The sequence below is a fragment of the Jeotgalibacillus aurantiacus genome, assembly GCF_020595125.1.
GTDB classification, from domain to species: Bacteria; Bacillota; Bacilli; order Bacillales; family Jeotgalibacillaceae; genus Jeotgalibacillus; species Jeotgalibacillus aurantiacus.
Map to the genome: position 1 here is coordinate 450,313 of NZ_JACNMS010000003.1, position 57,671 is coordinate 507,983.

Genomic DNA, 57,671 nt, shown 5'->3' on the forward strand with positions numbered 1-57,671 from the left:
GAGCCGTGTTTTTTGTTGATAGGCCGCATTACGCGGTTGAAAATGTTAATAGACTGCTGGAAAATGTTAAAAGGCGCGGTGAATTTGTTGTTAGGCGCTTGAATTTTGTTCAAACAGTCCTGAATTCTATCGACGCGCCGTCACTCGTTTCCCAACGCGCCCGTTTCCCACATCCACACCCTCTTTATCACCCACCCAAACTATTTCGCCACCAAACAATCTCAAATTCAAACTTTTTCACTATTTCTAGTTTCGCCTGTTATCTGATAGGGTAATAAATGACAGGTGCGAAAAACTGAAAATTATAAAAATTGTACAGGGGGAGAGAAATGTGTCAGAACAGATCAATGTAACGATTAACGGGAAACCTGCAGTGATTGATGCTAATTTATCTGCCATGCAGGCATTGGAGGATCATCAGACAGAGGTTCCTTCGGTCTGTTATCATCCGAGCCTCGGGGCAATTGAAACATGCGATACGTGCATTGTAAAAGTGAACGGTGAATTTGTCAGATCCTGTTCGACTCAGCTTAAACCGGGAGATGTCGTGGACGGTGTCTCTTCTGAAGTGAAAGAAGCGCAGGTTATCGGGATGGACCGTATTTTAAAAAATCATGAACTGTATTGTACAGTCTGTGATTACAATAATGGCACGTGCGAAGTACATAACACGGTCAAGGAAATGAAGGTTAATCATCAGAGCATGCCTTTTGAGCAGAAACCTTATGAAATTGACGACTCGAATCCTTTTTACCGCTATGATCCGGATCAGTGTATTCTGTGCGGCCGATGTGTCGAGGCTTGCCAGGACGTACAGGTAACGGAAACGCTCACAATTGACTGGTCGCTGAAAAAGCCGCGTGTGATCTGGGATAAAAACTCTAAAATTAACGAATCCTCCTGTGTGTCGTGTGGACACTGTTCTACGGTTTGTCCTTGTAATGCCATGATGGAAAAAGGGATGGAGGGCGAAGCCGGTTTTCTAACGGGGATTGCCAAGAAAACATTGCGTCCGATGATTGAACTGACGAAGAATGTTGAAACCGGTTACGGGTCAATTTTAGCGATATCTGATATGGAATCAGCCATGCGTGAGGACCGTATTAAGAAAACGAAAACGGTTTGTACGTATTGCGGGGTTGGCTGCAGCTTTGATATCTGGACGAAGGATCGCAAAATTCTTAAGGTTGAACCTTCCGTTGATGCTCCGGCGAACGGTATTTCAACATGTGTGAAAGGGAAGTTCGGCTGGGATTATGTGAACAGTGAAGAACGTTTAACCAAACCGCTGATTCGTGAAGGCGATGCATTCCGTGAGGCGGAGTGGGAAGAGGCTTTGAGCCTGATTACTTCAAAGTTCAAAGAGTCCCTTGAGAAAAAAGGACCGGATTCCATGGCGTTCATCAGTTCATCTAAATGTACAAATGAAGAATCCTACGTCATGCAGAAGCTGGCAAGGGCTGTTATTGGTACTAATAATGTGGACAATTGCTCGCGTTACTGTCAGACACCTGCAACGATGGGTCTTTTCAGAACGGTTGGTCACGGAGGAGACTCCGGGTCCATCACAGATATCGCTCAAGCAGGCCTGGTCCTTATTGTAGGATCTAATACATCGGAATCTCACCCGGTACTTGCGACAAGAGTGAAGCGTGCCCACAAGCTTCATGGACAGCGGTTAATCGTATCAGATATCCGTCGTCACGAAATGGCGGACCGTGCTGATCTGTTCTTCCAGCCAAAGCCGGGTTCAGACCTTGTTTGGCTGTCAGCAGTGACGAAGTACATCGTTGATCAGGGATGGGCTGATGAGACGTTTTTAAATAACCGTGTAAATGGACTGGATGATTATATTAAGAGCATTCAAAAGTTTACGCTTGAGTATGCAGAAGAAGCGACAGGCATTTCCAAAGAAACGCTGATTACGATCGCTGAAGAAATTCATCAGGCTAAAACGACCGCCGTATTATGGGCGATGGGTGTCACGCAGCACTCAGGCGGAAGTGATACGAGTACAGCGATTTCCAATATGCTGCTGATTACCGGTAACTATGGCAAGCCGGGAGCGGGAAGCTATCCACTTCGCGGTCATAACAATGTGCAGGGAGCGAGTGACTTCGGCAGTATGCCGGACCGTTTCCCGGGTTATGAAAAGGTCGCTGATGATGACGTTCGTGCAAAGTACGAAAAAGCATGGAACGCAAAAATTCCGGCAGAGAAAGGCCTGAATAATCATGAGATGATTGACGCGATTCACGATGGGAAGCTGAATGTCATGTATTTAAAAGGTGAGGACATGGGAATCGTGGACTCTAATATTAATTACGTACACGAAGCCTTTGAAAAGCTGGATTTCTTTGTTGTACAGGATATTTTCCTGTCTAAAACGGCTGAGTTTGCTGATGTTGTCCTTCCGGCGAGCCCAAGTCTTGAAAAGGAAGGGACGTTTACAAATACAGAGCGTCGCGTACAGCGTCTGTATCAGGCGCTTGAACCGCTTGGTGATTCCCGTCCGGACTGGGAAATTATTCAGGACATTGCCAACCGTCTTGGTGCCAATTGGAACTATACGCATCCGTCTGAAATTATGGCAGAGGCAGCCTCTCTTGCCCCATTATATGCGGGGGTTACGTATGAGCGCCTTGAAGGATATAACAGTCTTCAATGGCCGGTGGCTGCTGATGGAACCGACTCACCATTGCTATTCCTGGATGAATTTCCGTTTCCGGATGGTAAGGCAAGGTTATTCCCGGTGGATTGGACAAAGCCTCTTGAGTTTGAAAAAGAGTACGACATTCATGTGAATAATGGACGTTTACTGGAGCATTTTCACGAAGGGAATATGACGTATAAGTCAAAAGGGATTTCTTCCAAGACGCCAAAAGCCTTTCTTGAAGTATCACCTGAACTTGCTGCAGAGCGCGGGCTTGAGGATGGAACGCTTGTAAGACTGACCTCTCCTTATGGTTCTGTCAAAGTGGAATGTCTGGTGACAGACCGCGTGAAAGGAAAAGAGGTGTATCTGCCGATGAACGATGCAGGTGAGGGAGCCATTAACTATCTCACGAGTTCACAGGCGGATAAGGATACAGACACGCCGGCCTATAAAGAAATCAGTGCAAAGCTTGAAGTGCTCAAACCGAAGGGTGAAAGTCCTCTTCCAAGAATTAATCACCGTAACGGAGATCCTCAGCCTCAGATGGGTGTGCGGGTGGATAAAAAGTGGGCAAGGAAGGATTACGTCTTTCCTGGCGACCTCGTGAAATTAAGAAAGGAGGCGTCTAAGCGTGGCTAAAGCAACCAAAGTGATTCACCGGATGGAAGTCAGTCCTGAAGAAAAAAGACGTCGTGATCTGGAAGAGATTGAAACAAGGCTTTTGGACAATAAAGACGCTGTACACGAACTTTTTGACGTGCTTGAACAGCTGCAAAAACGCGAAATCCTTCAAACTTTAAAATCCCTTTTTGCTAAAGGGGATGAGGTAATGGATATTCTCGTGAAAACAGCTGATTCCAAAGAAACCGCCAACAGTATTAAAAATCTACTTTTATTACTCGGAACGCTTGGAACACTGAACGTCCAACAGCTCGAACCACTCATTTTAAAAGTGAATGCAGGTATTGCGCGGGTGGCAGAGCTGGATGAGAAAAAGGAGCAGCAGGGATATGTCACCCTGCTAAAATCACTGAATGACCCTGAAGTGAAAAGAGCCATGGCAGTTGGTGCTGCATTTCTGAAAGGACTTGGCATTAAACAGGATGAATATGAACGGACTTCTCAGAAGCCTGGAAATCAAAAGACAAAGGCTGAGGGTGAACAGTTTGATGATATTTTCACAAAAGAATATTACACGCTGCAAAAAGAAAACGGTTCGTCGCGTCCATCTTCAGGTGATTCGGGCGGCAGCTGGGTGATTCCGGCGGGTCTTTTACTGGCTGCCATTCCTATTTCATTGTTGTTTAAGAAGAAGTCGTAGAATAACGATCCGGAGCCAGTCCGGCTCCGGATGACTTTTAATGAGGAGGAACAGGGATGGGAGAAAAAAAGTTAAAAAACCGCTGGCTGATTGCTGTGGCAGCGGTAGGTATTCATATTTCAATCGGCTCTGTCTATTCATGGAGTGTGTTTTCAAATCCACTTAATGAAAAGCATGGGTGGTCCTCAAGTGACATCGCCTTGACGTTTAGTATCGCAATCTTATTCCTTGGTTTAGCTGCCGCGTTTATGGGGCATTTTGTGGAGAAACACGGTCCGAGAAAATCCGGTATTGTATCGACGATCTGCTTTGGGATTGGGATGATCGGTGCAGGCTTTGCGGACAGTATCGGGAATCTGTATTTATTGTATTTTTTCTATGGGGCATTAGGGGGAATTGGTCTTGGGATTGGTTACATCACTCCGGTATCGACACTGGTTAAATGGTTCCCGGATCGGCGTGGCCTTGCAACAGGACTTGCGATTATGGGCTTTGGATTCGCTTCATTAATTGCGAGCCCGGTGATTGAAATGCTGATTAACAATATTGGGATTTCAAATACGTTTTTCTTACTGGGTGCCATTTATTTTGTGTTGATGTTCAGTTCATCTCTCTATCTTGCACCGCCACCGAAGGATTTTGTGCCTAAGGGAATGACGCTTGAAGAGAAAAAGGAAAAAGAGAATAATAAAAGTACTGGGGATCTGGCGCAGCTGACAGCAAATGAGGCGGTTAAAACAGTTCGTTTTTGGGCGCTCTGGATCATGCTGTTCATCAATGTGACATGTGGAATCGCCATCATTGCAGTAGCATCTCCAATGGCACAGGATATTGCAGGGATGACTGCCGGTGCAGCAGCGTTGATGGTTGGAATCATGGGACTCTTCAATGGATTTGGCCGTCTTGGCTGGGCTTCCATTTCAGACTACATCGGACGCCCAAACGTTTATACGACGTTTTTTGTTTTACAGATAGCTGCGTTTGTTCTGCTGCCTAACGTAACAAATGCGATTATCTTCCAAATTCTGATCTTTGTTATTTTATCATGCTACGGCGGAGGGTTTGCCTCTATTCCGGCCTATATCGGAGATCTCTTTGGAACGAAGCAGCTTGGCGCGATTCATGGTTATATTTTGACGGCATGGGCAGCAGCGGGACTTGTTGGACCAAGTGTCGTGACACGAATTGAAGAAGCAACAAACAGCTATGCGCTGACGATGTATATTTTCACAGGTGCATTCGTCGTCGCCCTGATCGTTTCCCTGCTGATCCGGGTAAACATCAAGAAAATCCGGGAAGAAAATACGCAGCCCGCTGAAGCGACAAGTTAAAGTTAGCTTTTAAAGGATGCTGCTTCGCATTACTCTATTAATCTCGCAACTGGATTTATATGAAACATTTTTTATAGTTTGATAAACATCCGGACACATGTCCGGGTGTTTATTTCGTCAGGAGTGATTCGTTTGAAAGATGTTACATATAAAAAAAGGATTTTGCGCTTTACAGATGGCTCTGCAGTTTGGACAGAAGATACGATCGCAACAGAGCAGGTACTCACGATCAAATTGAATGGTGAAGAATTTGTCACGATGGTCTGTTCACCTGAATATATGGAAGACCTGGCTGTCGGATATTTAGCGTCTGAGGGAATCATCAAGTCAGAGCGGGACTTATCATCCGTCCGTCTTGATGAAAAAGCGGGATTTATTCACATCGAATCTGAAAAGCTCAATCCGCTTTATAAAAATCTGCAAAATAAAAGGTATATCACTTCTTGCTGCGGAGGAAGCAGACAGGGATTTGTTTTTGCCAGCGATGCCATGGCTGCAAAGAAAATGGACAACATCACCGTTCGTATCAACCCTGAAAGATGTTTGGACTTAATGGAGAAAATGCAAAGCGGAGCAGAGATCTTTAAGGAGACAGGAGGCGTCCACAACGCTTCTTTATGCACTGCAGATGGAGAGATCTTGTTATCAAGAATGGACATAGGGCGCCATAATGCGCTTGATAAAATCTATGGACACTGTCTCAAAAATAACGTGTCAGTTCAAGATAAGATCATCGTGTTCAGCGGACGATTATCCTCTGAAATCCTGCTGAAGGTAGCTAAAATCGGATGTGAGATCGTTCTGTCAAAATCCGCCCCAACCGAACGGGCAATCGAACTCGCAGAAGAACTCGGCATCACAACAGTCGGCTTCATCAGAGGACGCTCCTTCAACATCTACACGAATCCGGAGAGAATTGTGATGTAATGTTATATAAAAACGGACCGGACACACCCTTCTCTTTCCGCGGCCGCGCGGTGAGCCAGCTAGTGCTTCGCACTACGCTGTCTCACCTGTCGCTTCACTGCCGCAGGAGTCTTCGGGTGTGTCCGGTCCTTTTGAAAATAAATGATTATGACTTGATGAAAAGTAATGTATATAGTCAGAAAGATCTTTTTCTATGATTAAAAATTTCAGGTAAGTGGAGCAGAAGGCGGTGACTCCTGCGGCATAGAAGGGCAGGTGAAACTCTGCAGGCGCGAAGCGTCAAAGAGGTTCACCGCCCGGCCGCGGAAAGCGTCCGCCTGTCGCGGAGGTTACCGGTTAAAAGAAAGCCGAAGGAATTTTACAAATTATTTTAATCGTTCTTCTTCTCCTCAGCCTTCAACTCATCATGATCAATATATTGAACATTGTTCTTGAAGATAAGCCGCGTTCTGAATCTGTAGCGGCATTTTTCATCATGCTGAGCCAGGTGCTCAGGGATCACGTAAGTAAAGGGAAGCTCCTTCCACTCCTTATCATCGATCTCCTGAGACATATAAATCGTCGCAGCAATTTCAACTGCCTTTTCTTCTTTAGAATCAGGATCAAATTTCATCAGATCACATTCCAGTCTGGAGACCTTCGCTTTTTGCTTTGGACCTTTCAGTCTGAATGTACCCGTAATTTTTTCTCCTGGCGTCAGTGTGTTTTGATTCAATACTAAATCCACTTTTCCTTTACCTGGTGAGAGCGCGCTGATCATTCTTGCGAGCACTTTGATCACATCCTTTGGTTCTACATACGATTAGGGTTCATAAAGGTTTCATTGCTACCTTTAATTTATCGTTCCGCCGTGTGTTGAAGCAAGTTCCGGTGAGCTTTTAAGTTTACGGAACCGAAGATAAAATACGCTGGTCATAGCAAACGAAAGGATTCCAAATACAACAACCATGAGTGGGAGACCGATCAAATCCAGCAGCAGTCCGGTTAACAGAAGCACGACCTGGAAGATGATCCGGTCGAGCATATTTCTGAAAGAGAAAAATCGTCCGTGAAATTCTTTTGGAATGCGCGTCTGAAAAATAGTCGCCGCTGTAGGGAAAAAGCACCCCACTGCAAAACCGAAAATAGCAAATGACAGGATCGATAATGCAGGAATGTATGCGAAAAATAAAAGAAACTGTGAAAATCCGATGACAAATGAAAAACCGAATAAGATCGAGTAAGGTGAAAATGATTCGCCAATTCGTTTAATCACAAAGGCACCGATCATAAACGCAATCCCTTCAGCCGTATAGATCCACCCTTTTATGGCAGGATCATTCTGGATTTCACTGATATTAATGACCATCAGGTTGAATCCGCCGATAAACAGCAGTGGAACCAGCGTTAGAATTAACGTCATAAAGACAATAGGCAACCCTTTAATAATTGGAAAGACTTCGCTGAAACCGGCAGGACGCTGCTTTGCTTCTTTTGGTAAAGCTTTTGGGAGCTCTTCATTTATTTGGAGCAACCATGTGACGCCGAACAGTCCAAGATAGGCTAATAATGAAAACAGATAGACCATTGATAAAGGAAGCTGAACGACTAAAATTCCTGCTACTGCGGTTCCAAGAACCCTTGATAAAGTAGACACATTCATATGAATACCATTCAGCTGAAGCAGTTCTTTTTCTTTCACAACGAGTGGCAAGGCAGCTTGGAGAGCAGGGAAATAAAAAGCTGCTGACATTTGGATAAAGACGAGAAAGACAATCATCCAGAGCACAGAATCCTGTTGAATAGCGATCAACATAAAGATCACGCTGATCGCTCTGACAAAACCGGAGGCAAGCATGACCGTTTTTTTACGCAACTGATCCGTAATTTTCCCTGCGAACGGACCGATCAGCACACCTGCGAGGAGGCCGGCTCCTAAAATCAATGACTTCATAAAATCAGACGGAACTTTCTCCTGCATAAATTCAAGATTGCCAATAATTCCGAGCCACAAACCGACTCCGGCAATAAACTCTCCGGTCAGCAGAATCCAGACATTTCGATTGCGAAACATGTTAAAACCTTCTTCCTTTTTTCCATATCAAAAAGTATGAGTGAAAGTATTTCGTTTGTCTACATAATTATAGGAGTTTACATTTTTATTAAAATAGGAGAATATTAGCATAGAGTGAGATCGACAGGAGGGGTGTTCAATGAATGCATATGCACAACTGGGATCATACATAATGCAAAAAAGTGAAGAGCTGGCAAGAGAATTGAATGAGAGCCTGGATAAAGAATTTGTCGAATCAAATTTACCTCCGGATGAACTGGCAGAGCTGAATGATTGGCGTGCAAAGTTTATCGGGTACATTGCGGAAGCGGTAAGGCAAAATGATTCTTCTGTAGTTTGGGCGGATATCAAGAAGTGGGCGCGCACGTCCGGTGAGGAAGCCGTCTACAGAGGTATAGAGCTTGACGATGCACTCACAACGCTGACTTCCTGGAGAACGGTGACGTGGAATACGATTTTAGAAAAAGTGGATGAGGTTGGTTTGACGGCGAAGGAAGCGATTCAAATCAGCTTTATTATTGATCCGATTATTGATAAAGCCGGTCAGGAATTCAGTCTGGCCTATATTGAAAACTTCCGCCATTATTTAAATAAGGCGAAGAGCAGCGTAATGGAATATTCTGTCCCGGTTGTCGGATTAAATGATGATGTTGCGATTTTGCCACTCATTGGTGAACTGGATGATGAACGTGCCAAAGTCTTAAAAGAAGTGGCGTTACACAAATGTCTGGAGCTCCGGAACTCGACGCTGATTTTTGACTTATCAGGTGTGCCGATGGTCGACACAATGGTAGCGAATGAATTGTCTCAGGTGATCGATTCTCTGAAGTTGATTGGGGTTAAGACGATTCTGACAGGACTTCGTCCGGAAATTGCCCAGGCAGTTGTTGAGATTGGTATAAAATTCGAGGGAATGACGATTCGTAAAAACTTAAAGACCGCAATTGAAGGGCTGAAAATATAAAAAACAGATCAGGGACAATTTCACATGTCCCTTCCCTTAAGGTGTTAAATATTCAAAATCGTGCCGGGTCATTCCTTCGCTTTCCGCGGCCGCGCGGTGAGCCAGCTAGTGCTACGCACTACGCTGTCTCACCTGTCGCTTCTCTGCCGCAGGAGTCTACGGAATGACCCGGCACTTTTTGTCTGAATTCATGCATGCTTTAGAATATCGAAACAAGGTCAGAGACATACGTTACAGTAGTCTCTGACCTTGTTTTTATGAAGGAAGAGTGGACATTTCAAAACTTAAATCTTTTCACCTGTGTTTCAAGTTCTTTGGAGATTTGGGTAAGTTCATTTGCGTGTGAATTAATCTCCTCCATTGAGCTTAAAGATTCTTCACTTGAAGCAGCTGTTTCTTCCACCCCTGCTGCTGCCTCCTGGGCAACTGAAGCGATTTCCTGTATGGAATCATTCATTTGTGTGCTTTCTTTATCAATTTCATTTAAGCTCACTGTTATACCGCGGACCAGGTCTGTCATGTTAGAAATGGCAAGGTTAATTTCATGGAATGTGTCAACGGTTTCCTTCATTTTTTTCGAACCGTGCTCCACTTCTTTGTAACCGCTTTCAAGATCAGACACAACCTGGTTCGATTCTGTCTGAATGTTGCTGACAATACCTGTGATTTCACTAACAGAGTCAGATACCTGCTCAGCGAGTTTTCTTACTTCATCAGCGACTACTGCAAAACCTTTTCCATGTTCTCCTGCCCTTGCTGCTTCAATCGCAGCGTTCAAAGCAAGAAGATTTGTCTGATCAGCTACCGATTGGATGACTTCAACCAGTGAATAAATATTTTTGGTCTGTTCATTCAATCCTTTGACGCTTCTGACGCTGTTGCTGACGAGGGAGTCGATCTGTGTCATCTGATGTAATGAATCTTCCATTAACTTGCTGCCGACAGCGGTTTTGTCTGACATCATTGTGGCGCTTTGCTCAACAGTTCGGCTGTTTTGAGTGACGGATTCAATTTTATTTTTGAAGAACATCATGGACTCAGAAAGCTGGCCGGCATTATTCGCCTGTAACTCTGAACCACCAGCCAATTCCTGCATGGTAACCGCGATCTGTTCTCCGCCTTCTTTAACTTCTGAGGAAGTCTGTTTGAATAAAATACTTCTTTTTGACACTTCATCAGCAGCGAGCGAAAGGCTCTTCATTAGTGATTTGAGCTGTTCCTGCATGTCATTGGCGATCCTGGTTAAATCACCGATTTCATCTTTTCTTTTCGTTTTGAAAGGAGTTGCGGTCAAATCCCCGTCGGCAATCTCTTTCATCCGGTTTGATACGGCAACAGTAGATCTTCCGATAGAGCGCCCCATATATATACCAATAGACGCAGCACCTCCTATCGCGAGTACTGAAAGAATGATCATAATCAGACGGGTTGAAGTGAAAAACTGTTCACTGTCTGTCTTAAGTTCTCTAGCCACCTGTTCATTTACGCTGGAAATATCTATGACACCTTCCTGAAGACTGTGAAAATATTCGTCACCTGATAGTAATACAACTTCAGCCTGGTCCCAGTCACCTGCTTCGATTAATCCCCCTGTTTGGTTGACGATAGGCTTATATTCTTCCCATGCAGTTTCAAAGCTTTCAAGGGCAGCCTCTTCCTCGGGAACCAGATATGTAGCACGGTAATCTACTAAAATGCCATCAATATCCATGATGGCATTTTGGATTTCCTCTGAGTAAACGGTTGCCTCAGTTAAGACATCGTGCATCATTTCCGACTGGATCAATCCAACATGATTACTGATATTTCCGAGATAGGATAAGGGGATTACACGATCTACGTACATCGTATCAGCATTTTTATCCATTTGCATCATACTGTAAATAGCGATAATTCCGAGAATGAGGATCAGAGTGGCGATTGCAAAATAAGAAGTTAACAGCTTCCCAATCAATTTCATCAGCACACCTCTATTCAGATTTTTTTGAAAATTTAAGCTTTTACTGATCTATTATATCTATTTTCATCCTGTAATTACAACCAATATAGTAAAAAGTATTTATTTTATAGTGATCGATCGCGAATAATCAAAAAGATTGACTTAATACCCTATAGGGTATAATATTAACCTAGATTCATTGTTCAGATGCAGGGAGGTGCCCATTGTGGATTATCCAAAAGAAACGCTTCACCGATTGAAAAGAGTAGAGGGACAGCTTAGAGGCGTTCTTTCTATGATGGAAAACGGTAAGGACTGTAAGGAGGTCGTAACACAGCTTTCGGCAGTCCGGACTGCGATTGACCGCACGATTGGTCTGGTCGTGAGTGAAAATCTAGTTGCATGTGTAAGAGAAGCAAATGAGACAGATGGGCGAGAGCCGGATGAACTCATTAAAGAAGCGGTGAACCTGCTTGTGAAGAGCAGGTGATTTTTTTGAATAACTATATACCCTATAGGGTAATTATTTTTAGGAGGATTTGTCATGTCAGAAAAAAAGAGAACAACGATTGTATTATTCAGTGGGGATTATGATAAAGCGATGGCTGCTTATATTATTGCTAATGGAGCAGCTGCTTACGATCATGAGGTCACCATTTTTCATACGTTCTGGGGGCTGAATGCACTCCGTAAGGATGGAAATGTGGACGTGCAGAAAAGCGCGATGGAAAAGATGTTTGGCAAGATGATGCCAAAAGGTGCAGATAAAATGGGGCTGTCCAAAATGAATTTTGGAGGTCTTGGTCAGAAAATGATTAAAAGTGTGATGAAAAAGCATAATGCCATGGAACTTCCTAACCTGATCGAGATGGCTCAGGAGCAGGAGGTAAAGCTTGTTGCCTGTACGATGACGATGGATTTACTAGGGCTTCAGAAGGAAGAATTGCTTGAGGAAATTGATTATGCAGGTGTAGCAGCGTATTTAGCGGATGCTGAAGACGGGAACGTAAACTTATTTATTTAATCGTCTGAAGGAGGCAGCATCATGACTATTGAGTTGTTTATCGTATTATTTCTGATCGGCTTTATCGGCTCTTATATATCCGGAATGCTTGGTATCGGCGGCTCTATCATTAAATACCCTATGCTTCTCTATATTCCGCCGCTGTTTGGACTTGCTGCGTTCAGTGCGCATGAGGTGGCAGGGATTTCTGCGGTACAGGTATTCTTCGCGACCATTGGCGGTGTGTGGGCATATCGGAAGGGTGGATATCTGAACAAAACCTTAATTATTTATATGGGAGCTGCTGTGCTGATCGGCAGTCTGATCGGGGGACTTGGTTCAAAGGCTTTATCAGAGGACACCATCAATATGGTCTACGGAATTCTTGCGTCAATCGCAGCGGTTATGATGTTTGTTCCAAAAAAGGGCCGTGAAGATATTCCGTACGATCAAATAATATTTAATAAATGGCTGGCGGCAGGTCTGGCGTTTATCGTAGGTGTAAGTGCCGGCATTGTCGGAGCAGCAGGTGCCTTTTTACTCGTGCCGATTATGCTCGTCGTACTGAAAATACCAACCAGGGTAACCATAGCGTCATCGCTTGCCATTACCTTTATTGCCTCAATTGGTACAACAATTGGTAAAGTGACCACCGGACAGGTCGACTATTTACCGGCAGCCATTATGGTTGTAGCAAGTCTGATCGCTGCACCACTTGGAGCAAAGCTTGGAAAGAAAATGAATACAAAGGTGCTTCAGATCTTGCTGGCAGTGATTATTCTTGCAACAGCCATTAAGATTTGGATAGACATTTTGTAGGGGACGGAGCGGGTGATCCTTTTCACCAGCTCTGTCCCTCTTTTTTTGCTGAAGGCTGTAACATTCAAATGAGTGTTTGAATAATATGTTGGAAAGGAGTATATTATAATCAAACGAAGATTTGAATGTTAGGGGTGTTTTAATGAAAAGTGAGGTTTGCTGTGAGGCAACGAATATTCATCCTGATAAGGTTAAGCGCTCAAAAATTCATCTGCAGGAGACGAATGCAGCAAATGTTGCCAATCTGTTTAAAGCATTAGCTGATGATACAAGAATGAAGATTGCTCTTATTTTATCCAGAGAAGATGAGTTGTGTGTGTGTGATGTGGCAGAGGTCATTGAATCATCAAATGCGACCGCTTCCCATCACTTGCGTCATTTGAAATCACTTGGTCTGGCGAAAAGCCGGAAAGTGGGAAAACAGGTGTATTACTCGCTGGATGACCATCATGTGAAAAGCCTGATTGATCTTGCCGTAGAGCACGAAAAGGAGGTTCAGGAGCGCCATGAATCAAGTGAATGAAACGACTTATCGAGTAAATGGCTTTTCTTGTGCGGGTTGTGCAAAAACGTTTGAGAAGAATGTGAAAAGTCTCGAAGGGGTTGAGGATGCCCAGGTTAATTTTGGCGCTTCAAAAATTACTGTGAAAGGGTCAACCACGATTGAGCAGCTCGAGAAAGCAGGAGCCTTTGAAAAGCTGCGTGTTACTGATGATCGGGAACCGTATTCTCCACCAGAGAAAATCAATTTCTTCAAACTTCATTGGAATGTCTTGCTGTCATTCATTTTCTTAACAGCAGGTTTCATGACTGAACGCACGGTTCAGGAAGAATGGATTTCGGTTATTCTGCTGGCAGGAGCCATTGTGATTGGTGGGTATTCGCTTTTTATCACAGGATTTAAAAATTTGTTCCGCCTGAATTTTGATATGAGAACACTGATGACTGTTGCGGTCATTGGCGCTGCGATTATTGGAGAATGGGGAGAGGGAGCCGTTGTGGTGATCCTTTTTGCCATCAGCGAAGCGTTGGAACGTTATTCGATGGACAAAGCGAGAGCATCTATTCAATCTCTGATGGATATTTCCCCGAAAACGGCTCTGATCAGACGTGGACATCATGAAATCGAAGTTCCGGTCGATGATGTTAGGCCGGGGGATCTGATGATCGTAAAACCCGGCGATAAAGTCGCGATGGACGGGGTGATTGTGAAGGGGCATTCCTCCATCAACCAGGCCGCCATTACGGGTGAATCCATACCGGTTGAAAAAAGCGAACAAGACTCCGTTTTTGCGGGTACCCTAAATCAGGAGGGCGTTCTGGAAGTTGAAGTAACCAAAAATGTTCAGGACACTACGCTTGCGAAAATTATTCATATGGTGGAGGAAGCACAGGCGGAACGTGCACCTTCTCAGGCTTTTGTTGATCAATTCGCCAAATATTATACCCCTGCTATTATCGCCATTGCCTTTTTAGTGGCGATCCTGCCGCCTCTTGTGGGAGGAGCAGACTGGACGCAGTGGATTTATCAGGGGCTGGCTGTTCTTGTCGTCGGCTGTCCGTGTGCACTTGTTATTTCAACCCCTGTGGCGATCGTAACAGCGATTGGAAATGCAGCGAAACAGGGGGTCTTAATCAAAGGTGGCGTCTATCTTGAGGAAATGGGCAAGCTTGACACAATCGCTTTTGATAAAACTGGTACCCTGACGAAAGGGGAGCCATCTGTTACGGATGTTGTAGCGATTGACCCGCATTTTGATGAAGAAAAACTGATTCATTATGCAGCTGCGATTGAAAAACACTCCCGTCATCCGCTCGCTTCAGCCATTTTGTCAAAAGCAGGAGACACACAGCAAGAAGCCGATGGCGTACAATCCCTTACTGGAAAGGGAATTGAAGGGACCATTGAAGGCATTCGATACCTGATCGGAAAACCGGCTCTTTTCAGGGAGAAAGGTGTAAAAATCCCTGAACAGGAAGTGATGGAAGAACTGCTGTCAGAAGGAAAAACCGTTCTCGTTTTTGGAACGGAGAAACAGGTCATCGGTTTTATCGGGATAGCTGATGAAGTTCGTGAGATGTCTGCATCTGTTGTGAAGCGACTGCATGAACTTGGTATTAAATCCACGATTATGCTGACAGGTGATAATAAAGAAGCGGCTGCTGCGATTGCAAAAGCAACGGGCGTCTCCGAAGTGAGAGCCGAGCTTCTTCCGGAAGATAAACTGTCAGAGGTCAAAAAGCTTCGTGCCTCAGGCAGTCAGGTTGCCATGGTTGGGGATGGTGTCAATGATGCGCCGGCACTTGCTGCCTCAACAGTCGGGATTGCAATGGGTGGTGCCGGAACGGATACTGCCATGGAAACAGCTGATATTGCCCTGATGGGAGATGATCTTGAAAAGCTGCCATTTACAGTGAAATTAAGCCGTAAAGCACTCTGGATCATCAAGCAGAATATCGCTTTTTCAATCGGCATTAAAGTGATTGCGCTACTGCTTGTTGTGCCAGGCTGGCTGACCTTATGGATCGCGATTTTTGCTGATCTTGGTGCAACACTTCTTGTCACATTGAACGGTATGCGTCTGCTGCGTGTGAAAGAAAAGTCTTGACAGTGACAATTTTAATGCCATAAGATGGTGCTAACAAATAACGGAAGGGTGACCCGGGAGAATGAAGTACTAATCCTATTTTTAGAAAACAATGATGATAACTCTGTGATCGGCACACGCAACCCGTCTGTCTTCACGCGCATCATCCGTTTTCAGAATAGGATTAGGCTTAACCGGGGAATGTTTTAATCGGGAGAAGACTCTCCTTTTAAGGCATTCGTGTACCCATGCCTCCTATTCGATAAGCGGATAGGGGGCTTTTTTTGTCCCCTGACAATTGAAAATAGGGGATGATCGTATGACAATTTTACTGGAATTAAAAGAAATCAAAATGGCGGTAAAAGCAAGGACTTTATTTGAAATAGATGAACTGACCATTCGAAAGGGTGACCGGATCGGCCTGGTCGGAAAGAATGGTTCTGGAAAGTCAACCCTTCTTCACCTCGTCGCTGGAAAGCTGCAAGCTGAAGAAGGTGAGCTGTTCAAAAATGGACATATTACCCTGCTTCCCCAGCTGAAAAATACGGATACGGTAAAAAGCGGAGGAGAGGTTACGCAGGAATATATTAATCAGGCGTTTGCTGAAAAGCCGGATCTTCTACTGGCAGATGAGCCGACAACAAACCTCGACGTTGAACACGTTCAGTCTCTTGAGCAGCATCTGGAAAGGTTTCCTGGTTCCATCCTGATGGTTTCGCACGACCGGGCGTTTCTTGACAAGCTTTGTACGAAAATCTGGGAAATCGATGAAGGGAAGATCCAGGAATTTAAAGGGAACTATTCTGCTTTTGCTGAAACAAAAGCACTCAGAAGGCGTCAGCAGGAGGAAGCCCATGTTCAGTATGAGCGTAAAAAGAAGCAGCTTGAAGACGCCATTGAAGAGAAGGAAAAACGGGCGAAGCGTGCTACGAAGAAACCGAAGGACGGTACTGAAATTGAATCGAAGAATGCCAAGCCGTACTTTGCTAAAAAGCAGAAGAAGCTGAGACAAACGGCAAAGGCGCTTGAGACAAGGCTTAAACAGATGGAGAAGGTGGAGAGACCCAGAGAATTGCCCCCGGTTAAAATGAATCTGCCAAATGAGTCGGATATGAAAGGAAGAGCGATTATACGATTTGATAAGCAGATCATAACAGCCGGAGATAAGAAGCTGTTTTCAATCAAACCATTTCACATTAAAGGCGGTCAGAAGTTGGGACTGATCGGAGAAAATGGTTCAGGAAAAACAACTTTGATACGGGCTGTTCTGGACGGTAAAGAAGACATTCATGTATCGCCGTCCGTGAAATTCGGCTATTTCAGTCAGAATCTTGACCGCCTGAAAACAGACAAAACAATTCTTGCAAATGTCAGTGAGGATTCGATCCAAAAAGAAGACCTGATCAGAACCGTTCTCGCCCGGCTGCATTTTTATGGTGATGATGTCTATAAACCTGTCTCTGTTCTTTCCGGTGGAGAGCGGGTGAAGGTAGCGTTTGCCAAAGTGTTTTTAGGTGATTTAAACGTTTTGGTCATGGATGAACCGACCAATTTTCTTGATATTGAAGCGGTTGAGGCGCTGGAAAGCCTGCTGATGGATTATCGGGGCACCGTTTTATTCGTTTCGCATGACAGGCAATTAACCAGCAGGCTCGCAACAAGGATTCTTGAAATTAAAAAGGGCGAGCTTCATGTGTTCGATGGTACGCTTGCTGACTATCAGGCGTATCAACCGTCTGAAAGCCGTGATGAAAGCAAAGATCAATTACTCATGGTTGAAACAAAGATCTCAGAAGTGCTGAGCAGGATCAGCCTTATGCCAGACCCTGTGCTTGAGGAAGAATTTCAGGCGCTTGTACAGAAGAAAAGAGAGCTATTACAAAAAACGAAGTGAGCAGACAGGGGATTAATATGAGGGAATTATCAGTAAGAAAAGCAGAACAACATGATATTCAGGCACTGACTGCACTATCTGATCAGGTCTTTTCAAAGGAAGCGGAGAGATGGATGCCTGAGGGAGGAACGGATGCGAATGTACAGCCGCCCGGATATGCAGACCCGGAGATGATGCAGTATATGTCCGCGCATCTCGATGTTTTATGTCTTGAACTTGAAGGTGTACTGATCGGTGGTGCTGTGCTGACATTTCCTGCAAGGGGCTATGCCCGGATCGACCGCATTTTTATTGCGGTCTCTCAGCAGGGAAAAGGCTACGGTAAACAGGCAATGAAGCAGCTGGAGAAGCAGTATCCAGATCGCTTCAAATGGCAGCTTGAGACATCTGCAAGGCAGTTGCCGAACCGTTATTTTTATCAGGCATGCGGGTATGAGCTTGTGTTCGAAACGGAAGATGAGCTTTATTTTGAAAAGAAACGCGATGTGACCAGACCTTCAGGGCAGATTGTTGACCGTGATTTATCGGAAAGAGAACTTATTTCCATTAAAGCTGAGGATGTGAATGTGACAGATGCTAATCTTCAGCGGTTTTCAGTGTCCAATGCCAATCTGAGAAAGTCCAGGTTTCAAAATGTGAATATGTCAGGCAGTCTGCTTGCAGATTCAACCATTGAGGAAGCAAGCTTTTGGTACGCGGGGCTAACGAACAGTACGTTTAGGGCGTGTAATTTAACAAATGTTAAACTGACCGGTTGCCAGATTGAAGGCATGGAAATTAACGGTTTATCGGTGGAGAAAATGATATCGGCTTATAAAAAGGAGAATCAGCATGGTTCATTTAAAGAAAATTGACGAACATAACTGGCTGAAAGCTGTACGATTAAAGGTCCGGACTGATCAGGAGACGTTTGTGGCTTCTAATGCGATATCACTGGCACAGCTAAACTTTTTAACGGACTTTCATGCAATGGGTATCTATCAGGATGATGAAATGGTTGGTTTTACACTATTCGGGCTTGATCGTGACGACGGGGAATATTGGATTTACCGGATGATGATTGATGAAAAACAACAGGGTAAAGGCTATGGTAAAAAGGCGATTCAGCTTGTGATAGATGAAATTCGCAAAGTGAAGGAAGACCGGCACACGACGATCACGTTATCCTATGAACCCGAAAACACTTTTGCGGCGGGCTTATACTCAACCATGGGATTTGTGGAACAGGAGGGTATGATGATTCACGGGGAACAGGTTTCACGCTATACATTCTAATTTTATTCACAACATCATACACTGTCATGATGAAAGGCGGTGTCTGCATATGTGTGGAATAACTGGATGGGTGAGCTGGAAGCGTCCTCTCATAAATGAGTGGGAAACCATTGAAAAAATGGTCGGTACACTGGATAAAAGAGGTCCGGATGCTTATGGTATCAAAGCCATGAGTCATGCACTTTTTGGTCATACCCGGCTGACGGTCATTGATCCGGCGGGTGGTGCACAGCCAATGTCTGCCAAAACAGATAAAGGTCAATTCACGTTAATTTATAATGGTGAGCTCTATAATACAGAGGAATTACGAACAGAACTAAAAAGAAAAGGGCATACGTTTGGAACAAGATCAGATACAGAAGTCGTCCTGCGTGCGTTTATTGAGTGGGGTCCGGAATGTTCGCGACACTTTAACGGCATTTTTGCTTTTGCCATCTGGGATCACAGGCAGGAGGAATTTTTCGCCTGCAGGGACAGACTGGGGGTAAAACCTTTTTTCTATACGGAAAAAGACGGCGAGTTACTGTTTGGCTCAGAGCTGAAGGCGATCCTCGCACATCCGGAGCAAAAGGCACAATTAGACAGGGAAGGGTTGCAGGAGCTAATCGGCCTCGGCCCATCCAGAAAGCCCGGCAGCGGAGTATTGAAAGGGATCAGTGAACTCAGACCTGCCCATGCCATGACGTATACACGAAGAGGACTAAAGGTATGGAGGTATTGGAATGTTAAGTCGGAACAGCACCGTGAAAATGTTGAAGAAACTTCTGCTCATCTAAGAGGTTTGTTTGAAGATGCAGTGAAGCGGCAGCTGGTGTCCGACAAGCCAATTTGCACCTTTCTATCAGGAGGAGTCGACTCAAGCGCAATCAGTTCCGTGGCGGCTAAAGAGCAGGCTTCTGCATTGAATACGTGTTCCATTACTTATGAGGAAAATAGCCTTCACTACAAACCGGATGCATTTAAACCGAGTGAGGATGCACCGGCTATTCAGACCATGTCCGATTTCTTAAAATCTGATCATGAAACCTTTACAATCAGTCAGCAGGAGCTGGGAGGAAGACTAAAGGATGCGGTAAAAGCGAGAGATCTTCCTGGCATGGCGGATATTGATTCATCTCTTTTATGGTTTTGTGAAGGGATTAAGAAAAAATATACCGTTGCCTTGTCTGGTGAATGTGCGGATGAGGTCTTTGGGGGATATCCCTGGTTTCAAAATGAAGCACTGCTGAAGAAGCCGGGATTCCCATGGATTCGCTCCGTGAAAATGAGGGAAGCGTTTATATTACCTGCGTGGAAAACGAAGCTGGATTTGTCAGAATACCTGGTTGAAGAGGCGAAAAAAATACGTGCTGAAACGCCGGGAATGGATGGAGAAGCAGAAACGGACGCGCTGCGCAGGGAAATGGCTTATTTAAATATGATCAGCTTTATGACAACACTGCTGGATCGAAAAGATCGTATGAGTATGGCGGCAGGTCTTGAAGTGCGCGTTCCGTTTGCTGACCACCGAATTGTGGAGTACGCGTGGAATATTCCGTGGGGTATGAAGCAGCATGGTGGCAGGGAGAAGGGCATCTTAAGAAAAGCGCTTGAGGGACTGTTGCCGGATGAGATTTTATACAGGAAGAAAAGTCCTTATCCTAAAACGTATCACCCGGCTTATACAGAAGCTGTGAAAGAGATGCTGAAGGAAGCTTCTGTGAAGAGTTCTTCGGTGCTTCCGGAGCTGTTTTCGAAAACAAAGCTGAATGAACTGATCCGGACAAATGGTGCGTCGTTCAGTGTTCCGTGGTTTGGTCAGCTGATGGCGGGACCGCAGCTGATGGCGTATCTGGTGCAGCTGGATTACTGGTTTGAGGAGTATGGGGTGGAGATTGTGGAGTGAGATGAAGTCAAACCGGGCATGGGGCATCCTTCGCTTTCCACGGCCGCGCGGTGAGCCAGCTGTGCTTCGCACATCTGTCTCACCTGTCGCTCCTCTGCCGTAGGAGTCTACGGATGCCCCATGCCCTATTTGTGCGAGTTTCCAAAACCTTATTTTTATAGGAATGAAAATAATGGTGTGACGCGGATTGGGGTTTGTTTGGCAGGGAGTTTGTTTCGCGTCATAAGGTGGGTTTTGAGGCCTGATGGGTTTTGATGGGATGGTTGGCTTGAATGAAGGAATTCTGATCATTAGTGAGGTAATTGTGTAAGTGTAATGAAGGGAAAAGGGATGTATAAAGATTAAGTGAAGGAATTAAATTTCTGAAAGCCTGAATCTTCTTCTGGAAAGCCTGAATTATTTTTTGAAGCGATTGAATAAGTCACCTTAGTAAAGGAATAAAAATACCGGTCAGCCCATCTGCTTTTGCCGCAGAGGTTCTGGCCGGTTTTTAACTTTAATTTAAAATCAGCTGATAAAAATGAACGTCCTGCCATTCGCCGAATTTGAAGCCTACTTGTTTGAAGTTGCCGACAAATTCGAAACCGAAGCGCTCATGGAGTCTGACGCTGGCTTCGTTTCCACCGGTAATGCCCCCGATCACGACATGAAATTGGCGGTTTTTTGCTTCTCCAAGAATCGCTTGCATCAGTTTTTTACCGATACCTGCGCCCTGGAATTCAGGAGATATGTATATGGACAGCTCGACGGTATCCATATAGGCTTCTTTATCTCGGAATGGGCTCAGGCTGCAGTATCCGGCAACGCGGCCGTCTTTTTCAGCCACAATTAATGGATAGCGGTCCTGGTAGCGGGAGAACCATTCTTTTCGCTGCTCAAGTGTATGAGGTTTTAAGTCAAAGGTAGCCACTGTGTCAGCAACTGCCTGGTTATAAATAGCGGTCATTTCATGAATATCTTTTTCTTCTGCTTTTCGAACAAAAACCATAATACCCTCCAAAAACGTTTCTTCCTATTCTAAATCACAATATAAAAATTGAACAGCCGGCAGGATTTCCAGTTCAGTAAAAAGAATGGTAGTGGATAAGAGAGGAGCGTTTCAATGAAAAATCCTATTCAGCCTAAAATTGGCGGTACATTTATTCCGGTGAAGGATATTGAGGTAGCGAGGGACTGGTATTGTGGTTTGCTCGGTATGTCTGCGTCAGATGAAATTGTTCACGGGCACCTGTATGTCCTGCGATTGCAGGACGGGCACAACCTGATCCTTGACCAGAAAATTTATGCTAAACGAAAAAAGAACACGGTACCGCTTTTTCATTTCAACACAGATGACATTCAGAAAAGCTATGAGTACATAAATGATTTTGAAGCGCAGAATGTGAGCGACATCGAATTTAATGAATTTTTCACATTCGAGGATCCTGATGGAAATGTGCTCATGATTTGCGAATGCAGTAATGACTAATTAAATCTTAACGAGCAATACTAAAGCTGATGGTGCTTGCGTCGGCTTTTTATTTTTGTTCACATCATTATTAAAAACGGTCCGACTTTTAATAACCAGACGCTTATTTATAACAAAGTCATCCATGTAAAATTTTGAATTCAAAATAAAGTCAAACATTCGCGCATTATTTGTCGAATTTCAGGGAAAGGGGTAATAAAACTTATGAAAGACAGGGGATGAATAATGGTCATCAATTTTACAGAAACAAATATGAATATCAACCATATTTTTAATTCCCGAAAGCAGGAAATATCGGGAATTTCATTTGACTCCAGACGTACTCAGGTAAATCATGCATTTTTTTGCTTAAAAGGCGAGGTTGCTGATGGACATGAATTTATAGATGAAGCGATTAAAAATGGGGCTGTGCTTATTGTCGGGACTGATTTTTCAAAGCTTCAGGAAGTCAGCTTAAGGCATTTAACTGCAACATTTGTGGTAGTTGAGGATGATCGTACAGCGCTCGCTAATTTTTCAACACACTTTTATAAACATGCACATAAAAAGCTTAAAACCATTGCTGTCACTGGTACAAACGGTAAAACAACGGTTGCAGCTTTTGTCAGATCCCTGTTTACACAGTGCGGGATTCCAACAGGATCTATTGGCACGACAGGCATTTTCTCTTCCCGTGAGGAAATCGTATATAAAAAAAGTACGCCAACTACCCCCGAAGCGCCTGACCTGCATAAGATTTTTCATGATCTTCGTGAGCGTAAAGACCAGGCGGCTGTGATGGAAGTTTCTTCGATTGCAGTCGATCAGAAGCGTGTAGAAGGCATCGAATTTGATGTTGCCATTCATACTAACCTTTCTCTGGAGCATCTGGAGTATCATAAGACATTTGAACATTATAAGATGTCGAAAATGAAATTATTTGATCAGACAAAAAAAGCTGTCGTGAATATTGACGATGATCATATGGGAAGAGAATTAGCTTCTTCTTTTAAAGGTGATCTGATCACCTACAGTCTTGATCGTCATTCGGGAGCCGATCTGATCGCAGATAATTGTCACGTCACGGAAGAGGGAACATCTTTCGAACTGCTGGCAAATGGACAATCCTATCTAGTCAGATCATCCGTATATGGAAACTACAATGTGCAAAACCTCTTAGCTGCAATCGGAGCAGGACTTCATGCAGGGCTTTCTCTGGAAACGGTATTGCCTAATCTCATGACCATTGAAAATCCAAAAGGACGTTTTCAAGTGATCGAAGAGTACGGCAATCGAAGAATCATTATTGATTACGCCCACACACCTGTTGCCTTAAACAGCCTTCTTCAGGAGGTAAAGAAGCTTCCGCATCGCAGACTCATCGTGATGATCGCTGGGATTGGAATCAGAGACTTTGGGAAAATGCCGAAAATGGCTGAAACAGTCGAAGGAAAAGCGGATGAAATTATCGTGACAGTCGATCACCCTGGAGATCATGACCCTCAGAAAGTCGTTGATCAGGTCATGACAGGCTTCCGCTATCCTGACAATCTTTCGATTAATACTTCTTTGACCCGTAAAGAAGGAGTGTTAAAATCCTTATCACTGTCAGACGAGGGAGATGTCATCATCCTCTCAAGCGGCTGTATCAACGGAGCACAAATCGTCAAAGGGGAATACATTCCCCATTCAGATGAAGATATCATCCAGTCCTATTTTAAACATCATGTACCTGCCAAAAAGAAAAAAATATACCGGACTGAAAAAACGACAACATCATAAAACATAAAATAAAACAGCAGAATCACAATGCTTTGGTATTGTGGTGCTGCTGTTTTATTTTTTAAAAAAGGTAATGACTTGCGCACATTTTCAAAGGTCTGATGGCATCCGAAGACTCCTATGGCGGAAAGGGACAGGTGAAACAGCGTAATGCGGAGCATTAGCTGGCTCACCGCGCGGCCTTAGAAAAGCGGAGGCGACTCGTCCAGCCCCGACAAGCATAAGAGGAAAATGAACGAGGGTTGCTCTTTACCCTCGTTCATTTTTGACTTATGACCTCAAGGGGCTAGTCGCCGGAGCTGGACAAAAGAAAGCGGAGGATCTCCATGGACCTGATTATAAAAAATTTAAATTACATCATTCAACGTTTTTACATCCATTCAACTAACCAAAAATCATCCAACCTCCATAGAAATTCATCGATTTTAACCCTCACACTCAACACCAAAAACAATATTTCCCTATTTTACAACCATCACCCCATTCAGTACACTTCATGTAACAACTCGAAGGGATGTAATAATGATGATAAACAGAGCAGATTTATCAGTGGATATCGCCTTTATAGAACTCCATGACCGGGCTCAGCTGGATGCTTCCTACCACCCTGAATTCATATTTGACTTTCTTTATTCCTACTGGGGCAACAAAACAAAAACCATCGAAAGAAGACCTTTTGGTTATCCGGGAGAACCTTTGTCATCACGTTTAACGAAATTTTATTACCGGGGATTCAATCAGGATGGAGGAGATTTTGATCTCGAAGTCCGTTTTATGAATACTTTGGAAGATATTTTTATGGTCCCATTATTGTTAAAAGATCTTCATTTGCAGCGGGTTAATGGTGAAAAATATGATACCCCTCTCGTAATAATCAATATCCATTTCCAAAGACAATTTTCTATTGGAAATGATGAAGGCTATTTCATAAAAAGAAAGTATCGTGCCAATACCCCAGGCTTAAAACTCTCCCGTGATCTCCACGTTATTTCCATTAACCTTCCATGCTTTAAGTTATATTATAAAAACAATAAAGTTGATTTCAGTGAACGTTCATCTAAATGGTTATTAATGATGTCAGCTGTAAATCCATCAGGAAAAATAAACACCTCAACATATAGTGATCTTCTTGAATGTTCAACAGAAAGTGTGGAATTAGTACGACTGCTTCATGAATGGGAAAAAATGAACGCTGATAAAGAATTCTTTACCGAATATGAATACCGGCTAGGTGAGCTGAGAAGAGCAGCCAGTCTGTTATCAGAGGAATGGAAAGAGGTGAAAAATGACGGCTTGTATGAAGAAATGAACTGGGTATAGAAGCCAATTGAATTTTCCTTCCAACTGAAAAGTATGCCATAATAACAAAGTGAGTAAAAATTCAGTTTATACATCAGGAGGGGAAATAGATGGCTCTTATTCTATTTGATTTAGATGGTACTTTAGTTGATTCCTCGGATCACTTAATAGAAGCACTTCATCTTGCACTTGAGGACATGCCTCATCTTGAGGATCCTTCAATAGAAACAGTCCGGTCTGCATATGGGCTGACAGGAAACGATTTCTGGGCAAAGGTGGTACCGGAAGCATCACCGCAGGAAGTAACGATTATCAGAAAACGGCGCAGTATGTTTCTGAATCAGCTTGTGAAAGGAAAGAATATTTTGTTTCCTGGCGTCCGTGAGACATTGCAAACGTTAAAGGATCAGGGGCATGTTTTATCAACAGCGTCCAACTGCGGAACTCATTACCTTGATATGGTCCTTGATTCACAGAACATCCGTGAATACTTCACAAACCCGATCTGTCTTGGAACGATCAATGGGGAGAAGAAGGCAGATATACTGGAAGTGCACTTTGACCATTTTGAAGAAGAAGAGGCCATCATGGTGGGAGATCGCTATTCTGATATAGAAGCAGCGCGTGCTCATAACATACCGGTCGTTGCATGCACATATGGATTCGGACAGCCTGATGAGTGGGAAAAGGCAGATTATCAGGTGGATCGTATTGAAAAAATTCCTGAGATTCTCGCGCGGTAGGAGGAATTCAGATGACACGTTTTTTCTGTTCGTGGAGCGGAGGTAAGGATTCCGCTCTTTCCTTTTATAAAATGCTTCAGCAACATCACGATCCAGCTTTTCTTTTAACGATGTTTGAAGAATCGGAACAGCGATCCAGATCACATGCTATGCCTATGGAAGTCATTCAGGCTCAGGCTGATGCAGTGGGTGTTCCTTTAATTATAAGGGGAGCTTCCTGGGGAACTTATGAGGCGAAATTTTTAGAAGCACTTGAAGAAATGAAGAGTGACGATGTCCATGACGGAGTGTTTGGAGATATTGATCTTGAGGATCATTTGAAATGGGTACAGGATACGTGTGCCAAAAAGTCAGTGACTGCTCATCACCCGTTATGGAAATTAGAAAGACGAGACGTGCTGAATCAGTTACTTGAACACGGTTTTGAATGTATGATTATTGCGGTTCAGGACAGTAAACTTCCTGATACATTTCTAGGTCAGACGCTATCAGAAGATGTGATTCAACAGCTGGAATCATTCGGAGTGGATGCGTGTGGAGAAGAAGGAGAGTTTCATACTGTTGTTGTGGATGCCCCGATGTTTTCGCAGCGCCTATCACTTGTTGTGAATGGAATTCACCGTGAATCAGGTTATTCATTTGCTAAAGTGGAGCTTGTTAGATAATGAAGAGCGTATGTGGCTGAGTTAAGTTTATTAGGAATGAGCCTTAAAAACCGGGCCGGTGACATCCTTCGCTTTCCGCGGCCGCGCGGTGAACCAGCTAGTGCTGCGCACTACGCTGTTTCACCTGTCGCTTTACTGCCACAGGAGTCTCCGGATGTCACCGGCCCTTTTTGTAGAATTTCATAACTATATTTAAAAATATTAAAGTTTTTGTAACATTTCCTTCAGTTTATAGCTAAGAACTCAAGGAATTTGTTTCAACTGGTTCATGAGATCATTAATATTCAACTGGTCCTTCTTCCGGCCGTTCGCCTCTTTGCAGTTCACGGATGGAAAGGCCAAATGGCATTTCAAAATGGGGGTAGTCTTTAAAGCCTCTGAAGTCGCCTCCCCAGTCAAAGCCAAGGTCTTTGGCGATTGCAACGACCTCCATCCAGTCGGATTCCCCATTTTCATTCCCGTCATATTCCAGGTCCCAAAGAACATCTTCTCCATCACGAATGGCAAAATCGATGGCCAGTCCAAAGTTGTGATAAGACTCTCCGCCACGGGCATAGGATACGATGTTTCCTTCTGTTGTGCGGCCCTGTTCATAAATTTCATCCTGTTCTTCGAAGGATCGGAAATCATCTGTGATGATGATGTCGATTCCTCTTCCCGATGCTTCTTCTATTAACTGGTCGCGTTTTTCCGCAACGACCGGATGGAGACCCTGGGGTAAAGGCCTGTTTCTCAACTCTTCACGGTATTCCATTTCCTTATAAATCAACCATCCTGCAACTGCAACGATGGCTAAAACGATTGTGCTGTATAACAATCTCACAAATGATCACGCTCAATTGCCTGGCACGTTGGACAAAAATAAAGCCTTCTTGAACCCGCAATGATTTTTTCGATCGGTGTCCCATCAATCCTGCATGATTGACCAGCCCGGGCAAAAACCCAATGGCGATAAGCGGACCTCTTTTGACCTTGTGCCTTCAGTTTATTGGCAAGTTCAAGATCATTGGTAATACCGCCGGTTTCATAGGATTGTTTTGTTAATTGAAGAATGGCTTCAGCAGCAAGTCTCAGCTGATTTTCTCTGCAGTCTTTGGGTCTTAATGAAGGGTGAATCCCTGCTTTAAATAATATTTCGCTTCGCAAATAGTTCCCGTTTCCAGCAACAAATGCCTGGTCGAGCAGCAATGCAGTCCAGCGTCTGCCGGCAAATCTTTTATCCTTCATCCTAGTAATCAGATCTTTTGCTGAAACTTTTTGATTGAGTAGATCAGGTCCTGCTTTTGCGATAAAAGGATGAAGGTGAACCTCTTCATCTTTAAGCACTTCAATATCAGAGGCGCTGTATAAAAGAGCAGACTTCTTTTCTGTATGAACGGCAAGCCTCAGCTGACGATTCGTTTTCGGATAGTTATAAGCGTTTCTGATCACCCATTTACCATAAAGCTGGTTGTGACTGTATATCGTATAGCCGTTAGAGAAACGCATCAGCATGGCTTTGCCGACTGTTTCAACCTTCAACACTTTTTCACCGGCAAATAGAGGTTCATAATCCTGTAAATGTTCAAAAGCAAAAGACACCTCTAAAATGGTCTTTTGCTTAACGGCTTTTTCTATTTGATCAGCAGCACGTCTGATTTCAGGTCCTTCAGGCATAGTACCTCTTCCTTTTCTTAATTCTCCAGTTGAATTCTCTGCTTATATTTAAGAATTCGATATGCTGCATATCCATCACTGTATTTCCCATTCCCAAAGTTCACGGGTAATAGTGAGAATGCAGCAAAATAAACTGAGAAGTATGCATATTGATAATAAAAGACGTCAGGTTTAATGATATCCTGCATGATCAACACATTGATCAAAAGAATAGATCCAAGATTGAAAATAACGCCACCGAGATGCACCAGACAGTGAGTCAGGCGATTACTTGTTTTTAAATCCGTGTATTTACAAAAGGAATCTAAAAAATAAATCGTATGAACACTGATTGGACCTATACAGAAAAGTTTTTTTCCACGTCCAAGCGCGAATGTACATGTACCGCCAAAAATCCTGGCGAAAAACGCATGACCGAGTTGATGAATCAGAGAGACTGTAGGGAAGACAATTAAAAACGACCATAAAAAGGTCCACATATCTTTCAGTTGAAACATTATAACACCTTCTATTGTAATATTTCATTTGGCGATGGGTTGTCACTTCTATCCCCGTGTATTCCCAAATCTATCTAACAAAAACATCATTTTTGAAATTTCCTAAGAAAGTGGACAGGGAATGTACGATCAAGTACGATGGATGAAAATCGGAAAGAAAAGGGTTGGGGCCGATGGATATCCAAACGGTACTGTCAACCATTATTGTGATGGGATTGATGATTGCTACAGGATCCATTTTTGCAATGAAGGTGAATGTAACGTCGGAAGTGAAATCCGTTTTAATTTTACTCATTTTAAATATTGCGGTGCCGGCAGTCATTTTAAATGGTGTGTTCAGTGTGGACTTGACTGGTGGCGCACTCGCTGAAGCGGGAATGATTTTCGGTATATCGATTGTCTATCATCTCGCAGCGCTTGTGCTTGTCGGAGTGGCGGCTTATTTGCTGAGACTTCGTTCTGTATTTGCTAAAAAAATGATGATCCTTGGAGCTCTTGGAAACACGGGGTTTATTGGTATTCCTCTTGCTGCTGCCATCTTTGGACCTGCAGGCGGTTTCCTCGCAGCGATCTTTGACGCAGGACTCAGTTTGACGGTATATACCATCGTCATCTATCTGTTGCAAGCGGAAGGGAAATTTCATATCAGGCAGCTGAAAGCAGTCATTAATATGCCTGTTGGCGCAATCGTGATTGGTATATTGGCTGCGGTAAGCGGTTTTCAGCCACCGGGGATGATGATTCAATTTGTAGAAATGCTCGCAGCGCTGGCTGCACCCATGGCTATGCTGTATGTAGGGATGTTACTGCCACCACTGCTTAAAAAGAAACGGGAGATCTTCTTTCCGGAACTATGGTTTCCTTTATCCTTCAGGCTGATGGTGATTCCGCTTTTAATGATGCTGATCCTTCAGCTGTTTTCATTTACCGGATGGACGGCACAGCTGATTGTGATTCAGACAGCGATGCCGACCGCTATGATTACCGCTGTGCTATTTTCAAAGTTTACGAGTGAAGAAGAGACAGCAGTGGTCACCATTTTTGCTTCCACACTGCTGAGTCTGATTACCATTCCTTTCATTGCATGGCTCATGATTTGACGGAGGGGTTTCTGTTGATGGAAAATGTGGTATGAGAACAGGAGAATGAAAGGAGAGGATCAAAGTGACAAATCAATTCACCGGTTACATTGGTACATATACAAGAAAGTCCAGTAAAGGTATTTATCAGATTGAACTGAATACAGAAACAGGATCACTTTCAGTAAAGGGAGTAGCAGCGAAAGGGGACAGTCCAACCTATGTAAACGCGGATCACTCGCAGGGCTATTTGTATGCCGTGGCACCTGGTGGTTTGTCAGCCTATCAAGTCGACCAGCAGACGGGGGAACTGACGTATATCAATCACCTTAACGTAAAAGATGGTTCTCCTTGTCATCTAAGTGTGAGTCCTGACGGAAAGTTTGCAGCAGCTGCTTTTTACCATGACGGTACACTTGCGCTTTACAGCCGTGATCCGGAAACAGGCGCATTAAAGGAGCAACTTGATGTCGTGAAGCATGAAGGTGAAGGTCCTAACAAAGACAGACAGGATGCTGCACACACTCATTACAGCGGATTTTCACCTGACGGGCGCTATATAGTCGCTGTTGATCTCGGAACAGACGAAATCATTTCCTATCGTTATCAGGAAGGAGCGCTGCAAGAGGCGTCTGTGTTCAAAACAGAAGCAGGAGCAGGACCACGTCACCTTGTCTTCCACCCTGAACAGCCTCTGGCATACTGCATGACAGAGCTCACCAATGAAGTACTGACCCTTGCCTATGATAAAGAAACAGGAAACTTCCGACAGCTTCAGGCAATCCCAGCTATTCCAGGTGATTTCACTGAAAACAGTCAGGGAAGCGCGATTCATATCTCATCTGACGGTCGTTTCGTCTACGCAGGCAATCGTGGTCATAACTCCATCGCAGTCTACTCAGCGGATGAAAACAACGGTGAACTGACACATATTGAATACGTATCAACAGAAGGCAACTGGCCGCGTGACTTCGTCCTTGATCCAAGTGAAAAATATATCGTGGCATCCAATCAGGAAAGCGACAGTATCGTTCTCTTTAACCGCGATCCTGAAACAGGAAGACTCACATGGACAGGACAAAAAATCGAAGTACCGGAACCGGTATGCGTGAAATTTCTGAAGTGAAAATAATCACCTGAGAATACTGACATTATTGCGGATTGTCTTTAGAGAAGCGACAGGTAAACAGCTTAGTATGTCCCGATTCTTTAACAAAAACCGGGTGGTATAATCACACAACGAGGGCCGGACTCATCCGAAGACTTCTGTGGCGGAAAGGGACAGGTGAACCCCTTGTGCGAAGCACAAGGGGTTCACCGCCCGGCCCATAGAAAAGCGGAGGCGACTTGTCCAGCCCCGACAAGCATAAGGCGAAGATGAAAAGAGGGCTGACCTTCGCCCTCGTTCATCTTTGACCTATGACCTCGAGGGGCTAGTCGCCGCAGCTAGACAAAGGAAAGAGAAGGATGAGTCCGGCCCGACTTATAAAACCAAAAAAGCTGTACAGCACGATTCGCTGTACAGCTCTTCATTTTCATCAAACCGGCTGATCCGCTTCAACCTTTGCAAGCTTCTTAGCCTGCTGTTTCTGCCAGGCGATCGAAACCCCCATTGTAATTAACAAAATTACCAGCCCAAGCATAAATGGATACAGGATATTGATATCAAACAATGCTCCTGCAATGGTTGGTCCGAGCACGTTTCCGATACTCATATAAGTATTATTCATACCCATTGCAAACCCCTGCTCGTTACCGGCAAGCTTTGATACAAGCGTTGTCAGTACCGGGCGCAGTAAAGAAGTTGCAAGGAAGACAATCAATGTAATGATGAAAAAGCTTACGTAAGTTGACGCAAACAGTGTCATTAAAAATCCTGCAGCAGCAACCCCAAGGAAGATATTTAGCGTTGTACCTTCACCGAAACGTCTGACTACACGCTCTACTACGAACAGCTGGACAATAACGCTGATTATCCCTGTTGACGTAATCATAAGGGCAATGTCTGCCGGTGATGCACCGAATTGAATATCGACGAATAATCCGATCACTGTTTCATATGCCAACAAACCGAAGCTCATGATCAGTGTGATGAACAAGGGTATAAAGTAGGGTTTCTTTACCGAAAGCGCAAGTTTCTTCAGAAGTGGATCGTCACCTTCCACGATTTCCGGACGTTCATGCTCTGCAAGGCTTTCTTCCAATACGACAATGGAGAAAATGACAGCCACTAAAGAAACGAGAGCTGAAACGAGTAGAGGTGTTTTTAGTCCGAAGTCTGCCAGAAATCCACCGATTCCAGGTCCGATGACAATCCCGAGTGACATAGCAGCGGAGATGTAACTGTTTCCTTTTGCACGCTGATCGAGTGTTGTAATGTCAGCTACATAAGCGAAAATTGCAGGTACAAGAAGAGCCGCTCCAACCCCACCAATTACACGGGAAGAATATAAAATCCAAAGGTTATCAGCAAGGTAAAAAATAAACATAGACAGTGTCAGACCTGCCAGACCATAGATAATCATTTTTCTACGGCCATATACGTCTGTCCACTTGCCGGCAATGGGTGACATAATCAGCTGCGCGCCGGCAAAAATCGCAATAATCAGACCTGCTGCCTGACCGCCCTGACCAATTGACTCCAGATAAGCCGGCAGGATAGGAATAATAATTCCAAAGCTTCCGATAGCAATAAACATATTGATCATTAATATGATCATTTTTTTCTTTTGTTCCGCTCCCACGTTGATGCCTTCTTTCTCTATAAAATGTCCACAATTACAATGTCTTTTAGATATCCTAAATATGTTATACTCATCCATAACAGCTGTCAATACATTTGCATATACATGAAAAATCGTACGAAAGTCTGTTTTTTCAGAAAATAAGTGATGATGTTTTTTAATCAGGACAAACGAATAAATAAAAAATGATATTTTTATTGCTAAAAAAGTTGTTATAGCAACCTTTTTTGATAAATCCCTTTAAATGGATGGTATTTCTAATTGACAACTGCACCGCACTATCATTTATACTGAAAAAGTCCTTTAAACTTTTCATTTTATTGGTAGTGAATTGGGTTTTGTCATATAAACATTCTACATAGAGAAATAGAGAGAGAGGATTAACGCAATGAGAATTACGATTGATCTGGAAGTTATACACGTGAAGCCTAGGGCTAAGTCACATCTTTCAAACGTCATTCATTTTACTGATGCAGCCGGAAACCGTTTCATTTGGACAACTGCTGTTGATAAGGGACTTGTAAAAGGTGAAAAAGTCGAGGCCCAGATTAGTGTCAATGAAGAGCTGTACGATGAAGAAGGTAAGTATGTCCGCATCAGCCATGTTGCCATTTTGAAAAAGATCGAGCAATTAAAAGAGACGACCTATACAAGAAAGCCTTTCAGTATCATGGACCGTCCTGGCAAGAAGGAAGAAAAGAAGAAGACGGAAGATCATGAATTATTGAATGATATTGAGAAAACACTTGCCTTATTGCGAAAAAAATAATGAATTGATTGAGTATCTTTTTATAAAGATACTCTTTTTTTATGTGTTTAGGAAATCTGACTTCAATCTTTCTGCAATCCTTGCTAAAATGGGAATGATTGATTTGAATAACAATTCCATTTATAAAGGAGCCTCAATATGAGTAAAGTTCTCGTTTTTGGACACAAAAATCCTGATACAGATACGATCACCTCTGCAATCGCCTACGCTTATTTAAAGCAGCAGCTTGGTATGGATGCGGAAGCGGTACGTCTTGGTGAGATTAACGGTGAAACAGCTTTTGCGCTGGAGACATTTAAAACAGAACAGCCTAGACTGATTTCAAAAGCTTCAGAAGAAACGGGTCAGGTGATCCTTGTTGATCACAATGAACGTCAGCAAAGTGTTGAAGATATCAATGACGTACAGGTGCTTGAAGTCATTGATCATCACAGAATTGCAAACTTCGAAACGAGTGATCCGGTTTATTTCAGAGCAGAGCCGGTTGGATGTACAGCTACGATTCTATTGAAGTTGTATAAGGAAAATGGTGTTGAGATTCCAAAAGAAATTGCAGGGCTGATGCTTTCAGCGATTATTTCTGACTCACTGCTTTTCAAATCTCCTACCTGCACAGATCAGGACCGTAAAGCTGCGGAAGAACTGCAGTCGATTGCCGGAGTGAATACCGAAGAGTATGGTCTTGAAATGCTGAAAGCAGGAGCAGACCTGAGCGGTAAAACAGCGGATGAGCTTGTTTCTCTTGACGCAAAAGTCTTTGAAATGGGTGGACATGATGTTGAAATCGCACAGGTGAATGCCATTGACCCGAACGATATTCTTAGTCGTCAGGCTGAAATTGAAGAGGCGATGGACCGTGCAGTGGTAGATAAAAATCTTTCATTGTCGATCGTGGCGGTTACAGATATTTTAAACAGTGATTCCACCATTATTGTCCGTGGTGCTCACGCATCAAAAGCGGAAAAAGCATTTAAAGTAACGTTAGCAAACGGAACAGCATTGCTTAAAGGTGTTGTATCACGTAAGAAGCAGATCGTTCCTGTGCTGACAGACACATTTAACGAAGAAGCGTAAAATTTAAAAAGCGGGACGGACCTGAAACAGGGTCTGTCCTTTTTTGATGATGGAGAACGTGAGCTAAGAGTAGAGGTTTGTGAGGATAGAAGAGAAGTTTGTGAGGTTGAAAGGGAAGTTTGTGAGTTTCGGCGGCAGGTTCGTGAGCTTATCAGAAAGTTTGCCAGTTCAGTGAAAAAAGGACTATGCGATCAACACGACATCTACTCAAAAAACAATGCTTGCCCTCGACAAAACAGGGAATACAGACCAAAAGGAGGGAACATCATGAGAATTCCGGAACATTTAGCTGAACTGGGCCGTAAACGAATAGAAGGGTTTCCAGTCGAAGGGTTTGTGTATGGGGAGGGCCCTGAACATCCCGCCTTAATGCTGGTTGGAGAAGCACCTGGAGAGACTGAAATACATAATGGCATTCCCTTTAGCGGCAGAGCAGGTGCCGAACTGATGAAGTCTCTCGATTTTCTTGGATTAACGAGGGAACAGGTGTATATCACGAGCGCGGTCAGAAGCCGTCCTTATAAATGGGGTGAGAAGAGAACCAGAGATGGCGAAATCATCAAGCGGACTTATAATCGTACCCCAACTAAAAAAGAGATTCTGGCCCATGCGCCAATTCTTGATTATGAAATAAAGCATATTCAGTCGCCGATCATCGTGACACTCGGTAACATTGGTCTTCAGAGACTGGCCGGTAACGATAAAAAGGTAACGCAAATTCATGGACAGCTGATCGAACAGCCGGTGCAATATTTGCGGTCACTGGAGGACAAATCTTATCACTGGACAGACAGGTCATATAAAATCTTCCCGACCTTTCATCCGGCAGCTGTTTTTTACAATCGCAGTCTGGAAGAAAAGTTGATGGAGGATTTAAATACGTTAAAGAGAATAATAAAAAAGGGGTGATCAGATGGATAAAGAACAGCATAAAGCACTTGCTATACAACTATTTAATGCAGCCTGGGATTTAATAGACCAGTCTGAACGGACAGAGGATGAAACGCTGGAGATGATCAGACTTGCCCAAACTTCGAGATTTCACTGGGGAGAAGCGGGGACGCACGTCAACTGGTCAAGAGGAGACTGGCAGATTTCTCGTGCCTTTGCTGAGGCGGGAAATGGGGAACAGGCGCTGGTGTATGCCAGAGCAAATGAAAGGATATATCAGCAATACGGTCTTAATGATTTTGACGAGGCATTTGTGTATGAAGCTTTGGCACGGGCGTATTCGCTATTGAATCAACCTGAAGAAATGCTGCAGGCTAAACAAACGGCAGAAGCATTCGCGAATTCCTGTAAGAATCAAAAAGATACAGCTTATATTCTCGAACAGCTGGAAAGCATTAAGATTCAGTAAAAATTACATTTTGATCGTTTAATTCTTAATTATTGTGGTATATTACATCATAGTGAAATAAATAGTCCCTAAAAAGGGGAGTAGCGACCTTTACCGGTCAATGAATCGTCATTACGGCAGAGAAGACCTGCTCGGTTCATTGAGCTCTTTAGTTGATTAAGAGTACGCAAGACCTTTTTATGAGTGCTCTGCTTTACAGGCCGAGATCTCATAAAAAGGTCTTTTTTGTTTCCAATATCATGCAGAAATGATAGGTGTATTTTATTTCATAAAGGAGGAACTATTTTGGTTTTTGTATGGTTTATTCTTGCTGCAGCTGTTACGGTTTTTGCAGCAATTAAATTGTCGACTTATGCTGATGTCATCAGTACAAAAACAGCAATGGGCGGGCTTTTAGTAGGAACGCTTCTGCTGGCAGGGGCAACTTCGCTTCCGGAGGTAACGACGAGTTTATCTGCTGTCGTCATCGGTAATCCGGATATTGCAGTCGGAAACATGCTCGGTTCAAACTTATTTAATTTATTTATTATTGCGTGCTTTGACTTGTATTACAGACAGAGAAAACTGTTTTTAAATGCCAGTAATGATCATTTGTATACGGCTGGTCTTGGGCTTTTACTGACGATCATGGTTCTGATTTCACTTCTGCTGAAAATCGATGTTTCTGTATTTAATATCGGGCTTGATGCGTTAATCATTGCCATAGTCTATATTATTGGAATGGTCATTATCAGCAGACTTCCTAAAGCACCTGCTATTGAAGTGCCGGCAGAGCCTAAAGAGACAAAGGTTGATAAAAAATCTGCTGAATTTACGATGTCAGTGAAACATGCCGTAATAGGCTTTATTGTAGCGGCAATCGTCATTATGGGAGCGGGTACGGTTCTATCGATTATGGGTGATGAAATCGCAGTCGTGACAGGGCTTGGTTCAAGTTTTGTCGGAAGCTTCCTGATTGCAGCGACCACTTCATTACCTGAGGCCGTATCAGTTCTGGTAGCGCTTAGATTAAGAAACGTCAATCTTGCTCTTGGCTCTATTCTCGGAAGTAACATTTTCAATATGTTGATTCTTGCAGGATCAGACATTTTCTATCGTGAGGGAGCTATCATTTCTGCGGTATCCAACTCACATATTGTGACGGCTGTTGCGGTTACAATTCTGTCCATTGTGATTATGAGCTCCGTCCTGATGAAAAAAGCTGCTTCAACGTTTAAATACGTGCTGCCATCCCTGATTATTATTGTCGGATACTTCGTTTCATCGTATTTGATTTTTATTACGCAATAAAAAAACCGGCCTCATTCTTCTCTGAACAAGAGCAGAATGAGGCCGGCCTTTTTTATCATTGAAAATAATTTTATAAATATTCTTCATAGCGTTTTTCGAGGTAGTTTTGGAACACTGTCATGGCTGCGCAAATGGCCCAATAAATAAGAGCGACCATAATGTACATCGTCATGAAATCAAATTCCCGTCCACCAACAATACGGGCTTTCTGGAAAATCTCAGGCACAGTAATGATCGCAGCCAGTGATGTAGCCTTGATAATATCCAGCTGTACGTTGGCAAGCGGTGGTGTAGCGGTTCTGATTGATTGAGGCAAAATGATGCCAAACATTGTCTGCCAATAGCTCAGGCCAAGTGCTTTTGATGATTCCCATTGTCCTTTATCGACAGCTGACAGGGATGATCGTATAATTTCTGCGATATAAGCGGCGCTATTGATACTGAAAGCGATCAGCGCTGCCTGCAGGGCTGGAATCTGTACCCCAATAACAGGCATGCCGAAGTACAGTAAAAATAGGATGACCAGAATCGGGACACCACGCATAAATGAAATATACGTGCGTGCAGGCCATCTGAGAAATGAATACTTTGACGTTCTCGCTAAAGCAATAAAAAAACCGAGAACGAGACCGGCTGCCATACTGACGAGAGAAATGAGCATGGTATAACCAATACCGGAAATAACAAAAGGGAATGATTCCCATGCTAATTGTGGATCAAACAGTAAATCCCATCGAATATCGCCCATTGTCCCGCTCCTTTCAAATATTAATTTTCAAATTCAATATCCGGTTTTTGTGTAACATCTTCACCGGCGAAAAACTGTGCTGAGATTTCAGCGATTGTACCATCTTCAAGCATTTCATCAAGAACGCGGTTTACATTCTCAACCAGCTCTTCGTTTTCCGGATTCATCACCATGCCTACTTCGGAAGGGCTGTACTGAAGATTCGGATGAATCGTCAAACCAAGGTCAGGAAATGCTTCAAGCGCAAGTGTTTGCAAGTAATAGTCATTCAGGATAACGTCTGTATTTCCAACTGACACATCACGTAGATATTGTTCATTAGTCGCATTGTCGTAGATGACTTCTTCTGCTCCGTATTCACGGGCAAGGTCCATGTAAACGGATGTTGCAGCACCTGCCGCACGCTTGCCGGCAAGATCTTCAAACGTTTCGATGCCTGACAGGTCATCTTCACGAACGATCGCTGTTCCGTAAGAATACTTAATCGGTGTCGTAAATGCGAAATCCTCGGCGCGCTCCTCAGTGATCTCGATATCATTAGAGGCAAGATCAACCTGACCAGTATTAACGGCAGTCAGCATTCCGTCAAAACCGATTTCCTCCCATTCCACTTCAAGCTCAAGCCGCTCAGCCAGCTCTTTGACAACTTCTACTTCAAAGCCCGTCAGCTCTTCGGTTTCCTCGTCATAATAAGAAGTAGGATACAAAGTTCCTGACGTGGCAACCTTCAGTACACCTTCCTCCTGAATCGTATCCCATGCAGTCGCTGATTCATCTGAACCAGAAGAACCGCATGCTGTTAAAAGGACAACTGAAAGCATGCCAGCTGTCAAAGCCCGTTTTTTAAAAGGGTATTTTGCGTTCAAGATACATCCTCCTCAAATATTAATCCTTTAAAACCATAGCATTTCAGTAGGTTTTTCACAAGGAAAAGATATGCTCTCAAAGTGCTGGTAAATAAGGGTTTGTGAGTGAATAATCAGTCATTTCATCTCATCCTGAAATAGAGTAGGGGGTATAGAGCGGGTTTGTTCACTTGGACAATGAATAAGGACAGTCTAAAAAAGACAGCAGAGGTTAGAAAAGTGGGGTTTCGTCAGCAGATCAATTGGTATTCCAATGAAAAAACGGGCCCTCCATTTAGGAGAGACCCGGTTTAAGTTCAGTCTAACGGATAAACAACACCAATCTGCTTTCTGATTGCCTCCATCAGTTCAACAGTCAATAAAGATCGTTCGTGGGTGTTGACAGATGACTGAATCGTTCCGCTTTCGTATGTGCGGATAAATTCTTCCACTTCATACGCCATCGGAGGTTTGGATTGTGCTACTGAGAGATCCGTCACACCATCCTGCTTTGACATCAGGCTTACTTTTTCAGGAGAGCTGATATGGTCAATATGAAGAGCAGCTTTCTCACCGGAAATCTCGCTTGCAAGAAAACTGTCTGCAATTTTGGAGTAACTTAATGTGACATTCATTTCATCGTATGAAAGCAGCACCATACCCTGTCCATCGACACCTGTGGACAAATTCGTACTGATTGCATGTACTTCATTGGGTCTGCCGAATAATGTCACGATCGGATAAAGCGTATAGACGCCTAAGTCCATTAAAGATCCGTTTGCCAGATCCGGCTTGAAAGCGTTCAGTACTTCGCCCGCTTTAAATTTGTCGTACCTGGAAGAGTATTGCCCGTAATGAGCGCGCACCTGTCTGATGTCTCCAAGTAGGGGCAGTGATTCCTGGATCTTCTTAAAGTTTGGCATGACCGTTGATTTCATCGCTTCCATTAAAAGAACATTTTCTTTTCTTGATACGCTGATCATCTTTTCAGCCATCGCTTTTGTTGCAGTTAAAGGCTTTTCACATAAGACAGGAATACCGGACTCCATACATTCAATCGCCTGTTCATGATGCACCGCATTTGGTGTCGCCAGATAAACAGCATCAATCTCTCCACTGTGACACATGTCCGTGATCGACTCATAAGTATGTGTCAGATCATTTTTTTCTGCGAAATTTTTTGCGGTCTCGAGCTTTCTTGAACAAACAGCGGTAACACTTGCGCCATCCACTGTACGGGCAGCTTCTATAAATGACTCTGTAATCCAGTTTGTCCCGATTACGCCGAATCTCATCATTGATCATCCTTTCTATGTACACCTGTTGAACAGTTTACATGGTAAACTCCGTCAAAAACAACATTTACATGCGTCAAAAGGGTGTGATGAGGGTATAGAAAGAGAATAATACTTTGGTGAAACCTGTTCGCCATTTGTGCGTAAGAATACTACACCAGGACTAAAGGGAGATTGCGATGGAACCATTTATTTCTAATCATCAATTTAATATAATCAAACACCAGATTGCCGGCATGCAGCGCCAGGTCATTGGCACAACGGATCAGGGTGTCCGCACGGCTGTAAAAGAGATAGCAGAGGCAAAAGTGATCGAGAGTTTTGACAATCTCACTTCAGAACAGGAAGACGTGCTTTCAGCTATTTCCTCGCTTGGCACAGAGGAAGAACGTAACGCATTTTTATTATCACTGCTACCTTACAGAGAATCCTTTCCGGCGATCACACCGGCGGATTTGCGTGGCCTTTTTCCAAAAGTGAAGAAGCTCAGTATCCCTGACCTGAATGCGATTGATTTCAAAGCACTTACGTATCTCGGTTGGAAAGACATTGGTCAGGATAAACAATATTTTGTCTATCCCATAAATGGGAAATTAACCGGCATACAGGGCAGATATGTCATTTCTGCAAAGAAAGGTCTATGTCATTTTTGTGGGCGCTTTGGAGATGTTGCATTTACGAGCATTCAGACGAAAGCCGGTCAGCAGGATCCATACAAAGCATTTGGCCATTACATTTGCTACGACAGTAAAGAATGCAATCAATCTATACAAAATACGGAATCACTCGAAGGTTTTTTACGCCAGGTAGTGAAAATGTAATTGAGGTGACCATTCATGAAGGTGGAAGATCAAATCAAATCTTTTGTAGCGATTTATGAACAACTTCGAAAAAAATACCGTTGGCGGGCAAACAATCAGTCATTAATCATGATTGCCGGGCAGCTTGCAGCGCACGAAAAACCTTTTCAGCTCAATGAATTTATCCGTCTCGTTGACTTCATAAAGGACGAATCAAGTGCATTTTCCTACGTACAGTCAACGGATTTAAGATTTATGCTGGCGGGTCTGCTGTGGGCTGAGTATGAAGATCCTCAAAGTGCCTATCCTGACATGATGCAAATCTATGAAAAACTGATCGAAGGTGGCTTTAAAAGGAGTCCACACGCCTACATTGCTGCCTATGCTCTGTTCAGTTCTTTAAAAGATGGGGATGATGCTGATGCGCATGTAGAACGATCCATCAATATGTATAAAGGAATTAAAGAAAAGCATTTTTTCCTGACCTCACACGAAGATTATCCGCTCTCTGTGTTGCTTGCTGAGGAGGAGGGAGAGCAGGAAGAACTTCTCGATGATATGTCTTATTATTACGACCAGCTTCACATCGTACTGGCAAAGGGCAATAACAGACAATTCCTGTCTCAAATTCTTACTTACGGGCGTCAGGATAATCGCCAGCTGCTCGTGCAGAACACGGTTACCTGGCTTGATGACCTGAGACAGAATAAGATGAAGCTCCGCGGGAACCATTTGCCGGTGGTGGGCGTTTTAGCATTGGCTGGGAGACCGTCTGATCTGCTGCCGGACGTGAAAGATGTTTTTGAAACTCTGGTCAGCCATAAGCAATTCAAGTGGCATCGGGATCTATGCTTCATGGTTGCCGTGCGCTTTGTTGTACAGAAGCAGGCGGAGGAAAACCGCTTTTTGGATGTCGGTCTGGCAACGACGATTGAATCCATTTTACAGGCACAACAGGCAGCGACCTTTGCTGCGATTTCAGCATCCGCAGCAGCTGCAGCAAGTTCATCAAGCGATTAAATACAGAGACGGGGAACCAATATGAGACTGATTTGTTTGCAGCACGTCTGGTATGATGATGCAGGCTTTTTGGAAGAGTGGGTAAAAGTATGGGGGTGCAGTCTTCATTATTTTGATGCGAAAAAGCCTGTAAACTACCCGGAGCTCGAAGATGAGGATGTACTCGTTGTCCTTGGCGGTCCGATGAGTGTGTTGGACCTGCCCGATACTGAATGGATGCAGAAGGAAGTGGCTTATATTGAAAAAGCACTTCAGCACGGGCATAAGGTGATCGGAATTTGCCTCGGTTCTCAGCTGCTTGCCCACATTTACGGCACAGAAGTTCATACGCTTCCCAAGTATGAAATGGGGTGGGCTGAGATTAACTGGGACCACGGCTTTTTGGAGGATTTTGATGTGGAGGACATGGACATCCCGATGTTTCACTGGCATAGCGATCTGTATGAGCTTCCAGAAGGTACAAAACCGCTTGGCAAAACGGATCTGACACCTGTTCAGGGATTTTATACAGATCAGGTACTGGCGTTTCAATTTCACCCTGAAATGACAGTGAAAGGGATTCAACAGCTCATTGACCATGATCATCAGGAGATTGAATTGAGAGATACCTCCGTTGAAATCGAAGAACCACGTGCCGATCCAGGTTACGTAGAACAAAGCCATAACCGTTTCCAACCGATACTCGAAAAATTTCTCGGCGTATCCGGTGAAAAAAAGATTGATTAGGGGTAGACATCTTTTTGAATTGTGTATACAATAAGAATGAGATTCATTCTCAACTAAACATAAACGAATCGTCGCTGATTCTTAACACAACTTCTGCTGCAAAGTTTCGATTCGCACCGTCACTTTGCTGCCAGGAAGAATAAAAGCGACACCCCCTCTATTGAGCCGGAGCCTGCCGACACACAGGCTCCGGCTATATTTGTGACTAAAAAAGCGGAGGCGGGCGTTTAGGGACGTATTCGAGTTATTTAACTACTCTTTCGGGTTATTTGACCACTCTTTACATTTATTTGACCACTTTCGATTGTTATTTAACTACTCTCAGCCCTTATTTAACCACTCTCACAAAATATCCCGGCGCAGGCCGGGGGCTCTTGAAGATTTTGAGTAATCTAGCTTGATCCTGCGTCCAGGTACAGGATTGCGAGCGGCCATTCCCATTGATTAGACAACTTTTTGCTGGTATTTGACAACTCTTTTGCATTATTTGACCACTTCATCTGTTTATTTGACAACTCTTATTCGTTATTTAACCACTCTCAAAAAAGTGATCCTGTAGAGACTACGAATGAGCTTGAGCTTCTCCTTTTTATCATCTTTCCCTTGCTTCTTCCAGCAAAATAAGGTAGTCTATACAACAACATTAATTTTTCTGACAATTTCATATCTTATCGAGAGAGGTTGAGGGACTGGCCCTTTGACGCCTCAGCAACCAGCTATTTATAGCCCGGTGCTAATGCCAGCAGGCGTATGCCTGAATGATAAGAGGACCTTACACGTAAAGAACCTTCTCTTATCATAGATTAGGTTCTTTTTTATTGACCAAAAACATAAAGATTGAATCCCGGTTTGAAAGGAATGAGGAAGATGAGTTATTTCCCGGAAACAGAGCTTGCACAGCTTGGTAATCGCAGTGAGAAAGATACAGGTACGGTGAATCCACCGATTTACTTGTCGACGGCTTACCGTCACAGTGGACTTGGCGAATCAACAGGATACGACTATACGAGAACAAAAAATCCTACGAGAGCCATTTTGGAGGAAGGAATTGCCCGGCTGGAAAAAGGGGATGCCGGATTCGCGACGAGCTCTGGCATGGCTGCGATACAGCTTGTTTTATCACTATTTAAACCGGGAGATGTCATCCTTGCCTCAGATGATTTGTACGGAGGGACGTACCGGTTGTTTAATCATTGGGAGAACCAATTCAATGTGACCTTTCGTTATCTTGATACAAACAATGCTGATGAACTTGAAAAAGCATACACGGAAGAAGTAAAAGCCGTTTTTGTTGAAACACCGACAAACCCGTTGATGAAGCTGACTGATCTGAATAAGGTCGGAGCTTTTACTGAAAAATATAATCTGTTATTTATTGCGGATAATACGTTTTTAACGCCTTATTTACAGAGACCGATTGAGCATGGTGCAGACATTGTGATTCATAGTGCAACGAAGTATCTCGGTGGGCACAATGATGTGTTGGCGGGACTTGTTGTGACAAAAGGAGAAGCGCTGAGTGAAAAGCTGTTTCAGATGCATAACGGCGCAGGAGCCGTCTTATCCCCGATGGATTCCTGGCTGTTGATCCGCGGAATGAAGACACTCGCGCTGAGGATGGACCGTCATCAGGAAAATGCACAGGCACTGGCGGATTTTCTGGCTGAACAGACTGGCGTGACAGATGTCATCTATCCGAAGGTTGGCGGGATGTTATCTTTCCGCCTCGAAAAAGAAGAATGGATTGATCCATTTTTACGCTCGACTCAAGTGATCTCATTTGCGGAAAGTCTTGGTGGGGTGGAAAGCTTTATTACGTATCCTGCAACGCAGACACACGCGGATATTCCTGAGGAAGAACGGGAGAAAAAAGGCATTTGTAAAAGGCTTCTGCGTTTTTCAGTAGGAATCGAACAGGTTGAGGACTTGAAAAATGATTTAAAAAAGGCGCTAGAAGCAGCCTGTAAGGAGGAGACAGCATATGACAGAACATCGCTTTGACACGAAGCTGCTGCATCAGCCATCTTATATTGATAAACAGACAGGGGCAGTCAACGTACCTCTGCATTATTCTTCGACGTATCATCAGCAGTCTATTGATGAATTCGGTCCTTACGATTACAGCCGCTCAGGAAATCCGACCAGACAAGCGCTGGAGGAAACGATTGCTGATCTTGAAAATGGTACAGCCGGATTTGCATTTGCTTCCGGTATGGCGGCGATCTCATCAGCCTTTATGCTGCTGTCAGCCGGTGATCATGTCCTTGTGTCAAAGGATGTATACGGCGGCACCTATCGTGTGATCACAGAGGTGCTGACACGCTTTGGCATTGATCATACATTTATTGATATGACGGACCTGGATGAGACGGCCAGAAACGTCCGGCCGAATACGAGGGTCATTTATGTAGAGACGCCATCCAATCCGACGCTGAATATAACGGATATCGAGGGTGTGGCGAAGGTGGCAAAAGCGCATGGCTGTCTCACTTTTGTTGATAACACATTTATGACACCTCTTTATCAAAAGCCGCTGGATCTGGGAGCGGATCTCGTGCTTCACAGTGCCACCAAGTTTTTGTCCGGCCATAGTGATGTCGTGGCAGGGCTTGCTGCGGTAAAGGATGAAGAAATTGCATCACGGTTAAAGTTTATTCAGAACTCATTTGGATCGATTCTCGGTGTGCAGGATAGCTGGCTGTTGCTGCGCGGTATTAAAACGCTCAGTGTGCGTATGAAGCAGTCATCTGAGACAGCTCGTGATATTGCTCAATATCTTCACCATAATCCACTGATTGATGAAGTATACTATCCCGGGTTTTCGTTTCACGCTGGCTATCATATTCATCAGCGCCAATCGACCGGGGCGGGAGCAGTACTATCATTTAGACTCCCTTCTAAAGAATGTGCGGGAGTATTTGTAGAGGCGATGAAAATTCCAGTGTTTGCGGTAAGTCTTGGTGCAGTGGAATCCATTTTATCCTATCCGGCTACAATGTCACACGCAGCGATGCCTCTTGCAGAACGGGAAAAGCGTGGCATTACAGACGGACTGCTGCGGCTTTCTGTTGGGCTTGAGGATCCGGATGATCTGTTGGCAGACGTCAAACAGGCGCTTGCCAAAGCATCTGAGTATGCCGCGCTTAACGTTTAACAGAACGCTCCGTGTGGAATAGTCTACCATTAACCATACGGAGGGATTCGATGCTTTTTTCAAATGATTCATTTCAACATGAACATATTCTCGTTACAGGTGCAACAGGCGGAATCGGCTATGCTACGGTGATTGAAGCACTTAAGGCAGGTGCCTCAGTCACTGCAACCGGACGCAATGAAGAAAAGCTTAATGCATTAAAAGCAGAATGCGAAAAAGCCCGCATTGCAGACAAACTGACCATCGTAACATCCGATCTCAATGAGGAGGGCGGCAGGCAGCATCTGCTCGAAAAAGCGAAAGAGTCTTCAGGATCTATTACAGGACTCGTCAACTCTGCCGGCATTTCCGGAGGAGATATACTGGAGAAATTGAAAGAAGAAGACATGAAAAAGATCATGGAGCTCAACTACTTTTCTACCGTTGCGCTGACCCAGCTGCTTTACTCCGACATGAAAGCGGCAGGAAAAGGAGCCGTCGTCAACGTATCCTCCCTTTCCGGACTGAGAGGGACACATGGCAACACCGCCTATGCTGCATCTAAGTTTGCAGTCATCGGTTTCACCCAATCCTTTGCAGTTGAAGCGATTGAACACGGAGTCAGAGTCAATGCCGTCTGCCCAGGTTTCGTTGATACTGAAATGGGCCGGAATGCCATTAAGAAAAAAGCTGACCGGGAAGGCAGATCCTTCGAAGAACAGCTCAAACAGGTTGAAAAAGGACTCCCATCCGGCCGGATCACACAGCCGGAAGAAGTAGCCAGAACCATTCTCTTTTTACTATCGGACGCAGCTGAAAACATCGTCGGAGAATCCGTCAAAATCTCCGGTGGCAGCGTCATGCGTTAAATCTTTCGGCTTGCGAAAAAATTGCTTGAATTACCTGTATAATCATGCTTAAATAAATTTGCGACAAAGACTGCAGCAGCCAAACTGCAGTCTTTATTGTGGAATGAGGTTTAGATTAATTAGTAACGGATCTAATTAATCGGATTGCCTGTCTCCCTTTCTTACCTAACCAGTTTGATGTCATCTTTCGAGTTATACATTTTCGTTACACAAACTTGATGTGACAATCTTTTAGTACATTTTATTTTCATCCAATATTTAAAGTGCATGACACACCCGCAGACTCCTGCGGCAGAAAAGCGACAGGTGAGACAGCGCAGTGCGGTGCACTAGCTGGCTCACCGCGCGGCCTTGGAAAAGCGGAGGCGACTCGTCCAGCCCCGACAAGCATAAGGCGAAGATGAAAAGAGGGTTGCCCTTTACCCTCGTTCAGCTTTGACTTATGACCTCGAGGGGCTAGTCGCCGGAGCTGGACAAAGGAAAGGGAGGGATTTTCAGGCACGGTTTTAAATCCTCACACATCCAAAATAAACATCTTGAAATCGTGACAATTTCCTATATTCTTTACAATAGATAAAAGCACACGCTGCTTACATAAAAGGAGGATGCATAATTGACTAACACCATTATTCGTTTCGAGCAGGTCAGCCACCAGTTTGATGATTCCGTTGTCTTAAACAACGTATCGTTTGATATAGAAAAAGGAAAATTCTATACCTTATTAGGCCCTTCAGGCTGCGGTAAAACAACCATTCTACGCCTGATTGCCGGTTTTATGGAACCTTCACAAGGATCTATTTATTTTGATGGCAAAAAGATTAATGAAGTGCCTGCTAACAAGCGTCAGGTAAATACCGTTTTTCAGGATTATGCGCTCTTTCCGCATTTGAATGTATTTGAGAACGTTGCGTTCGGTCTTAAAATCAAAAAAATGAAAAAATCACTCATCGCTGAAAAGGTGAAGGAAGCACTGAAGTTCGTAAACCTTGAAGGCTATGAGCAGCGTGAGATCAGCGAGATGTCCGGTGGTCAGCGGCAGCGTGTGGCTATTGCCCGCGCCATTGTCAATGAGCCTGAGGTGATTTTGCTGGACGAGCCTTTATCAGCGCTGGATTTAAAGCTTCGTACAGAAATGCAGTATGAGTTGCGCGAGCTTCAGCAGAGACTAGGCATTACGTTCATTTTTGTTACGCATGATCAAGAAGAGGCACTCGCGATGTCTGATGAAATTTTCGTTTTAAATAACGGCGTCATTCAGCAGAGTGGAACGCCAACAGATATTTACGACGAGCCAATTAACCGTTTCGTGGCAGATTTTATCGGGGAATCAAATATCACTTCAGGTAAAATGATCGCCGATTACAGGGTGTCATTTGCAGGCAAAGAATTTGAATGTGTAGATGCTGGACTTCAGCCGAACGAAGAGATTGAAATTGTCATTCGTCCGGAGGATCTGGCGATTACAACGAGTGAAGCAGGAAAACTCAAAGTAAAAGTGGATTCACAGCTGTTCAGAGGGGTTCATTACGAGATTTGCTGCTTTGATGAATTTAATAATGAATGGCTTGTCCATTCGACAAGAAAAGCAGAGGTTGGCAGTGAAATCGGTCTGACGTTTGAGCCTGAGGCGATTCATGTCATGCGCTTCAATGAATCAGAAGAAGATTTCGACCGTCGCCTGGAAGGCTACTCGGAGACTGGCCATGGGAACTAAAGCGAGAAATCTGTTTTTAATTCCATATGGCTTCTGGATCGTCTTTTTTGTGGCGGCACCCTTGTTAATGGTGCTATTTTACTCCTTCAGAGATTTAGATGGAGGATTCACGCTTGCCAATTACGCAAACTTTTTCAGCTCAACCTACTTTCAATTGGCAGTCAGTTCTTTCTGGTACGCGTTTCTCATCACCTTATTTGCGCTGTTGATTTCGTACCCGACTGCACTTATTTTAACTAAATTAAAGCATAAACAGCTATGGCTTTTGCTGATTATCGTTCCATCATGGATTAATCTGCTGTTAAAGGTATATGCGTTTCTTGGGATCTTTGGGACGTATGGTCCTGCCAATGCCCTCCTCGAGGTAATGGGGATTGGTGAGCGCCAGCTGTTATTTACTGATTTCAGTTTCGTCTTTGTATCGGTTTATATTTTTATTCCGTTTATGATTTTACCGATTTATAATGCGCTTGATAAACTGAATCCTTCTCTCGTGGATGCATCCCGTGATCTCGGTGCGTCAGCCTTTGAATCCTTCAGGCAGGTCATTTTTCCGTTGACGATTGATGGCGTAAAAGCAGGCTGTCAGCTTGTTTTCATCCCGTCTTTGTCACTGTTTATGATCACACGTCTAATTGCAGGAAATCAGGTCATTACGCTTGGTACAGCAATCGAACAGCATTTTCTTGTTACACAGGACTGGGGAATGGGTTCGGTCATTGCCGTGTTCCTGATTCTCTCTATGTTTGTCATTATGTTTTTAACCGGAAACAGAAAGTGGGGACTGACCAATGACAAAAAAGCTTAAATGGTCCCGCATTTACTTAGCAGTTGTCTTTTTGATTTTATATGCACCTATTTTTTACTTAATGTTTTATTCGTTTAACAGCGGAGAGAATATGTACGGGTTTGAAGGGTTCACGCTCGACTGGTATCGTGCAGTTTTCTCTGACACGAGACTGTTAATTATCGTGCTGAATACCGTCATCATTGCCCTGCTGTCAGCGGTCATTTCAACGATTATCGGTGTGTTTGGCGCACTTGCGATCATGTATGTAAAGCAGCAGCGGATGAAAAATACCCTGCTGTCGTTAAACAATGTGCTGATTGTCAGTCCGGACGTGATTATCGGTGCTTCATTCCTGATCCTGTTCACGATCATCGGGATCCGCCTTGGATTCACCTCTGTCCTACTGGCGCACATCGCATTTAGTGTGCCGATTGTGGTCATCATGGTGCTTCCAAAACTTCAGGAAATGAGTCCGACGCTGATTGATGCAGCGCGTGATCTTGGTGCAAGCCGCTTTGAGGTGCTTTCAAAAGTTGTCATCCCTTACATTACGCCTGGTATTTTTGCCGGATTTTTTATGGCTTTAACGTATTCGCTTGATGACTTTGCCGTCACATTTTTTGTGACAGGAAATGGCTTCTCGACGTTATCCGTTGAAATTTATTCTCTTGCCAGACAGGGAATTTCGCTCCAGATTAATGCTTTATCGACATTGATTTTCTTTGTCACGCTGGCACTTGTCATCGGCTACTACTTTATCAGTAAACGCAGTGGCGGACTGGTAGGAATGGGGGTTCGTAAATAATGGCAAAACTCATTCGTATTTTTGGTATCGTGACAGTCATTGCGCTTGTTTTACTCGTCGTGGTAGATCGTCTGGATGCTTCCCAGGGAGGCGGTGGCGGCAGTAATACGCTGACCGTTTTTAACTGGGGAGATTATATTGATGAAGAATTGATCACTAAATTTGAAGAAGAAACAGGCATTCGCGTCATTTACGAAACGTTCGATTCAAACGAAGCGATGCTGACAAAGATTGAACAAGGTGGAACGACGTATGATATCGCCGTCCCGTCTGAGTACACCATTGATAAAATGATTGAGGACGACCTGTTAATTGAGCTTGATCACAGTCAGCTGCCGAATATGGAGTATCTGAACCCTGACTTTATGGATCTGTCCTTTGATCCCGGTAATGCCTACTCTATCCCGTATTTCTGGGGAACAGTTGGCATCGTTTACAATAAGGAGATGGTTGGCCGCGAGCTGACCAGCTGGGACGACCTGTGGGCAGACGACCTCCGCAACGATATTCTCCTAGTTGACGGAGCACGTGAAATCATGGGGATGGGCTTAAACAGTCTCGGATACTCTCTCAATACAAAAGAAGAGTCTGAGCTGTTAGAGGCTCAGGAAAAACTCCAGACGTTGTCTCCGAATATCAAAGCAATTGTCGGGGATGAGATCAAAATGCTGATCGGAAACGGAGAAGCCCCACTCGGCGTCGTCTGGTCCGGTGAAGCAGCTGAGATCATGTATGAAAATGAAGACCTTGACTACGTTGTGCCGGAAGAAGGTTCCAATCTCTGGTTTGATAATATGGTCATTCCGAAAACAGCGGATAATGTTGAAGGAGCCCACCAGTTCATAAACTTCATGCTGGACCCGGAAAATGCCGCTCAAAACGCTGAATACGTAGGCTACTCCACGCCAAACGCAGCAGGGTATGAGTTGCTTCCTCCCGAAGTAGCAGAAGATGAGCGCTTTTATCCACCGGAAGAAGTAACAGAACGTCTCGAAGTATACGACAACCTCGGACCAGAGTGGCTCGGGCGCTATAATGAACTGTTTTTAGAGTTTAAGATGAATTTAAGATAAGTAAGAGTAACCGATCAGCTGAGCTGGTCGGTTTTTCTTTTGGGGAAAGAGTCAGGAGGCAGGTTCGCAGGATTTTGGCGGAGGTTCACAGGATTTTGCGGAAGTTTCGCAAAATAAACCGAGTCGTTCGCAATATGATGTGATCAGTTCGCAAAATATCATGCATGGTTCTCAGAATTATATCCATAGACCTATCGAGAAATGATTCATTCACGCACGAATCTGAGTCATAACTTATAAAATCAACAAGGTTTTACTATGTTAATAAGTGGTAAACACTTTTTAAATAAAGGAGGAATCCTCATGGATCCGGTTCAAATTATCCTGCTTTTATTGATAGGGTATATTATTTTCACTGCTGATAAACGAAGTCAGGTATTTCCAAGGCCGCCGGTACTTGCAGGCATCGGAATTATATTGGCCTTTATTCCGTTTTTTGAAGGGCTGATGCTTTCGGAAACCGCACTTTATGAAATCATTTTACCCGCACTTTTATTTATTTCAGCTTATAAATATTCAGTTGCTGCACTGAAGAAAAATGCGTTTGTGATCGGACTGTTAAGTACAGTCAGTCTGATTCTGATGGTGCTGATTTTAGGTGGATTGATATTCTGGCTCGCAGGATTATTTATAGAAATGCCGTTTTTACATGCATTGCTGATTTCAGCCATTTTAACACCGACTGATCCTGTTTCCGTTACATCGATCCTGCATAAATCAATGGATAACGAAAAGGTTGGAGATATTGTAGAAGGGGAGTCGCTGATTAATGATGGAACGAGCTATGTGATTTTTGCAACACTCCTCACACTTGTAACGGAAAATGACTCTTTTTCCATAGGTGCATTCTCAGGAGAATTTCTTTACGTCTCATTGGGCGGCTCGTTAATCGGTATTGTGTGCGGTTGGGTTGTCAGCCGCGCTGTGCATTTCACACACCACCAGGAGTATCAGGTCATGTTGAGCATCGTGATGGCATACGGTATTTTCTATCTGGCTGAAGCGTTCGGTATTTCAGGTGTTTTGGCGACCGTTGCAGCAGGCCTTATGCTGTCGTGGGAGTTTGGAAGAATTAACAGAGAAGACCATTACAGGGAATCGCTTGATCATTTCTGGGATGTTGTAGAGCCCACTCTATTATCACTCGTATTTTTGTTAATCGGTTTTACATCAGTCAGTTACATAAATTTAGAGCTTCTGATCCCGGCGGTTGGGATTTTCATCTTGTCTTTGATCGTGCGGACATCTGTAGTGGTTGGTACGATTTCACTGATTCCGTCCGGCAAAAGAACGGTGACGGGAAAAGAATCCTTTCTCATTTCGTTCGCCGGTGTAAAAGGAACAATGTCAGTGGTCCTCCTGTTGCTGCTAGAGGCTTCCGGAACAGATGGGATCGAAATGCTTACGGCGCTTGCCTTTATGGCGCTGATGCTATCTTTATTTATACAAAGTTTCGGGGTTTATCCGTTGGCGAGGAAATTGAAATAATGATTGGAAGAGACCGGGGCTGAAAATAGCGCCGGTTTTTGATTTTTTAAAAGTGATGTCATGTCTGGAGTAGGCTAAATATCACTGAACTGGCAAACTTTCTGTGGAACTGACGAATTCCGCTTCTAACCTCACGAACTCGGGTGCAAAGCTGACGAACTTAATGTCTAACCTCACGAACCTTATATTCTTGAGGCAACATGTTTTTTAAAAGTGATGTCATGTCTGGAGTAGGCCAAATATCACTGAACTGGCAAACTTTCTGAGGAACTGACGAATTCCGCTTCTAACCTCACGAACTCCAACACTAACCTGACGAATTCAGCAACGAACCTCACAAATTACACCGCCAACCTCACAAACCCAAATTCTTTCCCAAAATCAGTTGCCAATTTCAAGAAATAAGTATATAGTACATTACAACAGTAATGCACTAGAAAAAGGAAGGTGGTGACCTTATGCTGAATCCGGACAGCGTAAAACCGATTTATGTTCAAATTGCCGAATGGCTTGAAACAGAAATTCTTCAGGAGCGGTTTAAAGCAGATGAAAAAATGTATTCCCAGTATCAGCTGGCAGATCAATTCAACATCAACCCTGCAACAGCCGCAAAAGGACTGACCATTTTAGCTGACGCAGGCATTTTATATAAAAAAAGGGGACTCGGTATGTTTGTGACAGAACAGGCAGCAGAACAAATTCGACACAGAAGAATCAACGAAACATTAACAGCACTCGTTTCTGAAATTGTTGAAGAAGCATCGCACTTAAATGTTGGAGAACAGGAGTTAATTCGTATGATTCAGCAGGAGGGAAAACGCCGGAAAGGGGCAGCGTTATGAGTTTGATTGAATGTCGTCATGCAGCTAAGAAATACAGAGGCGGTAGAGGTTTAATAGATGCTGATTTTTCGATTCGTGAACATACGATCACCGGTGTAGTCGGACGCAACGGTGCAGGTAAAACAACACTTCTTAAAATGCTTGCCGGTTATCTCAAACCAACTGACGGGGAAGTGAAAGTGTTCGGAGAGAAGCCGTTTAACAGTTTGAAGGTTTCTGCTAACAGCATGTATTTGGATGAGCATACTGTGTATTCAGATGCCATGCCGATTCGTGAACTTCTGTATCATCACAGCAAATTTTATGCGAACTGGGACCAGAAGCTGGCGGAGGAACTGATTTCCTATTTTGCACTGCCTCTAACGGCGACGCAGGCAGGACTCTCTAAAGGTCAGAAAAACACATTACATGGTGTGTTGGGTCTTGCGGCAAGATGCCCGCTTACTATTTTTGATGAGCCGACAACCGGGATGGATGCCTCTGTGAGAAAGGATTTCTTAAGGGCTCTTTTAAAGGACTACCTGGCCCATCCAAGAACCATGCTGATCTCCAGTCATCACCTTGATGAAATCGAAGACCTGCTCGAAGATCTTCTTTTGATTGATCAGGGGAAAACGATTTTGCATCTTCCTGTTGAAGAAGTGAAAGAATATGCTGTTGCTGTTGCAGGACCGGAATCAGCAGTTAATGTGTGGATTCAAAACCAGACTGTCATTGCAAAAAAAGAAGAAATGGCAGGAATGATCACAGCAATTGTCAAAAATGATTTCACCGCTGCCGAAAAAGCCACAGCATCTGGATTAAGATTTTCCCAGGTATCGGCCAGTGATATTTGCATCTACCTGACAAACCGCGATAAAGGAGGGATCGATGATGTCTTTAACAAACGTCAGTACAGCTGAGGTGATTAAAAAGCAGTTTGTCTTTAAGCTATCAACGTATAAAGATTTCTGGAGAAGTTTATTGATCGTGCAGTTGATTGGGCTCGTATTTTCCTCCGTTGCAAATACCGGAGGAAGTATGATGAGTGATTACTATTCCGTCAATATCTCAACCTATTCCATAAATGTCGTGTTTTTCTTCACATTATTCTGGGCAGCCATTACGGCATTCCTTATAGCATCAAGAAGCTATCGATATGAAGATTTTTCATTTATCACAAACCGTCTGACCAGCTCTATTTCCAGTGCGCTTTTCATTGTCACTGTCACGTTTACTGCGGCAGTTTTTACAGTCTTAAGCTCTTATGTGATTTTTATGGTCATGAAGATTGTTGCGGATTCAGATACTCTTCCAGGTACAACTGTAATCGGAGGGTTTGGTGAGCAGACCGTTACTTTTATCGGAATCTTTGGCTATTTGCTGCTCATTGCTTCTGCCGGTTACCTGCTTGGAAATCTCGTGCAGATCCATCGTGCCTTTATTATTTTAATCCCGATTTTATTTGTATTACCGGGAATGATGACCGTCAGATTCCCTGTCATTAATTATATTTTTGAATTTTATTTTCAGGAATCGTCAGTGCTTTTATTTGCGGTAAAGATGCTCCTGACTGCAACTGTCTTTTTCTTATTAGCGGTCCTGGGTCTACGGAGAGAGGACGTGAGAGAATGGTAGAATTCATCACAATTATACCTGTCATACTATTTGCTTGTTTACTTTATTTTCTTGTGAAAAGATTTAAAAAACCAAGAGTTGGAGTAAGTCGTATCCCCGTAAAGTATATGCTCGGATCATATGCACTGATTTTAATCATAACCATGATCTTCTATTACGCGAGTGAAGGAACTGAGTCATCAGCTCAAACATACAATTCCCTTCATGTAGATGAAATGCAAAACTCGACATTACAGGAACAGGCCATGAACAGAAACTTTGAGAAAATTGATGAGAAATACTTCAAGGGACAGGAAAGGATTGAGTTGCAAACAGAGACATTGGAGCTTAAAGATTCAACTGGGATTTATACTTCTCACAATCACACCATTATTATCACAGAAGAATCCGGACTGGATGCGGAGATACTAATTGACACCTATGCAACTCCTTTCTTAGTAAATGGAGTTGATGTCTCAGAAGACTTTTGGAAAAGTGAATTCACTTACTCACAGGGAACAATGATTCTGAAAATCCCTGAACAGTCTCACATTGATTTAGAGTACGCTCAATTCACCCCATCAATCGTCAATGAACAATTCATGGATAGCGACCCGCATATATTATCCAATATGAACTTCAGAGAAGGCCTAACAATTTACCACCTTCAAATTCCGGAAAGTCTGGAACTGAAATACGACGAAAACGATCCAATTTATCAATTTGAGCAATAAAAATCTAATACATCATTCAACTGAAGAACATCCAGTTTAATTTTTGAACTAAAAGTTATTCGGAATATTAGATTTTGATTGAAGTGTTCCCAAGGTCAGGAGGCCCCCGAAGACTCCTACGGCAGAGGAGCGACAGGTGAGACAGCGTAGCGCAAAGCGCTAGCTGGCTCACCGCGCGGCCGTGGAAAGCGAAGGGGGCCTCCTGACCAATTTTCTAAACAGAAATAAATTAAAAACCAATAAATAAAATATTCAGAAAAAGGTTGACTTCTGTTTCCAACCGCTCTATAATCCTCAACAAGAGATTAACATCAATGCATACCAAAACCATAACTTAATAAACTCTTATCCAGAGTGGCGGAGGGACTAGGCCCTGCGATGCCCGGCAACCAACGAGTCAGCCTTGACTTGGAAAGGTGCTAATTCCTACAGATCGGACTGATCTGAAAGATAAGAGGAGGATCAAAACCCTCTTCTTATGAAGGGGGTTTTTCTTTTCCCTCTTCTCCTTTATCCCTTTACCGCAGCCACTCGACAACTTATTCAACCACTAAAGGAGAGATTTGATCATGACAAACGAAAACCCGCAGTACAATATTGAAACGTTATTATTACACGGTGCTACTGAAGCGGATCCAACGACTGGTTCACGTGCGATTCCTGTTTATCAGACAACGTCGTATGTGTTTGACAGTGCTGAGCATGCGCAGAAGCTGTTTTCTTTAGAAGAGGCAGGCAATATTTATACGCGTATCGGAAATCCGACGGTTGCTGCGTTTGAGAACAGGATTGCTCTTTTAGAAGGCGGAGTGGGGGCTGTTGCTGTTTCGTCCGGAATGGCTGCGATCACCTATGCAGTGTTGAATCTGGCGAGTGCAGGTGATGATATTGTCGCAGCTACGAACTTATACGGTGGAACCTATAATTTATTTGCGCAAACGTTGCCCCGTTATGGCGTCAATGTAACGTTTGTTGATGTATCGGATCCTGAAAATGTCCGAAAAGCCATTGGTCCGAAAACGAAGGCAGTGTTTGCTGAAGTGATTGGAAATCCGAGCCTGCATGTGCTTGATACGGAAGCGGTAGCGAAGGTGGCTCATGAAGAAGGGGTTCCGCTTATTGTGGACAGCACGTTTGCGACTCCTTATTTGAATAAACCATTTGAGCATGGGGCCGATATTGTTGTTCACTCGGCAACGAAATGGATCGGTGGTCATGGTACGACAATCGGTGGTGTTGTGGTGGATGCCGGGAAGTTTAATTATGATAACGGCCGTTTCCCGGATTTTACAACGCCGGACCCAAGCTATAACGGACTGCGTTTTGTTGATTTGGAGGAAGCGGCTTTTATTGCTAAGCTTCGGGTCAACCTGCTGCGTGATACCGGAGCGTGCCTGAGTCCGCAAAATGCATTCTATTTATTACAGGGGCTTGAAACGTTGCATTTACGCCTCGAACGACATGTTGAAAACGCTCAGAAGGTCGCTGACTATCTTGCAGCGCATCCTTCCGTAGATTGGGTTCAGTACCCTGGACTCGAAAATCACCCTTCACATGAGCTGGCGAAAAAATATTTCCCTAAAGGTCCAGGCTCAATCATTGTGTTCGGGATTAAAGGCGGACGTGAGGCAGGAAGAAAAGTCATCGACAACACAAAGCTTTGGTCCCATGTAGCCAATGTTGGAGATGCGAAATCACTGATCATTCATCCGGCTACAACCACACACGCCCAGCTTAGAGGGGCAGATCTTGAAGCTGCCGGCGTCAAAGAGGAGCAGATTCGACTTTCAGTGGGAATCGAATCAGTGGAAGATCTCATCAATGATTTAAATCAGGCGATTGAGAAATCAGCAGTTCCTGCACATTCATAATGGAGGAGGAATCAGGAATGGGAGAGACACCTGTGACAGAGAAAACGAGGCAGAGTGAGGGAACGGTTCATATTGGCTCATTAGTGCTTGAGTCCGGAAAGATACTCCGCGACGTTTCTCTCCGCTATGAGCGGGCTGGAGATCCATTGCTTCCTGTTATCCTGATCTGTCATGCGCTAACAGGTACTCATCAATCCTACGGTACAGAGGAAGATCCGGGGTGGTGGAGAGGCTTTATCTCAGAAGGCGGTTCTGTCGATCT

54 protein-coding genes and 2 riboswitches (1 of these 56 running past the window's edge) are annotated in these 57,671 nt (G+C 43.8%); of the genes, 43 read left to right on the top strand and 11 right to left on the bottom strand.

What is annotated here, in order from left to right; all coding sequences use genetic code 11:
- Positions 1–331: 331 nt before the first annotated feature.
- The 4 genes from fdhF to fdhD all read left to right on the top strand — a co-directional run bounded on the left by fdhF (position 332) and on the right by fdhD (position 6,235).
- Positions 332–3,295 (top strand): formate dehydrogenase subunit alpha, encoded by a 2,964-nt coding sequence (gene fdhF / locus H7968_RS11940; protein ID WP_406566406.1) that lies wholly within the window; start codon positions 332–334, stop codon positions 3,293–3,295.
- Positions 3,288–3,977, top strand: coding sequence for a DUF1641 domain-containing protein (locus H7968_RS11945; RefSeq protein WP_227396375.1), 690 nt, complete (start codon positions 3,288–3,290; stop codon positions 3,975–3,977). The genes fdhF and H7968_RS11945 overlap by 8 nt, the downstream gene beginning before the upstream one ends.
- Positions 3,978–4,033: 56 nt before the next feature.
- A complete protein-coding gene (locus H7968_RS11950) occupies positions 4,034–5,308 on the top strand; it encodes an L-lactate MFS transporter (RefSeq protein ID WP_227396376.1) in 1,275 nt (424 codons plus the stop codon).
- A gap of 132 nt (positions 5,309–5,440) precedes the next feature.
- A complete protein-coding gene (fdhD, locus tag H7968_RS11955) occupies positions 5,441–6,235 on the top strand; it encodes a formate dehydrogenase accessory sulfurtransferase FdhD (protein WP_406566407.1) in 795 nt (264 codons plus the stop codon).
- Between the two features lie 370 nt (positions 6,236–6,605).
- On the opposite strand, the gene H7968_RS11960 is transcribed toward fdhD, so the two are convergent.
- Both H7968_RS11960 and H7968_RS11965 read right to left on the bottom strand, forming a co-directional pair.
- Entirely contained in the window at positions 6,606–7,007 is a 402-nt protein-coding gene (locus tag H7968_RS11960) for a sporulation protein (protein WP_227396377.1), read from the bottom strand.
- 60 nt (positions 7,008–7,067) lie between these two features.
- A complete protein-coding gene (locus H7968_RS11965; protein ID WP_227396378.1) occupies positions 7,068–8,288 on the bottom strand; it encodes an MFS transporter in 1,221 nt (406 codons plus the stop codon).
- 139 nt (positions 8,289–8,427) lie between these two features.
- Between H7968_RS11965 and H7968_RS11970 the strand changes: the two genes are divergently transcribed.
- Positions 8,428–9,252: an STAS domain-containing protein gene (locus H7968_RS11970; RefSeq protein WP_227396379.1), complete on the top strand. Its 825-nt coding sequence runs from the start codon at positions 8,428–8,430 to the stop codon at positions 9,250–9,252.
- Between the two features lie 277 nt (positions 9,253–9,529).
- Here the strand turns inward: H7968_RS11970 and H7968_RS11975 are convergent, their stop codons facing one another.
- Entirely contained in the window at positions 9,530–11,212 is a 1,683-nt protein-coding gene (locus H7968_RS11975; protein WP_227396380.1) for a methyl-accepting chemotaxis protein, read from the bottom strand.
- A gap of 205 nt (positions 11,213–11,417) precedes the next feature.
- Here H7968_RS11975 and H7968_RS11980 point away from each other — a divergent pair, with 205 nt between their 5' ends.
- The 9 genes from H7968_RS11980 (at position 11,418) to asnB (ending at position 20,655) form a co-directional block, all read left to right on the top strand.
- Complete coding sequence (locus H7968_RS11980; protein WP_227396381.1) at positions 11,418–11,681, top strand: metal-sensitive transcriptional regulator; 264 nt, start codon at positions 11,418–11,420, stop codon at positions 11,679–11,681.
- A gap of 54 nt (positions 11,682–11,735) precedes the next feature.
- A complete protein-coding gene (locus H7968_RS11985; protein ID WP_227396382.1) occupies positions 11,736–12,215 on the top strand; it encodes a DsrE/DsrF/DrsH-like family protein in 480 nt (159 codons plus the stop codon).
- A 21-nt stretch (positions 12,216–12,236) separates the two neighbouring features.
- Positions 12,237–13,013 (top strand): sulfite exporter TauE/SafE family protein, encoded by a 777-nt coding sequence (locus tag H7968_RS11990; RefSeq protein ID WP_227396383.1) that lies wholly within the window; start codon positions 12,237–12,239, stop codon positions 13,011–13,013.
- 142 nt (positions 13,014–13,155) lie between these two features.
- Entirely contained in the window at positions 13,156–13,536 is a 381-nt protein-coding gene (locus H7968_RS11995) for an ArsR/SmtB family transcription factor (protein WP_227396384.1), read from the top strand.
- The gene (locus H7968_RS12000) at positions 13,520–15,622 is read left to right on the top strand and encodes a heavy metal translocating P-type ATPase (protein WP_227396385.1); all 2,103 of its coding nucleotides are present in this window, start codon (positions 13,520–13,522) and stop codon (positions 15,620–15,622) included. The genes H7968_RS11995 and H7968_RS12000 overlap by 17 nt, the downstream gene beginning before the upstream one ends.
- Positions 15,623–15,920: 298 nt before the next feature.
- Positions 15,921–17,495 (top strand): ribosomal protection-like ABC-F family protein, encoded by a 1,575-nt coding sequence (abc-f, locus tag H7968_RS12005; protein WP_227396386.1) that lies wholly within the window; start codon positions 15,921–15,923, stop codon positions 17,493–17,495.
- Positions 17,496–17,512: 17 nt separating this feature from the next.
- Positions 17,513–18,349: a GNAT family N-acetyltransferase gene (locus H7968_RS12010; protein ID WP_227396387.1), complete on the top strand. Its 837-nt coding sequence runs from the start codon at positions 17,513–17,515 to the stop codon at positions 18,347–18,349.
- Positions 18,327–18,770, top strand: coding sequence for a GNAT family N-acetyltransferase (locus tag H7968_RS12015; RefSeq protein ID WP_264476710.1), 444 nt, complete (start codon positions 18,327–18,329; stop codon positions 18,768–18,770). Before H7968_RS12010 ends, H7968_RS12015 begins: the two co-directional genes overlap by 23 nt.
- Before the next feature lie 49 nt (positions 18,771–18,819).
- Positions 18,820–20,655 (top strand): asparagine synthase (glutamine-hydrolyzing), encoded by a 1,836-nt coding sequence (gene asnB, locus H7968_RS12020; RefSeq protein WP_227396388.1) that lies wholly within the window; start codon positions 18,820–18,822, stop codon positions 20,653–20,655.
- Positions 20,656–21,151: 496 nt separating this feature from the next.
- On the opposite strand, the gene H7968_RS12025 is transcribed toward asnB, so the two are convergent.
- Positions 21,152–21,643: a GNAT family N-acetyltransferase gene (locus H7968_RS12025; RefSeq protein WP_227396389.1), complete on the bottom strand. Its 492-nt coding sequence runs from the start codon at positions 21,641–21,643 to the stop codon at positions 21,152–21,154.
- Between the two features lie 114 nt (positions 21,644–21,757).
- Between H7968_RS12025 and H7968_RS12030 the strand changes: the two genes are divergently transcribed.
- From H7968_RS12030 to H7968_RS12050, 5 genes are all read left to right on the top strand, one after another.
- Positions 21,758–22,123, top strand: coding sequence for a VOC family protein (locus H7968_RS12030; protein WP_227396390.1), 366 nt, complete (start codon positions 21,758–21,760; stop codon positions 22,121–22,123).
- Positions 22,124–22,348: 225 nt separating this feature from the next.
- Positions 22,349–23,884, top strand: coding sequence for a UDP-N-acetylmuramoyl-L-alanyl-D-glutamate--2,6-diaminopimelate ligase (locus tag H7968_RS12035; protein ID WP_227396391.1), 1,536 nt, complete (start codon positions 22,349–22,351; stop codon positions 23,882–23,884).
- Positions 23,885–24,409: 525 nt separating this feature from the next.
- On the top strand, positions 24,410–25,204 hold the full coding sequence (locus H7968_RS12040; protein WP_227396392.1) for a hypothetical protein: 795 nt from the start codon (positions 24,410–24,412) through the stop codon (positions 25,202–25,204).
- A gap of 89 nt (positions 25,205–25,293) precedes the next feature.
- Positions 25,294–25,926, top strand: coding sequence for an HAD family hydrolase (locus tag H7968_RS12045; protein WP_227396393.1), 633 nt, complete (start codon positions 25,294–25,296; stop codon positions 25,924–25,926).
- An 11-nt stretch (positions 25,927–25,937) separates the two neighbouring features.
- Positions 25,938–26,591 carry a Dph6-related ATP pyrophosphatase gene (locus H7968_RS12050; RefSeq protein ID WP_227396394.1) on the top strand — a complete coding sequence of 218 codons (654 nt, stop codon included), beginning with the start codon at positions 25,938–25,940 and terminating at the stop codon, positions 26,589–26,591.
- A gap of 277 nt (positions 26,592–26,868) precedes the next feature.
- On the opposite strand, the gene H7968_RS12055 is transcribed toward H7968_RS12050, so the two are convergent.
- From H7968_RS12055 to H7968_RS12065, 3 genes are all read right to left on the bottom strand, one after another.
- Positions 26,869–27,345, bottom strand: coding sequence for a M15 family metallopeptidase (locus H7968_RS12055; RefSeq protein WP_134374849.1), 477 nt, complete (start codon positions 27,343–27,345; stop codon positions 26,869–26,871).
- Between the two features lie 65 nt (positions 27,346–27,410).
- Positions 27,411–28,247, bottom strand: coding sequence for an endonuclease VIII (gene nei / locus H7968_RS12060; protein ID WP_227396395.1), 837 nt, complete (start codon positions 28,245–28,247; stop codon positions 27,411–27,413).
- Between the two features lie 17 nt (positions 28,248–28,264).
- Positions 28,265–28,744, bottom strand: coding sequence for a hypothetical protein (locus tag H7968_RS12065; RefSeq protein WP_227396396.1), 480 nt, complete (start codon positions 28,742–28,744; stop codon positions 28,265–28,267).
- 173 nt (positions 28,745–28,917) lie between these two features.
- Here H7968_RS12065 and H7968_RS12070 point away from each other — a divergent pair, with 173 nt between their 5' ends.
- Both H7968_RS12070 and H7968_RS12075 read left to right on the top strand, forming a co-directional pair.
- Positions 28,918–29,844, top strand: coding sequence for an AEC family transporter (locus H7968_RS12070; protein ID WP_227396397.1), 927 nt, complete (start codon positions 28,918–28,920; stop codon positions 29,842–29,844).
- Positions 29,845–29,902: 58 nt separating this feature from the next.
- The gene (locus H7968_RS12075) at positions 29,903–30,949 is read left to right on the top strand and encodes a lactonase family protein (protein ID WP_227396533.1); all 1,047 of its coding nucleotides are present in this window, start codon (positions 29,903–29,905) and stop codon (positions 30,947–30,949) included.
- A 412-nt stretch (positions 30,950–31,361) separates the two neighbouring features.
- Here H7968_RS12075 and H7968_RS12080 read toward each other — a convergent pair whose 3' ends face one another.
- On the bottom strand, positions 31,362–32,783 hold the full coding sequence (locus H7968_RS12080; RefSeq protein ID WP_319799501.1) for an MFS transporter: 1,422 nt from the start codon (positions 32,781–32,783) through the stop codon (positions 31,362–31,364).
- Between the two features lie 172 nt (positions 32,784–32,955).
- Here H7968_RS12080 and H7968_RS12085 point away from each other — a divergent pair, with 172 nt between their 5' ends.
- From H7968_RS12085 to H7968_RS12105, 5 genes are all read left to right on the top strand, one after another.
- Positions 32,956–33,336, top strand: coding sequence for a hypothetical protein (locus tag H7968_RS12085; RefSeq protein WP_134374815.1), 381 nt, complete (start codon positions 32,956–32,958; stop codon positions 33,334–33,336).
- 138 nt (positions 33,337–33,474) lie between these two features.
- Positions 33,475–34,410, top strand: coding sequence for a manganese-dependent inorganic pyrophosphatase (locus tag H7968_RS12090; RefSeq protein ID WP_227396398.1), 936 nt, complete (start codon positions 33,475–33,477; stop codon positions 34,408–34,410).
- A gap of 267 nt (positions 34,411–34,677) precedes the next feature.
- Positions 34,678–35,319 carry a uracil-DNA glycosylase gene (locus tag H7968_RS12095; RefSeq protein WP_227396399.1) on the top strand — a complete coding sequence of 214 codons (642 nt, stop codon included), beginning with the start codon at positions 34,678–34,680 and terminating at the stop codon, positions 35,317–35,319.
- A 4-nt stretch (positions 35,320–35,323) separates the two neighbouring features.
- Complete coding sequence (locus H7968_RS12100) at positions 35,324–35,770, top strand: hypothetical protein (protein ID WP_227396400.1); 447 nt, start codon at positions 35,324–35,326, stop codon at positions 35,768–35,770.
- Positions 35,771–36,055: 285 nt separating this feature from the next.
- The gene (locus H7968_RS12105) at positions 36,056–37,060 is read left to right on the top strand and encodes a sodium:calcium antiporter (protein ID WP_227396401.1); all 1,005 of its coding nucleotides are present in this window, start codon (positions 36,056–36,058) and stop codon (positions 37,058–37,060) included.
- Between the two features lie 70 nt (positions 37,061–37,130).
- Here H7968_RS12105 and H7968_RS12110 read toward each other — a convergent pair whose 3' ends face one another.
- The 3 genes from H7968_RS12110 to H7968_RS12120 all read right to left on the bottom strand — a co-directional run bounded on the left by H7968_RS12110 (position 37,131) and on the right by H7968_RS12120 (position 39,948).
- Positions 37,131–37,808 carry an amino acid ABC transporter permease gene (locus tag H7968_RS12110; protein WP_134374825.1) on the bottom strand — a complete coding sequence of 226 codons (678 nt, stop codon included), beginning with the start codon at positions 37,806–37,808 and terminating at the stop codon, positions 37,131–37,133.
- 20 nt (positions 37,809–37,828) lie between these two features.
- Complete coding sequence (locus H7968_RS12115; RefSeq protein ID WP_227396535.1) at positions 37,829–38,629, bottom strand: transporter substrate-binding domain-containing protein; 801 nt, start codon at positions 38,627–38,629, stop codon at positions 37,829–37,831.
- A 341-nt stretch (positions 38,630–38,970) separates the two neighbouring features.
- On the bottom strand, positions 38,971–39,948 hold the full coding sequence (locus H7968_RS12120) for a Gfo/Idh/MocA family protein (protein ID WP_319799497.1): 978 nt from the start codon (positions 39,946–39,948) through the stop codon (positions 38,971–38,973).
- A gap of 179 nt (positions 39,949–40,127) precedes the next feature.
- On the opposite strand from H7968_RS12120, the gene H7968_RS12125 reads away from it, so the two are divergent.
- From H7968_RS12125 to metX, 17 genes are all read left to right on the top strand, one after another.
- Positions 40,128–40,769, top strand: coding sequence for a FusB/FusC family EF-G-binding protein (locus H7968_RS12125; RefSeq protein ID WP_227396403.1), 642 nt, complete (start codon positions 40,128–40,130; stop codon positions 40,767–40,769).
- Between the two features lie 15 nt (positions 40,770–40,784).
- On the top strand, positions 40,785–41,768 hold the full coding sequence (locus tag H7968_RS12130; protein ID WP_227396404.1) for a DUF4003 family protein: 984 nt from the start codon (positions 40,785–40,787) through the stop codon (positions 41,766–41,768).
- A 21-nt stretch (positions 41,769–41,789) separates the two neighbouring features.
- A complete protein-coding gene (locus H7968_RS12135; RefSeq protein WP_227396405.1) occupies positions 41,790–42,494 on the top strand; it encodes a type 1 glutamine amidotransferase in 705 nt (234 codons plus the stop codon).
- Positions 42,495–43,159: 665 nt separating this feature from the next.
- Positions 43,160–43,262: riboswitch (SAM riboswitch) on the top strand.
- Positions 43,263–43,361: 99 nt separating this feature from the next.
- The gene (locus H7968_RS12140; RefSeq protein WP_227396406.1) at positions 43,362–44,495 is read left to right on the top strand and encodes a methionine biosynthesis PLP-dependent protein; all 1,134 of its coding nucleotides are present in this window, start codon (positions 43,362–43,364) and stop codon (positions 44,493–44,495) included.
- Positions 44,476–45,648 (top strand): cystathionine beta-lyase, encoded by a 1,173-nt coding sequence (gene metC / locus H7968_RS12145; protein WP_227396407.1) that lies wholly within the window; start codon positions 44,476–44,478, stop codon positions 45,646–45,648. Before H7968_RS12140 ends, metC begins: the two co-directional genes overlap by 20 nt.
- 50 nt (positions 45,649–45,698) lie before the next feature.
- On the top strand, positions 45,699–46,496 hold the full coding sequence (locus tag H7968_RS12150; RefSeq protein WP_227396408.1) for an SDR family NAD(P)-dependent oxidoreductase: 798 nt from the start codon (positions 45,699–45,701) through the stop codon (positions 46,494–46,496).
- A gap of 613 nt (positions 46,497–47,109) precedes the next feature.
- Positions 47,110–48,210, top strand: a complete 1,101-nt coding sequence (locus tag H7968_RS12155; RefSeq protein ID WP_227396409.1) for an ABC transporter ATP-binding protein — start codon at positions 47,110–47,112, stop codon at positions 48,208–48,210.
- Positions 48,200–49,018 (top strand): ABC transporter permease, encoded by an 819-nt coding sequence (locus tag H7968_RS12160; RefSeq protein WP_227396410.1) that lies wholly within the window; start codon positions 48,200–48,202, stop codon positions 49,016–49,018. The genes H7968_RS12155 and H7968_RS12160 overlap by 11 nt, the downstream gene beginning before the upstream one ends.
- Entirely contained in the window at positions 49,002–49,805 is an 804-nt protein-coding gene (locus H7968_RS12165) for an ABC transporter permease (protein WP_134374845.1), read from the top strand. Before H7968_RS12160 ends, H7968_RS12165 begins: the two co-directional genes overlap by 17 nt.
- Entirely contained in the window at positions 49,805–50,878 is a 1,074-nt protein-coding gene (locus tag H7968_RS12170; protein ID WP_227396411.1) for an ABC transporter substrate-binding protein, read from the top strand. Before H7968_RS12165 ends, H7968_RS12170 begins: the two co-directional genes overlap by 1 nt.
- A gap of 303 nt (positions 50,879–51,181) precedes the next feature.
- On the top strand, positions 51,182–52,366 hold the full coding sequence (locus H7968_RS12175; RefSeq protein ID WP_227396412.1) for a cation:proton antiporter: 1,185 nt from the start codon (positions 51,182–51,184) through the stop codon (positions 52,364–52,366).
- A gap of 458 nt (positions 52,367–52,824) precedes the next feature.
- A complete protein-coding gene (locus H7968_RS12180) occupies positions 52,825–53,208 on the top strand; it encodes a GntR family transcriptional regulator (RefSeq protein ID WP_227396413.1) in 384 nt (127 codons plus the stop codon).
- Positions 53,205–54,110, top strand: coding sequence for an ATP-binding cassette domain-containing protein (locus tag H7968_RS12185; protein ID WP_227396414.1), 906 nt, complete (start codon positions 53,205–53,207; stop codon positions 54,108–54,110). The genes H7968_RS12180 and H7968_RS12185 overlap by 4 nt, the downstream gene beginning before the upstream one ends.
- Positions 54,082–54,825: a hypothetical protein gene (locus H7968_RS12190; protein ID WP_227396415.1), complete on the top strand. Its 744-nt coding sequence runs from the start codon at positions 54,082–54,084 to the stop codon at positions 54,823–54,825. The genes H7968_RS12185 and H7968_RS12190 overlap by 29 nt, the downstream gene beginning before the upstream one ends.
- A complete protein-coding gene (locus tag H7968_RS12195; RefSeq protein WP_227396416.1) occupies positions 54,819–55,538 on the top strand; it encodes a hypothetical protein in 720 nt (239 codons plus the stop codon). Before H7968_RS12190 ends, H7968_RS12195 begins: the two co-directional genes overlap by 7 nt.
- A gap of 342 nt (positions 55,539–55,880) precedes the next feature.
- A riboswitch (SAM riboswitch) is annotated at positions 55,881–55,995 on the top strand.
- 112 nt (positions 55,996–56,107) lie between these two features.
- Entirely contained in the window at positions 56,108–57,409 is a 1,302-nt protein-coding gene (locus H7968_RS12200; RefSeq protein ID WP_227396417.1) for an O-acetylhomoserine aminocarboxypropyltransferase/cysteine synthase family protein, read from the top strand.
- Between the two features lie 17 nt (positions 57,410–57,426).
- Positions 57,427–57,671, top strand: the 5' end (the start) of a protein-coding gene (gene metX / locus H7968_RS12205) for a homoserine O-acetyltransferase MetX (RefSeq protein WP_227396418.1). The gene runs 829 nt beyond the window's last position; only the first 245 of its 1,074 coding nucleotides appear in the window; it begins with the start codon at positions 57,427–57,429; the stop codon falls past the right edge of the window.

Coding starts and splice junctions, on each gene's coding strand:
- H7968_RS11950 (WP_227396376.1), top strand. CDS start 4,034: ATGGGAGAAAAAAAGTTAAAAAACCGCTGGCTGATTGCTGTGGCAGCG.
- H7968_RS11965 (WP_227396378.1), bottom strand. CDS start 8,288: ATGTTTCGCAATCGAAATGTCTGGATTCTGCTGACCGGAGAGTTTATT.
- H7968_RS11970 (WP_227396379.1), top strand. CDS start 8,428: ATGAATGCATATGCACAACTGGGATCATACATAATGCAAAAAAGTGAA.
- H7968_RS11975 (WP_227396380.1), bottom strand. CDS start 11,212: ATGAAATTGATTGGGAAGCTGTTAACTTCTTATTTTGCAATCGCCACT.
- H7968_RS11985 (WP_227396382.1), top strand. CDS start 11,736: ATGTCAGAAAAAAAGAGAACAACGATTGTATTATTCAGTGGGGATTAT.
- H7968_RS11990 (WP_227396383.1), top strand. CDS start 12,237: ATGACTATTGAGTTGTTTATCGTATTATTTCTGATCGGCTTTATCGGC.
- H7968_RS11995 (WP_227396384.1), top strand. CDS start 13,156: ATGAAAAGTGAGGTTTGCTGTGAGGCAACGAATATTCATCCTGATAAG.
- H7968_RS12000 (WP_227396385.1), top strand. CDS start 13,520: ATGAATCAAGTGAATGAAACGACTTATCGAGTAAATGGCTTTTCTTGT.
- abc-f (WP_227396386.1), top strand. CDS start 15,921: ATGACAATTTTACTGGAATTAAAAGAAATCAAAATGGCGGTAAAAGCA.
- H7968_RS12010 (WP_227396387.1), top strand. CDS start 17,513: ATGAGGGAATTATCAGTAAGAAAAGCAGAACAACATGATATTCAGGCA.
- H7968_RS12015 (WP_264476710.1), top strand. CDS start 18,327: ATGGTTCATTTAAAGAAAATTGACGAACATAACTGGCTGAAAGCTGTA.
- asnB (WP_227396388.1), top strand. CDS start 18,820: ATGTGTGGAATAACTGGATGGGTGAGCTGGAAGCGTCCTCTCATAAAT.
- H7968_RS12025 (WP_227396389.1), bottom strand. CDS start 21,643: ATGGTTTTTGTTCGAAAAGCAGAAGAAAAAGATATTCATGAAATGACC.
- H7968_RS12030 (WP_227396390.1), top strand. CDS start 21,758: ATGAAAAATCCTATTCAGCCTAAAATTGGCGGTACATTTATTCCGGTG.
- H7968_RS12035 (WP_227396391.1), top strand. CDS start 22,349: ATGGTCATCAATTTTACAGAAACAAATATGAATATCAACCATATTTTT.
- H7968_RS12040 (WP_227396392.1), top strand. CDS start 24,410: ATGATAAACAGAGCAGATTTATCAGTGGATATCGCCTTTATAGAACTC.
- H7968_RS12045 (WP_227396393.1), top strand. CDS start 25,294: ATGGCTCTTATTCTATTTGATTTAGATGGTACTTTAGTTGATTCCTCG.
- H7968_RS12050 (WP_227396394.1), top strand. CDS start 25,938: ATGACACGTTTTTTCTGTTCGTGGAGCGGAGGTAAGGATTCCGCTCTT.
- H7968_RS12055 (WP_134374849.1), bottom strand. CDS start 27,345: ATGGAATACCGTGAAGAGTTGAGAAACAGGCCTTTACCCCAGGGTCTC.
- nei (WP_227396395.1), bottom strand. CDS start 28,247: ATGCCTGAAGGACCTGAAATCAGACGTGCTGCTGATCAAATAGAAAAA.
- H7968_RS12065 (WP_227396396.1), bottom strand. CDS start 28,744: ATGTTTCAACTGAAAGATATGTGGACCTTTTTATGGTCGTTTTTAATT.
- H7968_RS12070 (WP_227396397.1), top strand. CDS start 28,918: ATGGATATCCAAACGGTACTGTCAACCATTATTGTGATGGGATTGATG.
- H7968_RS12085 (WP_134374815.1), top strand. CDS start 32,956: ATGAGAATTACGATTGATCTGGAAGTTATACACGTGAAGCCTAGGGCT.
- H7968_RS12090 (WP_227396398.1), top strand. CDS start 33,475: ATGAGTAAAGTTCTCGTTTTTGGACACAAAAATCCTGATACAGATACG.
- H7968_RS12095 (WP_227396399.1), top strand. CDS start 34,678: ATGAGAATTCCGGAACATTTAGCTGAACTGGGCCGTAAACGAATAGAA.
- H7968_RS12100 (WP_227396400.1), top strand. CDS start 35,324: ATGGATAAAGAACAGCATAAAGCACTTGCTATACAACTATTTAATGCA.
- H7968_RS12110 (WP_134374825.1), bottom strand. CDS start 37,808: ATGGGCGATATTCGATGGGATTTACTGTTTGATCCACAATTAGCATGG.
- H7968_RS12115 (WP_227396535.1), bottom strand. CDS start 38,629: ATGCTTTCAGTTGTCCTTTTAACAGCATGCGGTTCTTCTGGTTCAGAT.
- H7968_RS12120 (WP_319799497.1), bottom strand. CDS start 39,948: ATGAGATTCGGCGTAATCGGGACAAACTGGATTACAGAGTCATTTATA.
- H7968_RS12125 (WP_227396403.1), top strand. CDS start 40,128: ATGGAACCATTTATTTCTAATCATCAATTTAATATAATCAAACACCAG.
- H7968_RS12130 (WP_227396404.1), top strand. CDS start 40,785: ATGAAGGTGGAAGATCAAATCAAATCTTTTGTAGCGATTTATGAACAA.
- H7968_RS12135 (WP_227396405.1), top strand. CDS start 41,790: ATGAGACTGATTTGTTTGCAGCACGTCTGGTATGATGATGCAGGCTTT.
- H7968_RS12140 (WP_227396406.1), top strand. CDS start 43,362: ATGAGTTATTTCCCGGAAACAGAGCTTGCACAGCTTGGTAATCGCAGT.
- metC (WP_227396407.1), top strand. CDS start 44,476: ATGACAGAACATCGCTTTGACACGAAGCTGCTGCATCAGCCATCTTAT.
- H7968_RS12150 (WP_227396408.1), top strand. CDS start 45,699: ATGCTTTTTTCAAATGATTCATTTCAACATGAACATATTCTCGTTACA.
- H7968_RS12160 (WP_227396410.1), top strand. CDS start 48,200: ATGGGAACTAAAGCGAGAAATCTGTTTTTAATTCCATATGGCTTCTGG.
- H7968_RS12165 (WP_134374845.1), top strand. CDS start 49,002: ATGACAAAAAAGCTTAAATGGTCCCGCATTTACTTAGCAGTTGTCTTT.
- H7968_RS12170 (WP_227396411.1), top strand. CDS start 49,805: ATGGCAAAACTCATTCGTATTTTTGGTATCGTGACAGTCATTGCGCTT.
- H7968_RS12175 (WP_227396412.1), top strand. CDS start 51,182: ATGGATCCGGTTCAAATTATCCTGCTTTTATTGATAGGGTATATTATT.
- H7968_RS12180 (WP_227396413.1), top strand. CDS start 52,825: ATGCTGAATCCGGACAGCGTAAAACCGATTTATGTTCAAATTGCCGAA.
- H7968_RS12185 (WP_227396414.1), top strand. CDS start 53,205: ATGAGTTTGATTGAATGTCGTCATGCAGCTAAGAAATACAGAGGCGGT.
- H7968_RS12190 (WP_227396415.1), top strand. CDS start 54,082: ATGTCTTTAACAAACGTCAGTACAGCTGAGGTGATTAAAAAGCAGTTT.
- H7968_RS12195 (WP_227396416.1), top strand. CDS start 54,819: ATGGTAGAATTCATCACAATTATACCTGTCATACTATTTGCTTGTTTA.
- H7968_RS12200 (WP_227396417.1), top strand. CDS start 56,108: ATGACAAACGAAAACCCGCAGTACAATATTGAAACGTTATTATTACAC.